Consider the following 42,628-nt stretch of genomic DNA (forward strand, 5'->3'; position numbering starts at 1 on the left):
CTGGTCATCCTGTTGTTCGTGGTCCTCGGCAACCCGAGCTCGGTGACCTGGTCACGACCGCGGGCCGGAAGCGTCTTTCGTGAGCCGGGATTCGCGAAAAAGGTCGCCGTCCCCCTCACCAGGGACGATCGTGGTCGGCATGAACGATCGTGACGTGGCGACGAACGACGAGGCCGGAGAGATCCGCCGATTCTGGGGAGGACTGGGTCTGCCGGGCCTGATCGACGTCCACACCCACTTCATGCCGGAGCGGGTGCTGCACAAGGTCTGGGAGTACTTCGACACCAACGGGCCGCTCGTCGGCGGGCTGGGATGGCCGATCACCTACCGGAAGGCGGAGGCGGAGAGAACGGCCCTGCTGCGGGGGTTCGGCGTCAGGGCCTTCACCGCGATGCTCTACCCCCACAAGCCCGGTATGGCCGCGTGGCTCAACGGATGGGCGGCCGACTTCGCCGGCCGCACCCCCGACTGTCTGCACACCGCCACCCTCTATCCCGAGCCGGACGTCGAGACCTACGTCCGTGAGGCCGTCGAGGCCGGGGCGCGGGTGTTCAAGGCACACGTCCAGGTGGGCGGGTACGACCCGGCCGACGACCTCCTCCGGCGAACCTGGGGGCTGCTGGCCGAGGCGGGCATCCCCGTGGTGATCCACTGCGGCTCCGGGCCCGCGCCCGGCAAGCACACCGGCCCCGAGCCCATCGCGCGGGTGCTGGCCCGGCATCCGAGGCTGCGGCTGATCGTCGCGCACATGGGCATGCCCGAGTACGAGGATTTCCTCGACCTCGCCGAGCGGTACGACGAGGTGCGGCTGGACACGACCATGGCGTTCACCGACTTCACCGAAGGCCTGATGCCCTTCCCGCGCCGCGCGCTGCCCCGGCTCGCCGCCCTGGGCGACCGCATCCTGCTCGGCTCCGACTTCCCCAGCATTCCCTACCCCTACCTGCACCAGCTCCAGGCCCTGGAACGCCTGGACCTCGGGCAGGACTGGCTGCGGGCCGTGTGCCACGACAACGCGGGAACCTTGTTCGGCGTATAAAACCGGCACGCCACACCAAGGAGACGCAGCATGACGATCCGCCGGATGGACAACGTCCTCATCGTCGTCGACGACCTCGACGCCGTCGTCGCGTTCTTCGTCGAACTCGGCATGGAGCTGGAGGGCCGGTCGCCCGTCGAGGGACGCTGGGTGGAACGGATCATCGCGCTCGACGACGTGCGGCAGGACGTCGCCATGCTGCGCGTCCCGGACGGCCACGGCCGCATCGAGCTGGCGAAGTTCCACACACCGAAGGCGGTCAGCGGGGCACCGAGGGACGCGCCGACCAACACGCTGGGCATCCGGCGCATCATGTTCGCCGTGGAGGACATCGACGCCGTCGTCGCCCGCCTGCGCGCCCACGGCGCCGAACTCGTCGGCGAGATCGTTCGGTACGAGGACGTCTACCGGCTCTGCTACGTCCGCGGCCCCGAGGGCATCATCGTCGGACTGGCCGAGGAACTGGGCTGACCTCCGGGCCTGCCACGGCAATGGAGTTGGGGGAAGGGCCGTCTCGACCTCCCCAGGTGCGACGGCCCTTCCCCCGGGTAAGCATCGACTCTGCTACCCCGAAGATCCGCACTCATGCCCGGCCTGTCACGCCTCGCCCTCGCCGACCGCGTGAAGATGCTTTCGGGAGGGGTTGACGGGCACGCGTGGGACGGTCACCTTGAGACAGCGCCAGGGGTGTGGGAGCGCTCCCGTGCCGTACGGGCCGCGCGGGCCGTACGGGGCATCGGGGGCTGGGCACCGCATCCCGTCCGACCGTCTCCCCACACCCGAGGATGGCCAGATGCAGCCCTCTCCGCCCCGTCGCTTATCCCGCAGAACTCTGGTGACCGCCACCGCCGCCGGCCTGGTCGCAGCCGTCGCCGCCCCCTCGCGGGCGGCCGGCGCCGCCTCGGCCCGGTTCCACACGGTGGGCCGGGTCAAGGCGGCCGCCGACGGGTTCGTGCGGTACAGCTGGCCCGGCATCTACTTCGAGGCCCGGTTCCGCGGCACCGGCGTCGGCATCCTCCTCGACGACTCCGTCAACGACTACGACGTCCAGGTGGACGGCAGGACCGCGGCCACCCTCGTGAGCCCGGGCCGGACCACCGCCTGGATCAGGGGACTGGCCGACACCGAGCACCGTGTCCGGCTCGTCAAACGCACGGAAAGCCCTTGGAGCGAGGGCCGGTTCGGCGGGTTCGTCGCGGCTGCGGGCGGTGCGATTCTCGCGAGGCCCGCGGCCCGGCGCAGGCAGATCGAGTTCATCGGAGACTCCTACACCGCGGGCTACGGCAACGTCTCGGGCACACGTGACTGTTCGGGCAACGGGGGAGTCGACCGGAACACCGACTCCGACCTCTCCTTCGGCGCCCTCACCGCCCGACGCCTCGGTGCCGACTACCAGATCAACGCCTTCTCCGGCCGTGGCATGGTCCGCAACTACAACGGCAGCAGCCCCGGCACCGACTTCCGCACCTACTACGACCGTGCCCTGCTGAGCGTGGAGGGCGACGTCTGGCAGAAGCCGCCCGGCTGGCAGCCGCAGGTCGTCGTCATCGGGCTGGGCCTCAACGACTTCTCCACACCGCTCAATCCGGGCGAGTGCTGGAGTACGCAGGCCGAACTGGTCGCCGCCTACGAATCCGCCTATCACGGCTTCCTCGACACACTGCGCGCCCGCTACGGCCCCAGGACGTTCCTCGTCGTCAGCGCCACCAACCTGGGCACCAGCCCCTTCGCCGAGACCGTCGAAGGTATCGCCCGGATCCGCAGGGCGCGGGGCGACGAGCGGATCGCCCACTGGTACTACGACGACCCCGCCCTGGACCACCTCGGCTGTGACTGGCATCCCTCCGCACAGGACCACCGGATCATCTCCGGCCTGCTCGACGACCACCTCGCCACGCTTCCGCTGTGCTGGTAGCGCACCGGAGAGCGGTGTTCAGCTGATGCAGAGCAGGTTGAGCACGCACAGCCCCGACGGATCGGTCGCGGACGACGACGTGGAAGTCTGCGAAGACTGGGAGTTGTTGGCACCCGTGCTCGTGCCCGTGCTCGTGCCCGAGCCGGTGTTCGTGTTCGTGGTCGTCGTGCTGTTCGTGGCCGTGGACGAGGAGGAGTTCTGCTGCGTCGTCGTGCCGGTCGTGCCCGAGGTCGTGGTGGTCGTACCGGTCGTGCCGCCGGTGTCGGCGCCGGCCGCGACCGACGTCGAGAGCGTCCCCTGGGACTGCGACCGCGAGGCGGTCGTCGCCGTGGGGGTGGGGGAGCCGGCGGAGTCCGTGTGGACCGACGACCGGGACGTGGTGGACGCCGAGTCGGCCGTCCGCCGGTGCGAGCCGGCCTTGGTGGAGGGCGTGGTCGTGGACGCCTGGTGTGCCTTGGCGGGCGTCGACTCGGGCAGGTCGTCGTCCGACGTGGGCAGTTCCGCCACACCCATGGCGCGGTTGTCCGGCGTGGTGGCCGCCTGGGTCCGGGTGTTGGACTGCTGGCTCATCGCGGTGACGGTCAGGCCGCCGCCGACGAGGGCGACGGCGGTCGCGACCACGGCCTTGCGCTGGTTCTTCTTCCAGCGGGCCCGCTGGCGTCGCCGTGCGGCCCGTCCCTCCGCCACCACCGGCGCGTCCGCCACGTCCTCGGACGGGACGTCGGGGCCGGTGGCCGCGTCCTCATGGCTGCCCGCCTCGTGCCACGTGGGTGCTTCGTCCCACGCCGCTGCCGCCGTGCCCGTCGTCGCGTAGACGTGGGCGGGGGGAGCGATGTCCGGGGCGTAGGCGCCGCATCCGGGACACGCCAGGGCGCCGTTGAGATGCCGACGGCACGAGGAGCAGTAGTCCATCTGGTCTTCCTGAGTCGACTGCACCATCGGCCCGATGGCCGTTGGCCGGTCTCGTTCGCACGGAGGATCGAGCCGGAGGCAAAAGTAGCGAGGCTTTCGAAAGGCGGTGTGCAGCCTGTGTGATGCTCCTGCGCAGATGTCCGTGGGGTGCGGTGGGCGCGAGGGGCGTACGTCGTATTCGCGCCACTTGTGCGCCATGTGGCCCTCGGTGTGCGCCCCGATCGGCAGGGTGCCGCGACGGGGAGACGACCGAAACGGAAAGACTCAGCCAGGTGCGGAGCGGCGCGCCGGTGCCCGCGCCGCCAGCGCCTCCAGCAGGAGTTCGACCGCGTCCTCGAACGAGCCGTCCGCCAGCCCCGGCAGCTCGCGGCGTACGACGGTCAGCGCAGGGTACGCCTGCGGGTCCAGGTCCTGGTAGACCTCCCGCCATGCTCGCTGGTCGGCCTCGCGCTGCTGCCGGGGGAGTGCCTGGAACGCCGCGTCCGTGGCGGCGTGGCTGAGCACGGTGTCGATGAAGGCCAGGTACAGGCGGGCGGCGGCGGCCGGCTCGAAGCCCGCGGACAGCAACAGGCCGATCCCGGTGTCCACCGCCCGGATCTCGCTCCCGCGCCGGGTCACCCGGTGGGCGGCGAGGGCGGCCGCCCGCGGATGGGCGAGGTATCCGGCACGCACCCGCAGGGCCATCTCGCGCAGCGAGGCCACCCAGTCGTTCCCGGGGACGAACCCCGCCATCGCCTCGCCGATGATCCGGTCCGCGATGGCGAGCACCAGGTCGTCGGTGTCGTGGAAGTAGCGGTAGAGCGCGGTCGGGTCGCAGCCCAGTGCCGAGCCGAGCCGCCGCACGCTCAGCGCCTCGGAACCGTGCTCGCCGATCAGTCGCAGGGCGGTCTCGACGATCAGGTCCTCGGACAGCAGGACTCCGGAGCGGGTGGGCCGCCGGCGCCGGCGTTCCTCGGGGACACGGGTGGACATGACCGGACTTCCTCTCGCTGGGAGCCCGTCGGCGTAAGGCGGCTCTCGGGTCCCTCAGTGAACGACCCCGGCCGCCTTACGTCAACAGGGTTGACCCAATGTGGACGTCGGCTGTTCCATCACCTCACCGCGCGGCTCTTCCCCGTCTCCCGTCCCCGAGGAGCCCTCCATGTCGTCCGCACCGCCCCTCTCCTCCGCATCGAGCCCGGATCTGCGCCGTTCCCTCGGCGTCGTCGACGGCGTGGCCATCGCCGCGTCCAGTACGGCGGCCACCACGAGCATCGCCATCGGCATGGGCACGATCGCGACCATCGTGGGCCTCCAGGCCCCGGCGCTGCTGCTCCTGGCGTTCCTGCCGGTCCTCGGCATCGCCACCGCCTACGCCCGCCTGAACCGCTCCGAGCCCAACTGCGGCAACGGCTACGTCTGGGTCGGCAAGTCCCTCGGCCCCTGGCCCGGCTTCCTGACCGGCTGGGTCACCCTGGTCGGCTCGGTCATCTTCTGCGCCTACACCAGCGCGATCATGGGCTCGGTCGTCCTGGCCTTCGCGAACAAGGCCGGTCTGCACAGCGTCGCCGGCATCGCCCTCGATCCGACGTCCACCGGCGTCACCACGGCGGTCGGACTCGTGATCCTCCTCGCCCTCACCGCGCTGGCCGTCACCGGGGTGCGGTCCGCCACCCGCTTCCAGTTCGCCCTCCTGATCTTCGAGTACACGGTCCTGCTGGCCTTCTGCGGCTGGGCCCTGGTCACCGGTGACCACGCCCTCTCGCTGTCCTGGTTCAACCCCTTCGAGATCTCCAGCGGCACCGCCTTCGCCCAGGGCATGGTCCTCGCGGTGTTCTTCTTCTGGGGCTGGGACGCGGCGTTCAGCGTCAACGAGGAGACGAAGAGCCCCGGCGACGCGGCCCGCGGCGGCCTCATCGCCCTCTTCGCGATGCTCGGCCTGTTCCTCTTCGCCTCGGTCGCCTTCCAACGGGAGATGAGCCTGGCCGAACTCGTCAGAAACGGCCCCCAGGCGCTCCCGTACCTCGGCGAGAAGCTGGCCGCCGAACCCTGGGCCACCCTGCCCCTGGTCGCGCTGATGTTCTCCGCGGTCGCCTCCGTGCAGGCCACCCTCATCCCCACGGCACGCGGCCTGTTCGCCATGAGCCGCGACCGCACGATGGGACCGGTGTGGACCCGCGTCCACCCGCGCTACGGCACCCCCGCCGCCGGCACGGTCGTCGTGATGGCCATCGCCGGAGTGATCGCCCTGCTCGCCGTCGCGATCCCCAAGCTGAGCGACATGCTGCTGGCCGCCGTCAACGCCATCGGCCTGATCGTCGCCCTCTACTACGGCCTCACCGCGCTCGCCTGCGCCGTGCGGTTCCGCTCCGCACGTCACGAAGGTGCCCGGGAGGCGCTGCTCGCCATCGGCGTGCCCGCCGTGTCAGGCCTGATCCTGCTCGGCCTCGGCGGCTACCTCGGATACTCGTACCTGACCATGAGCGACCACTTCGAACTCAGCCCGGACAACGGCTGGTTCATGTTCTCGCTGCCCGCCGCGATCATTCTCGTCGGCCTCGGCATGGCCGCCGTCGCCAAGTACGTGCGGCACTCGCCGTACTTCAGCACGGGGCGCGGCACCGACGCCGAGTCCCTGACCCTGCCGATGGACCGCACGGCAGTCTGACCCCTCTCTGGAGCTCACTCACATGTCACACACCGCGGACCTCGTCCTCACCGGCGGTCCCGTGCACACCGTCGATCCCGCCCGCAGCCGCGCCACCGCCGTGGCCGTGCGCGACGGGCGGATCGCCGCCGTGGGCCACGACGAGGTGCATCAGCTGATCGGCCCGCGCACCGAAGTCGTCGACCTGGCCGGTAAGTTGCTGCTCCCCGGCTTCCAGGACGCCCATGTCCACCCGCAGGGCGCGGGCCTCGAACTCGGCCTGTGCCACCTCGCGGACACCGTCGACCCGGCCGAGTACCTGCGCAGGATCAGGGCGTACGCAGACCAGAATCCGGACGCCGAGTGGATCACCGGCGGCGGCTGGTCCCTGGAGGCGTTCCCCGGCGGCGCTCCCACCGCCGCGGCCCTCGACGCGGTCGTCCCGGACCGCCCCGTCTTCCTGCCCAACCGCGACCACCACGGCGCGTGGGTCAACAGCCGCGCCCTGGAACGCGCGGGCATCGACGCCCGTACGCCCGACCCCGCCGACGGCCGGATCGAACGCGACGCCGACGGCAACCCCACCGGCATGCTCCAGGAGGGCGCCGTCCACCTGGTGGGAAGGCTGGTCCCCGACCCCACGCCGGAGGAACAACTCGCCGCCCTGCTGCGGGCCCAGGCCGTGCTGCACTCGTACGGCGTCACCGCCTGGCAGGACGCCATCGTCGGCGCGTACGCCAACATGACCGACCCCGCCCCCTCCTACCTCGCCGCCCTCGATCGGGGCCTGCTCACCGCCCGGGTGGTCGGCGCCCTGTGGTGGGACCGCGAACGGGGCGCCGAACAGATCCCCGAACTCGTGGCCCGCCGTGAGGAGTTGAACCGGGACCGGTTCCGCGCGACCACCGTGAAGGTCATGCAGGACGGCATCGCGGAGAACCACACCGCCGCGATGCTCGACCCCTACCTGACCGGCTGCGGTTGCGCCTCGGACAACAGCGGAATCAGTTTCGTGGAGCCGGACGACCTGAGGAAGTACGTCACCGAGCTGGACGCCTCCGGCTTCCAGGTCCACTTCCATGCGCTCGGCGACCGAGCGGTGCGGGAGGCCCTCGACGCCGTGGAGTCCGCCCGCACGGCCAACGGATGGCGCGACACACGGCACCACCTGGCACACCTCCAGGTCGTGCACCCGCACGACATCCCCCGGTTCCGCGCGCTGGGTGCGAGCGCCAACCTCCAGATGCTGTGGGCCGCGCACGAACCGCAGATGGACGAACTGACCCTGCCCTTCCTCGGCGCGGAACGCGGCACACGGCAGTACCCGTTCGCCGATCTGCTGCGTGCGGGCGCGACCCTGGCCGCCGGCAGCGACTGGCCGGTCAGCAGCCCCGACCCGTTCCAGGCCATCCATGTCGCGGTCAACCGGATCGCACCCGAGGCCCCCGAGGGCACCCCGGAGTTCCTCCCGGAGCAGCGCCTGGACCTGGGCACCGCCATCGCCGCGTACACGGCGGGCAGCGCCTACGCGAACCACCTCGACGACATCACCGGCAGCATCGCGGTGGGCAAGTCGGCCGACCTCGTCGTCCTCGACCGCGACCCGTTCGCGGGGCCGCCCGAGGAGATCTCCGGTACCCGTGTCCTGCAGACCTTCGTCGAAGGGCGGCGGGTCCACGCGGCGCCGGACGCCTGAGGGGTGGACTCCCCGTCACCGGAGCCGGTGATTCCGATGTCCGGGGACGGGGCAGTAGAGATGCACCGCAACCGTCCCTGATGCCCGTCGACCCGAGGAACACCATGGCAACACCGCGCTCCGACCGTGTCCGAGGAACCGCCCTGCTCGCCGACCCCCTGCTCAACAAGGGAACCGCCTTCAGTCCCGCGGAGCGCGCCGAACTCGGCCTGGACGGGTTGTTGCCACCGGCGACGGAGACGCTGCAGGAGCAGGCGGACCGGGCGTACGAGGCGTTCCTCGGCTACGACAAGCCGCTGAACCGGCACATCTACCTGCGCCAGCTCCAGGACACCAACGAGGTGCTCTTCTACGGTCTGCTCACCCGGCACCTTCAGGAGATGCTGCCGGTCGTCTACACCCCGACGGTCGGCGAGGCCTGCCGCCGCTTCAGCGAGATCTACCGCAGGCCGCGCGGTCTGTTCCTGACCTACGAGGACCGCCACCGCTTCCGGGAGATCCTGCGCAACCGGCCGGGCGGTGAGGTCGACGTCATCGTCGTCACCGACGGCCAGCGCATCCTGGGCCTGGGCGACCAGGGCGTGGGCGGTATGGGCATCCCGATCGGCAAACTCAGCCTCTACACCGCGATCGGCGGCATCCACCCCGCGCGCACCCTCCCGATCCTCCTCGACGTGGGCACCGACAACGAGCAACTGCTCGCGAACGAGCACTACCTCGGCCGCCGGCAGCACCGCGTCACCGGGGACGCCTACGACGAGATGATCGAGGCGTTCGTCTCCGCCGTGGAGGCCGAACTCCCCGGCACCCTGCTCCAGTGGGAGGACTTCGCGACCGCCCACGCCCGCCCGATCCTGGGCCGCTACCAGGACCGGCTGCTGACCTTCAACGACGACATCCAGGGCACGGCGGCCGTGGCACTGGGCGCGCTGACCACCGCCACGAAGGTCGCCGGAGCATCCCTGACCGACCACCGGATCGTGGTTCTGGGCGCGGGTTCGGCGGCCATCGGGGTCGCCGACATGATCCGCACCGCACTCGTGCAGGAAGGCCTGTCCGAGCAGGAGGCGGCCGGCCGGTTCTGGTTCGTCGACATCGACGGCCTGCTGGTGCGGTCCCGCACCGACCTCACCCCCGAGCAGCGCCTCTACGCGCGCGACGACGCGGAGGTACACCAGTGGGGCGGGGACGCGCCCGACCTCGGCCGGGTCGTGGGCGAGGTGAAGCCGACGGTGCTGATCGGGCTGTCCACGGCGCACGGCGCGTTCACCGAGGAGATCGTGCGGACGATGGCCGACTCCTGCGACCGGCCGGTGATCCTGCCGTTGTCCAACCCGACCTCGAACGCCGAGGCCGACCCCGCCGACCTCGCCCGCTGGACCGACGGCAGGGCCCTGATCGCCGCCGGATCGCCCTTCCCGCCGCTCAAGGTGGACGGCCGCGAGGTGCCGGTGGCGCAGGCCAACAACGTCTACGTCTTTCCCGCCGTCGGCCTGGCGGTCACCGCCTGCCGGGCCACCCGGGTGACCGACCGCATGATGGTGGCGGCGGCCCGGGCCGTGGGGGAGTGCGCGGTACAGGCGGGCACCGATGGGGCCACCCCGCTGCTGCCCCCGCTGGCGAGCATGCGGGACGCGGCCCGCGAGATCGCGCTCGCGGTGGCACAGGCCGCCGTCGAGGACGGCGTCGCCCCCGAGGCCACGGAGGCCGAGCTGCGCGAAGCGATCACGAAGGCCCAGTGGACACCGCGCTACACGTCCTGAAGGCCACGGGGCCGGGGAACCGCGTGGGCGAAGTGCCGACCGAACGTCTGTCAGGCCTGCCGGTGCGGAAGACGCGGCCGCCCGTGCGCTGATCACGAGCCGTCCCCGCTGTGACGCCGGAAGCGGAGGAGTGTCGCGCGCAGTTCTCCGGCGCCGCGACGAGAGGCGCGACCCTGGCCAGGTCGTCCGGTCCGTCGGCGGGCGATTGTGACGCGGCCCTGCCCCACGCTCCCGGCGGCACCCCCTACGCCGACCCCCATTGCGGCTCCCTGGCCTTCTCCTGCGTGTCGGCGACGAAGCCCGGCGACTCCACCCCCACGTGGCAGTCGAGCTCCTCGCCCCGGACGACCTGGCCGCGGCCGGCCGGATGGCGGTGGCGTCACGCGACGGCCTGACGGCGCCGCAGGGCTCCTGAGGCGAGGAGGTGGCCGGAGCCTGTGGCAGTATCGGCGACGGGCGTGAGGCCGCCTGCTGGGGTCGAGGGCAGAGGACGAGTGACATGGACCGGCCGCCGGGCATGATGGACGTGGCCCGGGAGGCCGGCGTCTCGCACATCACCGTCTCCCGTGTCGTCAACGGCCATCCATCGGTGCGGCCGGAGACCCGGACCCGGGTCGAGGCGGCGATCCAGAAGCTGGGATACCGCCGCAACAGCGTCGCCAGGGCCCTCAAGAGCCGTCGTTCCTCGACGATAGGCGTGGTGATCGTCGGGTCGGAACTGTTCGAGTTGCCGCGCATCCTCCTCGGGGTGGAGACGGCCGCCAAGCAGGCCGGTTACTGGGTGAGCCTGGCCAGCCGGCAGGGCGAGAGCACCACCGGTGACCTCATGGAGACGGTCCAGCGGCTGATCGACCAGGCGGTGGAGGCGATCGCGGTCGTCGCCGACCGGCCCGACGCGGTGGAGGCGTTGTCCGGCCTCTCCCTCGGGGTGCCGGTGGCGGTGGTGATGTCCGGCAACGTCCCCGACCCCCAGCTGAGCTTCGTGGAGGTCGACCAGGAGCTCGGCGCCCGGCTCGCGGTCCGGCACCTCCTCGGCCTCGGACACCGTGACATCGCCCACCTGACGGGGGCGCTGCGTACCTTCGACGCCCGGGCCCGCCTCGACGGCTGGCAGGCCGAACTCACCGCCGCGGCAGCCCGAGGAGCCTTGCTCGAAGGCGACTTCGGCGCGGAGAGCGGGTTCCGCCTGGCCCACGAACTCTGCGCCGCCGACAGCGGCCTGCCCACCGCGGTCTTCGCGGGGAACGACCAGATGGCCATGGGCGCGCTGGCCGCCTTCGCCGAGCGGGGCGTGAAGGTGCCGCACGACGTGTCGGTCGTCGGCTTCGACGACATGAAGGGCGCCGGATACCTGGTACCCGCCCTGACCACGGTCCGCCAGGACTTCGCCCACCTCGGCAGCAGCGCCATCGAGCTGCTGGTGCGCAGGGTGGGCGGGGAACCGGCTCAGCGGCAGAAGATCACGCCGCAACTCGTCGTACGGCGCAGCACCGCCGTACCCCGCGCGGATTCCTGAAGCGCGTACCCGTTCGAAGAATCCGCTGCCCCGCGCAAAGGGCCTCACCCAAGGAGTACGAACAGCACATGCGTTATCGCGAACTCGGCAACACCGGACTGACCGTGTCGGAGATCGGCTACGGCGCCTGGGGGCTGGGCCAGGGAGCCTGGGTCGGCGCAGACGACGACTCCGGCGTACGCGCCCTGCACCGCGCCCTCGACCTGGGCGTCACCTTCATCGACACCGCCCGGGCCTACGACCGCAGCGAGCGCATCGTCGGCCGTGCGCTCAGGGAGCTTCCGGGCGGCGGCGACGGCGTTCACGTGGCGACGAAGGTCGGACCCAGGGTGCCGGTCTCCCTGGCGTCCAGTGGACTGGACCCCATGGAGGTGTTCCCGGGCTCGCATCTGCGCGAGAGCCTGGAGACCAGTCTGCGCGAACTCGGCCGCGACCACGTCGACCTCCTCCAGCTGCACACCTGGGAGGACGAGTGGACCGGCCACGGTGACCTGCTGGAGACGGTGGACGCCCTCAAGGAGGAGGGCAAGATCAGGTTCTTCGGGATCTCCGTCAAGGACCACCAGCCCGACAACGTCCTCACCGTGCTGCGCACCGGCGTCCTGGACACCGTCCAGGTCATCTACAACGTCTTCGAACAGGCCCCGTCCGACGTTCTGTTGCCGGCCTGCGAGGAGTACGGCGTCGGCGTGATCGTCCGTGTCGCCCTCGACGAAGGCGCCCTCACCGGTGCGATCCGTAAGGGTGTCACCTTCCCCGAAGGGGACTGGCGCAACTGGTACTTCAGGGAGGACCGGCCCGCCCACGTCCAGCAGCGCGTCGAGGCGATCCTCGCCGACCTGGACATCAACGCCGACGAACTCCCGTCCACCGCCCTGCGGTTCGCTCTCGCGGGGCAGGCGGTCTCCACGGTCATCGTGGGCATGCGGTCCCTGACGAACGTCGAACGCAACGCGGCGATCGCGGACGCCCCGCCGCTCACCCCGCGGGAGCTGTCCGTGTTGGCCGGGCACCGCTGGGCGAAGAACTTCTACAGCTGATCGGTCTCCGTGCCCAGGGCAGGGCGGGGCCCGTACTCGAACCACCGCACAAGGGCCTCCCCCTGCCCGGCCCCGGCGTCGCCGACGCCGTACAGGCCGATGTGGACGCCGACGAACCCACCCGCGCGCTCCGTGCTGAAGAAGGGCCGCTCGATGCTGCCCACGGTGCTGTCCCCGACGTGGAAGGTGTAGCCGGCCTCGTCGCCTGCCACCGCGAGGACGGCCTCGCCGTCGGTCACGGGGACGGCCGCGACACGAGTGGCGGTGCCTGCCTCCACAGCGGTGAGGACGACCTGTCGCGTTCCGTCGGAGTCGACGGTGAGCGCCAGGGTGGCGTGCCGGCGGTGATTCTGGAAGACGACCAGCCCCGCCTCCTGTGTCGGCGCCGCGGCGCGGAGACGGATCCGGGCGGCGGCGCGCATGCGCAGATGCTGCTGACGGCGTACGACGAATGCGGGGGTTCCGGTCGAGGTGAGGGGTTCGGGGGAGAGGCGAATCGTCAGGCCGCCTTCCCCGGCCGAGGGCGAGACGAGATGGTCGACCGGTCCGCGCAGGCTGTTCCATTCAGGGCCGAGCGACGGGCCGGTGAAGTAGTCCCGCACGGGCGCCTCCGGGGCCGAGGGCGCCGCGACGGCCCCCGCGGGCAACCGTTCCCAGAGCCTCACCCGGCCGGTGTCCGGCGCGAACACCGGCCCCCGAGCGGTCCATTCGACCGGGACGAGGAACACCTCGCGGCCCAGCGTGTGCGTACCGTCGACCGGCCGCGTCCCCAGCGCCACGGCCCAGGTCTCACCGGCGGGCGTGTCGACGAGGTCGACATGACCGACGTTGTGGATCGGCTCCGCCGCACCGCGGTGGCGGTGGGTGAGCAGCGGGCTCCTGGGGTCGGTGGAGTACGGGCCGGTGACGGCGTCGGCGCGGGCCGCGGTCACGGAGTGATGGTGTTCGGTCCCGCCCTCCGCGCCGATCAGGTGGTACACCCCGTCCCGCTTGTACAGGTGCGGTGCCTCCACCCAGGCGCCGCGCATCGCGCCGTACCACAGGGCATGGGTCGGGCCCGTCAACTCCAGTGCGGCGAGGTCGAGTTCGCGCATCCACAGCTCGCCCGGGCCCGTCACCTCCGGCTCGGCGGCGTCGCGGCAGGCGGTGAACCAGCAGCGGCCGTCGTCGTCGAAGAACAGGGACGGGTCGATGCCCTCCGCCTCCAGGACGACCGGGTCCGACCACGGTCCGGCGGGGTCGGACGCCGTGAAGAGGTACGTGGTGCTGCCCCGGCGGCCCCGCGCCAGGGCCACCACCACGTAGAAAGTGCCCTCGTGATGGCGGATCGTGGCGGCCCAGAGGCCGTCCGAGACGTCGAGGCCGGCCAGTGACACCTGCGAGGGGCGGTCCACCACATGTCCGAGCGGTGACCAGTTCACCAGGTCGCGGCTGTGGCACACCGGGAGCCCGGGATAGTACGCGAACGACGACGTGACCAGGTAGAAGTCCTCCCCGACCCGACAGATCGAGGGGTCCGGACGGCTGCCGGCGAGAACGGGGTTGGAGAAGGTCGGCACGGGCGCACTCCGGGGCGGACGGGGTGGGAGCGGGATCGGTCGCGGTGAAGGCCTTGACAGCTTGTTAACGTTAACATCACCGTGGTTCCCGGACACCACCCCCCAGCCCCTGGTCATCACCGGAAAGCGACCCGCATGTCGACAGCCCAGCCCCTGTCCTTCCCCGCCCACTTCCTCCTCGGCTCCGCGACCGCCGCCTACCAGATCGAGGGCGCCGCCGACGAGGACGGGCGCGGCCCCTCCATCTGGGACACCTACTCCCACACGCCGGGCAAGACGTGGAACGGCGACACCGGGGACGTGGCCGCCGACCACTACCACCGCCTCGACGAGGACCTCGACCTCATGGCGTCCCTGGGACTGAAGGCCTACCGGTTCTCCATCGCCTGGCCGCGCATCCAGCCCACCGGCCGGGGCCCGGTCAACCCCAAGGGACTGGACTTCTACAGTCGGCTGGTCGACGGCCTGCTCCAGAGGGACATCGCCCCCGTCGCGACCCTGTACCACTGGGACCTGCCGCAGGCCCTGGAGGACCAGGGCGGCTGGACGAACCGCGCCACCGCGTTCGCCTTCGCCGACTACGCCCGTGTCGTCGGCGAAGCCCTCGGTGACCGTGTGGCGATCTGGACCACGCTGAACGAGCCCTGGTGCTCCGCCTACCTCGGCTACGGCGCCGGCGCCCACGCCCCCGGCCGCAGCGACGGTGCGGCGGCGCTCACCGCGGTCCACCACCTGAACCTCGCCCACGGGCTCGCGGTCCAGCAGCTCAGGGAGGTCACCACCAACGACCCGCAGTACTCGGTCACCCTCAACTTCCATGTCCTGCGCGGTGAGGGGGACGGCGCCGAGGAGGCCGTACGCCGGATCGACGCGCTGGCCAACCGCTCCTTCACCGAACCCCTGTTGCGCGGCCACTACCCGCAGGACCTCCTGGAGGACACCGCGGCCGTCACGGACTGGTCGTTCGTCCAGGACGGTGACCTCGCCCTGATCCACCAGCCCCTGGACCTGCTCGGCGTCAACTACTACGCCACCACCAGGGTTCGCCTGTGGGACGGTGTGGCAGCGCGTCAGAACAACGACGGGCACAAGGACATGGGCGGCTCCGCCTGGCCCGGCTCACCCCAGGTCGAGTTCGTCGCCCAGAAGGGCCCGCACACCGCCATGGGCTGGAACATCGACCCCGACGGCCTCGAAGAACTTCTGCTGGACCTGCATGCCCGGTTCCCGGACCAGCCGCTGGTCATCACCGAGAACGGAGCGGCCTTCGAGGACCACCTCACCACCCGCCCCGACGGCAGCCACGCCGTCCACGACCCGGAGCGCGTCGACTACCTGCACCGGCACTTCGTCGCCGCCCACCGGGCGCTCGCCGCCGGCGTCGATCTGCGCGGGTACTTCGTGTGGTCGCTGATGGACAACTTCGAGTGGGGTTACGGGTATTCGAAGCGCTTCGGCATCGTCCACGTCGACTACGAGACCCAGCGCCGCACTCTGAAGGACAGCGCCCTGTGGTACCGGGAACTGGCGACGACGGGCAGCATTCCGGCACCGGGAACGAAGGAGTAGCCCGACACGGCGACCGCCCATGGGTTGCCCGGCGGCGAGGGGCATGGATGCAATGTCGGGCATGATCACCCAGATGCGCCCGCCACAGCCGGTCCGGATCGGCGCTCTCGTCCCGCTGACCCGGCCCGGCTGGGTGGAGGCGGGCCGCCACCTGCTCGCCGGACTCGAGCTGGCCGTGGCGGAGGTCAATGACACCGGAGGGATCGGCGGGCGGCCACTCGAGCTGGTGGTCCGGGACACCGCGGCCGATCCGCAGCGGGCCACGGCGGCCGTGGACGAACTGGCCCGGCTGGGCGTGTCCGCCGTGGCGGGGGAGTACCACAGTGTCGTCGCCCGCGCCGCCGCCGCCAGGGCCGACGCCCTCGGCCTGCCGTTCCTCTGCTCGTCGGCGGTCATCGACGCGCTGACCGAACGGCCGACGGACTGGGTCGCACGGCTCCCCCCGCCGCAGTCCCACGGCTGGCAGGTCTACGCGGACTTCCTCCTCGGAGCGGGCCACAGCCGCATCGCCGTGGCGACCGAACCGAGCGTGTACTGGGCAGCGGGGTTCCGCATTGTGCGGGACCATCTCGCTCCACGCGGTGGAACCGTCATCGAACTCGACGTCCGGGCCCCCGAGAGCGTGTGCGACCGACTCGTCGACCAGCGCGCGACGGCTCTCCTCCTCCTGGTCGGCTTCCCCCAGCCGGCCGTGTCGATCGTCAGGGCCGTCCGCCGCGACCAGCGGCTCGCCGAGATCCTGATCGGCGCTCCGGCCGGGCAACCCGAGTTCGCCGAATGGGCGAGATCGTTGGGCGACGACGGTGCCGGGATCCCGTTCCTGCGCTATCTTCCCGAGCGCCTCGGTCCACTCGGTGCACGGGTCGAGGCGGCCCTCCGTGAGCGGCTGGCCGCGGCGCCCTCCTTCGTGGCCTTCGAGGGCTATGACACGATCGCCGTCCTCGCCGAGGTGCTGCGTTCTCACGGGACGGACCGGGCGCGCATCGCCGCGTCCTGGCCGCGTGTGTCAGTCGACGGCACTCGCGGGCAGATCCGGTTCTCCCGCACGCCCGGTAGCAGCGTCTGGCAGTGGGATCGGACGCCGGTCCAGGTCGTCGACCGGGATCCGGCGGAACCCGGCCGCTTCCGGTTGCGGCACGTCGTTTGAGAGCTCCGCGCCGGGGCTGCGTCCCTCCCGCCCTCGGAGAGCCAGGGCTTCGGCCGGTCAGGCGGGCTCCCACAGCTCGATGCGATGACCCTCGGGGTCGGTGACCCAGCCGAATCGGCCGACCCCCTCCATGTCCTGCGTCTCCTCGGCCACGTCCGCTCCGCCGGCACGCAGTTGCGCGAGCATCGCATCGAGGTCGCGGACCCGGAAGTTGAGCATGGTCTGCTGGGTGCGCGCCCCGAAGTAGTCGGTGCCGGACTCGAACGTCGCGAAGACCGTGGGCCCGGCCTCCTGCCGCCACATGGCGTTCTCGTCGACGTCCAGGCCCAGGCAGTCGCGGTACCAAGCGGTCAGCGCCGCGGGGTCGGCGGCCCTGAGGAAGTATCCGCCGATTCCAAGTACACGTTCCATGCCGGCCATCCTGCCAGGCGGGCGGCCCGGCGGACCGGCACGTCACCGATGCGCGCACGGTGACGTGCCGGTGTCGGACCTCAGGCCGTCATCGCGTCCCGCACCAGAGCCGTGTCGACGAATTGTTCGAAACGCACGATCAGTCCGCCCCGTACGACGAAGTGGTGCGCGACGCGGACGTCGATCCGCTTGCCCGTGGCCTTGTTGGCCGCGGTGTAGCGGGCGAGGACGACGACGTTCTCGCCGTCGACGACATAGGTGTCGTCGTGGGCGGTCCAGCCGTCCCAGTCCTTGCCGAGCCGTTCCATCACGTTCGAGGTGACCCCGTCGGGGGTGCGGTAGGTGCCGGCCAGGGGGAAGCCGGCCATCTCGGTCCACTCGACGTCCGGTGCGAGGGTGGCGCGCAGGGCTTCCAGGTCTCCGGCGGCGGAGGCGAGGTACTGACGCCGTACGACGTCAGCGGGTGCGGTGGAGGTGGCGAACCCGGTGGACTCGGTCATGGTCAGCCCCACTTCATCTCGCCCTTGGCGACCTTCGCACCGATCTGGGCGGCGATCAGCATGCCGTTGTCGGGGTAGCGCTCGACGAGTGCCTCGGTGAGCGCGGCGCCGTCGGCGGCCTTGGTGAGCTCCTCTTCGAAGGCGAGGAGGTAGTCGCGGGTGGCGGTGATGGCGGAGGCGTCGGCGGGGGTGCCGGGCAGACGGTGGCCGGGGACGACGAGCCGGGGGTCGAGGGCGGCCATCTCGTCGAGCAGGCCGATCCAGGCGGCGCGGTCGCCGGGGGTGGGGGTGTCGGCCACCCAGACGTGCTCCTGCTGGAAGAGCAGGACGCCGCCGAGCAGGGCGCGGGACTCGGCCTGCCACAGGTAGTGGCGGTCGGGCAGGTCGGCCGGGCCGCCCTTGAGCTCGAAGCGGTGGCCCTCCAGGGTGAGGTCGCCGGTGAGCGGGGTGAGGTCGACGAGGCGGGTGGGCAGGTTGGGGCCCAGCGCCGCCCAGGCCTTGAGCTTGCCCTCGTAGGAGTGCTGGATGTGCTCGATGACGAGCGGGGTGGCGACGAACTCGGCCTCGGGGAAGGCGTCGGCGATGACCTCGGCCCCGAAGTAGAAGTCGGGGTCGGCGTGCGAGACGAAGACCGTGGTGAGTGTCTTGCCCGAGTCGAGGATCTCGGCGGCCAGGCGGTGGCCGTCGGCGCGGGTGAAGGCGGCGTCCACCAGCAGGGCCTCCTGCTCGCCGGTGACGAGGGTGGCCGTCTTGTTCTTGCTGCCGGCGGGGAAGTCGAGGTCGAGGATCTTGAAGTCGAGGGCACTCATGATGGGGCTCCTAGCTCTCGGAGAGGGGGGTGAGGGGGTCAGGAGAGGCTCGCGAGCCGCCGGTCGATCTCGTCGGCGGTGGCGCGGCCGCGGGCCAGCGGGAAGACACGCTCACCGTCGACGGCGAGCAGGGTGGGAAAGCCGGTGACTCCCAGGTCGGCGGTGCGGCGGAAGTCCGCCTCGGCCTCGGTCTGCGCCTCGGGTGCCTGGAACGCGGCGACCACGGCCTCGGCGTCGAGCCCGGCGGCCGCGGCCAGATTCCGGTAGGTGGCCGGGTCGGACAGGCTCAGGCCGTCGACGTAGAAGGCCGTCTGGAGGCCGATGGCCAGTTCCACCGCACGCTCGGGAGCGGAACCGCGCAGCGCGGCCACGCCGCGGGCTGCTGCCTCGGAGTCCATGACGAACGAACCGTCGGCGATCAGCCGCTCGTAGCCCTCGCCGAACTCGGCGCCGGTCAGCTCCGCGATCTGGGCGTTGGCCCCCTGGACGTAGCCGAACTCCCGGATCGGAACCCGGCGGCCGCCGGTGAACAGTCCGCCCGAGACGACCTCGACCGGTAGTTCGGGGTGCCGGGAGACGACCTCGCGCAGCGTGGGCGAGAAACCGTGGGACCAGCCGCAGTAGGCATCGAAGACGTGGACGAGCTTCATCGAGGACCTCGGGGGACGTGGCGCCCGCCTGGTGCGGACGCTCACCCGTGAAAACATTATCTGACGCGTCAGATATTTCGTTATGGGAAGGGCCGGTCGAGTGACGCGCCTCACAGTGTGCCGCTCAGGGCAGCAGTGGCAGCGAGTCCCTGGCCGCGTGGCTGAGGATGCGCAGGTCCTCCGCGAAGCGTTCCCGGTGGGCCGCGGGCAGGGGCTCCAGGAAGTACCGCCGGATGTTCTCCACGTGCAGTCGGGAAGCGCGTACGGCGGTCTCCTCACCCTGGGGCGTCAGGGTCACCAGGCGTCCGCGCCGGTCGTCCGGGTCCGTGACGCGCCGCACCAGCCCCGCGGCCTCCATCCGGTCCACCAGCCGCGTCGCCCCGCCCGTGCTGAGCACCTGTTCCTGGCCGATCGCCCGCATCGACAGCCCCGGCTCGCCCGCCCGGCCCAGGATCAGCAGCACCTCGTACATCAGATGGCTGATCCCGCACTCCTCCTCCATCCGCCGGCCCAGGATGTACTCCAGCCGGCCCGCGGCGCCCTGCAGCCGCCCGAACGCCAGGACCAGCGCGTCGTCGGCTGCCTCCTTGGCGGTCGTGATCTCCCTCTGTGCGTCCAGCTCGCCCACGGCACCTCCGTATGTTCCTAGAGGCGGAACCTATCGCGCCTGATCGTGTCGGGGCGGGTCTGTCGGTTCCTGCTCCGCGCGCTGGTCAGGTACGACCGACGAGGGCGGCCACGGTCCCGCCGGGTGTCGCGGCCCGTCCTCATCCGTCCCTCCCCAGTTCCAGGTCGTCCAGTACGGCGACCAGTTCCCGCCGGGCTTCGGTGGGCAGGCCCTGTAGGGGCAGCGGCAGGTTCGGCTCGGCGGCGAGGCCCAGGTGGGCCGCGGCCGCCGACATCACGCGGAGACCGCCGTACCGGCGGATGAACCCCCACAGGGGTTCCAGTCGCCCGGACCGGGCCGTGGCCTCCTCGACGTCACCGCGCCGGGCGGCCCGGGTGAGGGCGAGAGCGGTGCGGGGGAAGAGGCCGCCGGTGACCGAGTACCACGTGTCGCAACCGGCGTTCAGGCCGTCGGCCGCGGCCCAGTCCCCGCTCACGCCGACGGCCACGGTCTCGGGGACGAGGGCCCGCAACGACGCGACACGTCGCCTCGCGGCGGCCGGACCGTCGGGCACCGGAGGGATCTTGATCGCGGCGACGTGCGGCAACTCGGCGATACGGGCGTGGAGTTGGTCGGTGAAGTGGACATGGGTGGTGCGGGGGTTGTCGTACACGCACAGGGGGACCGAGAGTTCGCGGGTGACCTGCTCGTAGAGGCCGAACACCTCGTCCTCGGTGAGGGCCTGGTAGGTCATCGGGGCGAGCAGGACCGCGGACGCGCCCGCCTGTTGCGCGTCCTCGGCCAGCGCCAGCACGTCGGACGTGCGCAGGGCGCCGATTCCCACCATGACCGGCACCCCGTCGGCGGAGTCGACGGCGATCCGCGCTGCTCCGGCGCGCTGTTCGCGGGACAGATAGGCATAGTTGCCGGTCGAGCCGAGCGCGCCGATCGAGTCGACCCCCGCCTCGGCCAGACGCGAGACGAGCCGGGCGTAGGCCTTCTCGTCGATGCCCGACTCGTCGGCGGGAGTGAGGGGAAAGGCGCTGAGGCCGGTGAACATCGCGGGAAGTCCGTTCCGTAGGGGGCAGTTGTCCGGTCAGCCGCCGTGCGACCGGTCGACGGCGGCAGTGAGGTCGGTGGCGAAACTCCCGTGCCTGCCGCTCGGTGAACGTCGACGTGGTGATCCGGAGGGCCTGTCCGTGTGCGACGAGCTCACGGCACGGGTGGCCGGAGTGCCTGTGGCGTACACGCGGCGCATGCTGCCCACGGGTTCAGGTGGTCGGGTACGGGCGTGCATCACGTCACGGGCGCCCGCTCGTCCAGGAGCCCTTCACCCCGCAGGTCGTCCCAGAGCTGTGCCGGGATCTCCGCGCCGAACGCCGCCGTGTTGCCGCGTACCTCCTCCGCCGTACGCATGCCGACGACGATGCCCGCGACCGCCGGGTGCCGGAGCGGGAACGCCATCGCCAGCTGCGGGAGGGTCACCGCGTGGGCCTCGCAGACGTCGGCGATGCGATGCGCGCGTTGCACCAACCGTGGTGCGGCGGGGGCGTAGTCGAAGGTGCTGTTCTCGGTGGGGCGGGCCGTGGCGAGCAGACCGGAGTTGAAGACGGACGCGGCGAGGACCGAGACCCCGCGGTCCGTACAGGCGGGAAGGAGTTCGTCCAGGGCGCTGTGGTCCAGGAGCGTGTAGCGGCCGGACAGCATCACCACGTCCACGTCCGACTCCCTGACCAGACGGGTCAGTTTGCCGGGGTGGTACATGCCCGCGCCGATCGCCCCCACCACGCCCTGCGCGCGGAGTTCGGCGAGGGCGGGGTACCCGTCGCGCAACGCGTCCTCGAAGCGCTCCTCCGCGTCGTGCAGGAACAGCACGTCGATACGGTCCACGCCCATCCGCTCCAGCGAGTCCTCCACGCTGCGCAGCACGCCGTCCCGCGTGAAGTCCCACACCCTGCGGTGCGTGGCGGGCACCGCGAAACTCTCGTCCATACGGCCCGCCGGGTCCTGCGGGACCAGCAGTCGACCTACCTTCGTCGACAGGGTGAACTCCTCGCGCGGCCTGCTCCTCAGCAGGGCGCCGGTGCGGCGCTCGGAGTGGCCGATGCCGTAGTGCGGGGAGGTGTCGAAGTAGCGGATCCCGCTGTCCCAGGCCGCCTCCAGGGCGCCCGCGGCCGTCTCGTCGTCCAGCGGTGCGAAGAGTCCGCCGAGCGGACCGCCACCGAAGCCGAGCTCCGTGACGTGCACATCGGTCTTCCCGAGCCGGTTCCGCCTCATCCACCGTTTCCTTTCCTGCCGCGGCTGTCGCGCGATCATCCTGTCGTGGCGAGCGCTCGACGGCCAAGGCGTTTTACCGGCGCGAGGCACCCGTGGGTCACAACGCCCGTACAGGTACGTCGACTTGGTGCGCGTAGCCGACGGGAAAGCATCGGGCGTCGGGCTCCCTGAGCCCGGTGTGCCGGACGACGTCTGCCTGTTCGAGGAGGGGGTCGTAGGCCGGGTGATGCCAGTCGGGCAGGGCGGAGCGGTACTCGGCCGCAGGGACGACGACTTCGAGGCCGCCGGCGCCGAGCACCGCCTGTGCCTGGTCCGTCGCGACCCGCCCAGTCGCCTACCTGCCGTTCCAGGCATCGAAACCGCGGGCGGTGGCCTCGGGGAAGCCGGGGTCCGCGAAGGTCGCCAGGGCCATGGTGTCGATGTCGGACTCCGCTGCCGTGCCCCGATAGGTGATCGTGTCCGGGAGCATCGCCAGCGCGGTCGTGCCCTGTCCCCCCTCGGACGGGCGCAGCTGGACGCGGATGCCGTGCCGGTCCGCGAGCCGGCTGACCACGTACAGACCCATGCGCTGGGAGATCGCCACGTCCACGGTGGGCGGGTCGGCCAGATGGTGGTTGATGTCGGCCAGCTCCTCGGGCGGCAGCCCGATGCCCCGGTCGTGGATCTCGACCATGATCCGGCCGTCCGGCAGCCGGGCCGCGGTGACCCAGACCTGGGACTGCGGCGGCGAGAACGTCGTCGCGTTCTCCAGGAGTTCGGCCAGCAGGTGCACCAGGTCGGTCACCGCGCGGCCGTGGATCTCGGCCTCCGGGATCCCCGACAGCTCGACCCGCTCGTACTGCTCGACCTCCGAGGCCGCGGCGCGGATCACGTCGACCAGGGGCAGTGGCTGGTCCCACTGCTGGGCGGGGGTCTCGCCGCCGAGGACGAGGAGGTTCTCGCCGTTGCGGCGCACCCGGGTGGCGAGGTGGTCCAGCTTGAAGAGGTTCTCCAGCTGCTCGGGATCGGCCTCCTTGCCCTCGAGACCGGTGATCAGGGCGAGTTGGCGCTCGATCAGCGACTGGTTGCGGCGCGCCAGGTTGCTGAAGATCGTGTTGATGTTGGCGCGCAGCAGGGCCTGTTCGGCGGCGAGCCGGACGGCCTCGCGGTGCACGTGGTCGAAGGCGCGTGCGACCTCGCCGATCTCGTCCGTGGTGGTGATGGGGATCGGTGTGACCTGGGCGTCGACCCGGCCCGGGATGGCCCGGGTGAGCTGGGTGAGCAGCGCGGGCAGACGCTGCCCGGCGATCTCGTGGGCCGAGGCGCTCAGCCGGCGCATGCTGGTGCTCATCGTCCGGGCCACCCAGGCGGCGAGCAGGAAGGCGACGAGGACCGCGGTGAGCACCAGAACGGCGTTGATGACGGCGTCGTTGCGGGCGTCGTCGGCGATGTTGTGGGCATCCGCCAGCGCGCTGTCGGTGAGGTACACCTCGACACTGCGGTAGGCGTCGAAGCTGAGGGTGGAGGCGGCGAAGAACGTCTCGGGCGTGATGCCCTGCGCGGCGAGCTGCGCCGCCGACTTGCCCGAGGCGATCTCAGCGGCCGTCTTCTCCAGGGTCGGCGGGGCCACGAAGGTCTTCCCCGCCGCCTCGGCCTGCGTCCGGGCCTCGGCGGCCTGCTCCTCGCCCTGCTTCTGCGCGTCGGACAGCGCCTTGCGCAGCCGGGTCATGTCCCCGGCGGTGCCGGCGCCGGCGTACTCCTGGAGCGCGACCTGTTCGAGATAGACGTAGGAACTGAACGAGCCGAGCTGGAGCTGGAGTTCGCCCGGGGCGAGCTTGCCGCGGTCCTCCACCAGGAGGTGGGTGCCGATCGCCCGGATCAGGGACTCGGCGGCCTGGGTGAGGGAGACGGCGTAGAGCGTGCGGCCGAAGCTCGCCTGGTTGCTGCTGCCGAAGCCGAGCTCGTTGGAGATCTCCATCAGCGGGTGCTGGACGGCGTGGTAGCTCTCCTCGGTCTGCACGCCGGTCAGCCGCGAGGTGAAGGCGTTCGCGCGCACGGACGCGAGCTGCTTCTCGCCGATGCGGACCAGTTCGACCCGGCGCAGTAGTCCGGCGGTCTGCGGCATCCGCTCCACCGCCTCGTCGAACTGCTTCGCGTCCGCGTCGGTGACCGCGCGGGCCTTCGCGACCACGCTCGACGTCCGGTCGCCCTTGACCAGGGGGATGACCGACACATCTCGTTCGTCGATGGCGTCGCTGGCGTACCTGTTGGCCGCCTGGACCAGTTCCGCCACGCGGACCGCGTCGTCGGCGTCCCGCCAGGTGTCGACGGAGCGCTTGACGCGTATGCCGCCGAGGACAAGGGCCACGATCACGGGGATGAGGAGGATGGCCTGCAGTTTCCTGGCCACGCGCCAGTTACGGGTGCCCCATCCCCGGCGGGTGGCGGTCGGTGTGTTCGACAAGATGGCCTCACGGTTCTGGTTCGCCTCGCGTCCTGCACTCCTAACAACGCGGCGCACAGGGGTGGTTGTTCAGATCGGGCCGCCGGACGATTCGGGGAGAGGTACGCAAGATGAACGGTTCTGGCCAATTCCTAGCATCGCGTCCTCACTTTTGACCGGCCTTTCATCGAAGTGGAGGTCGCCCGGGTGTCACAGATTCCGTCGCTGTCCTGTCCTGCTGAGGGAATTTTGAACACGCAAGGGAGACAGAGATGAAGATCGTCGTCATCGGAGGTACGGGCCGGATCGGGTCGCAGGTGGTGCGTCTGCTCCAGGACCGCGGTCACGAGGCCGTGGCGGCCGCGCCCGGCACGGGCGTCGACACCCTCACCGGGGAGGGCCTGGCTCAGGTGCTCGAGGGCGCGGACGTGGTCGTGGACGTGGCGAACTCCCCGTCCTTCGAGAAGGCGGCCGCCCTCGACTTCTTCACGCGCGCCATGCGGAATCTCACCGCGGCCGAGCGTGAGGCCGGTGTCCGCCACCACGTGGCGCTCTCCATCATCGGCGTCGACGAGGTGCCCGAGCTCGGCTACTACCTGGCCAAGGTCGCCCAGGAGGAGGCCGTGCGCGCGAGCGGTGTGCCGTTCAGCATCGTGCGGGTCGGGCAGTTCTTCGAGTTCATCGCGCCGGTGATGGACCTGACCACCCAGGGCCAGGAGGTGCACCTGCCCTCCACGCGGCTGCGCCCCATCGCCGCCGCGGACGTCGCCCACGTCGTCGCCGAGACGGCCCAGGGCGAGCCCGTGAACGGCCTGCGCCTCAAGGCAGGACCCGAGGTCCACCGTCTGGACCGGCTCGCGGAGATCACCCTGGCGGCGAAGCCGGACGGCCGCACCGTCGTCACCGACGAGAGCGCCGGGATGTTCGCGGGCATCCCCGACAGCGTCCTGACCGGCGACGACACCGTGGAGACCGCGTCCACCCGCTACGAGGACTGGCTCAAGCAGAACTGACCCCGGCCGGCGGACCGAACCGGTCCCGGGGCCCCCTCACCAGCCCGGGTGAGCGCGGGCTGACCCGGGGCCGGCCACCGAGGACACCACCGCGGACCGGCGTGTCCGAGCCCCGCGCCGGCCGCACGGAGCCTAGGACTCCTGGCGTACGAGCCGGTCCGACGACCGCTCGTACGCCCGGAGCTTCTCCGGCGCCAGCACCCAGTAGAGCCCGTCGATGCCGTCCTCCCCGATCGTGGCGCTCACCAGGCCGACTGTCACCCCGTCCCTGCGGATGAGCAGCGAGGGCAGGCCGTTGGCCTCGGCGAAGGCGAACTCCGCCCCCGGGATGAGCTTGTCGACGAAGGCGCTGATCCTGGCCACCCGTCCCGCGCCCACCACCTCCAGCCGCGCCACGCCCCGCAGACCGTTGCCGTCCGCGTAGGCGACCACGTCGGCCGACAGCACGCTCTCCAGCGCCGCCACGTCACCGCGCTGCGCCGCCGCGACGAAGGCGTCCAGCAGCCGTCGGTGTTCCACCGTGTCGACGGGGTCCCGGCGCTCGGTGGACAGCCGCTTGCGGGCCCGGCTGACGATCTGCCGGACATTGGCCTGGGTCAGCCGGACGATGCCCGCGATCTCGTCGTACGGGTAGTCGAACGCCTCCCGCAGCACATAGGCCGCCCGCTCCACGGGATTCAGCTTCTCCAGGACCAGCAGCACGGCCAGCTCCAGCGCCTCGCCGCGCTCCGCGCCGACCTGCGGATCCACACCGGTGTCCACGGGCTCCGGCAGCCACGGCCCGACGTACGCCTCCCGGCGCACGCGCGCCGACTGGGCCACGTTGATCGCCAGCCGCGTGGTGATCTTCGCCAGGAACGCCCCCGGATTGAGCACCGCGCCCCGGTCGGTGTCCTGCCACCGCAGCCACACGTCCTGCACCACGTCCTCGGCCTCGGACACACTGCCCAGGATCCGGTAGGCGATCCCGAACAGCCGTGGACGCAGTCGCTGGAAGGCGTCCGCCTCCTCGTCGAGAGAACCGTCGGCCGACGGCGGAGGCTTGTCCATGGAGCCGATGCTACGGCGGTCCCGCACGCCTGCCCGTCACAGCGCGCCTTTCAGGGACGCACAGCGCGGCGGACCGTCAGGACGGCCACGTCGTCGTGCGGGCCGCCGCGGCCGGCGAACGCGCGGGCGTCGTCGTGCAGGGCCTGCGGCAGCTCGGTGGGGGAGAGGCCGACGTACGTCGTCAGGCGCTCCTCGACCGGGTAGAAGGCGCCGTCCGCGGAGCGGGTCTCCGTCAGACCGTCGGTGCTCAGCAGCAGCGTCGCGCCCTCGGGGAAGTCGAACCAGCCCACGATCGTGGGCTCGTGGGCGAGCTCGGCCAGGCCCAGCGGGACGCCGGGATCCAGTTCGAGAGTGCTGACCGTCCCGTCGTGCAGCACATGCGGCAGCACATGGCCGCAGTTGACGGCCTGCACCTCGGTGTCCGCGTCGACGCAGACGATGAGCGCGGTCACGAAGCGTTCGTCGTCGCCGGTGTGCATGGCATAGGAGTTGTGCCGCACGACGGCGGCGTCCAGGGTGTCCACGAGCGCGGTGAGAGTGGGCTCGCGGTGGGCCGCCTCCCGGAAGGCGCCGATGACGGCGAACGCGGAGCCCACGGCGGCGAGGCCCTTGCCCTGCACGTCCCCGATCAGCACCCGCGTACCGAAGGGTGAGTCGACGACGTCGTAGATGTCCCCGCCGACGAGGCGTTCCTCCTGGAGCGGCTCGTACACGCCGTTGACCAGGACGTCGTCGGTCAGCAGCGGCAGGGGATGCAGGATGTGCCGCTGCATGGCCGCGGCGGTGGAACGCAGCCGCAGCATCGCGTCCTCGCGTCTGATCCGGCGGTGGCAGCCGTACACGGAGGTCGCCGCCAGGACCAGCGTGAAAAGGATCAGCAGGAGCCGGTCGAACCAGTGCCCCGAGTCGCGGTCCCGCAGCAGCACGCTGGCGGTGACGACGAGCGTGGTCCACACGGCGACGAACGCCGTCTGCCGGACCGTGCCCAGCGCCGAGGCGGCACCCGGCAGGAACACCAGGAGCCCGAGAAGCCACACCTCGGACCCGGACAACACGCCGAGGAACTCGACCAGGCCCGTCACGGTCACCACCGCGGCGACCAGCTCGGCGTCGCCCGGAGGCTCGATGGTGTCGAAGGTGTCGCCGGGTCTCTTGCGGCGGCTACCGGTCATGCGCGCTCCCGGGCAGGTGGTGATCTGCCCCTACGGTATGCAGGCCCGCGCCGGCCCGGAGCGGCGCCCCGCCGATCGGGCCCGCCGGAGCGGGGGGCGGGGCCGCTCAGCGCCGCTCACGCGCACGGCGGGCGGGCGGGCGGCACCGTACCGGAACGGCACCGCTCACCACGGTGTGGGTGACACTGCCGATGCCCTCGACCGTGAGGGTGACCGTGTCCCCGGGCTTCAGCGGGGCCGGGTCGTGCCGGCCGCGCAGACCCCACGGCTCCGGCCCACCGCCATCTTCCACGCGATCCGAATCCCGTAGCCGGCTCATCCATGGAGTGGATGAGCCGGGCGCCGGGACTACCGTCGGGTTCCTCGACGTGCCGAGGGAAGCGTCCTGAACGTGCTCCTCAGCCCTCGTACCCCCGCAGTTTGCGATACAGCGTCGCCCGCCCGATGCCCAGTGCCGCCGCGGCGCGGGACTTGTTGCCGCCGTGCCGGTGCAGGGTCTCCAGGATCGTGGCGCGTTCGGCGTGTTCCATCGGACTGAGCGGGCGGACGGCGGGGCCCTCCCGCACGGTGTCCGGCAGTTCGGCCCGGCGGACCGGTCCTCGGACCCGTCGGTGCTCCGCCAACGCCTGGACGACATGGGCGAGTTCGGTGACATTCCCGGGCCACGGATGCTGTTCGAGCGCACGCAGGGCGTCCAGGGTCCAGGTCAGGGGAGGACTTCCGGGCGCGGGGCGCGGCGTGAGGGCCGACAGCAACTCCCTGATGTCCTCGGTGCGTTCCCGCAGCGGCGGCAGTGCGACGGTGCGGGCGGCCAGCTTGTCGAGGAGCCGCTGGAGGCAGGGGCCGGGCGGGGTTCCCGGGGTGTGGGTGACCAGCAGCCGGGTGTCCGGGTGGGCGTCGAGCAGGGAGTTGAGGGTGGCCACGGCGGGCTGCGTCAGCCGCTCGGCGTGCCGGAGGACGAGGGGGCTCCTCGCGGCCCGTTCCGCCAGGTGCCCGTCGAGTACACCGTCCTCGGCCGCGTCGACCGTCTCGATGCCGGCCGTTCCCAGCAACTCCCGGGCCAGCGCGGTCTTCCCCGTTCCCCGTTCACCGGTCAGCAGCACGGGCTCGGGGGAGCGGACCAGCTCGGCGGCGCGCTCCACGGCGTACCGCCACGGAAGGGAGGAGCCGGCCAGACGGGGCAGCGCGCGCGGCCGGGGCCTCGGTGTGCCTTCGTCTCGCGGCTCCAGGACGGCCACGATCCCCACGACCGCGCCCGCCTGCCGCACCAGGTCGATCCGGGCGTCGCACCCTGCCCCGTCGGGCAGTTCGGCGGCCGCCGGCGCGCCCGCGTGCCGTGCCGCCAGCGCCGTACGCTCAAGAACCCGAACGACGTCCGGAGTCGCCAGCCGCTCCGCCGCCGCGCTGATGAGGCGGTTGCGGCCGTCCAGCGCGGCCACCGCGCGGTCCTCTCCGCGCGCGGCTCGCAAGTAGGCGTCCAGGAGGACCTGTTCGGGCCGTCCCGCCCGGGCCAGCAGCTCGGCCTCGACCGCGGCGGCGGTGGCTTCGACGAGTGCCGCCTGCGGGTGCGGCGGACGTCCGCCGCACAGGTGGGAGACGACGGTGAGCGTGCCCAGGGCCTGCCCGCTCTTCGGCGCGACGACCGGGACGCTGACCGCGGACACGTCCTGCCACACGTCGAGGAAGTGCTCGGGCCCGTGCACCTCGGCACGGCTGCGCCTGCGCAGGGCGAGGGCCGCGCTGTTGTGACCGACCTCCTGCTCCGACAGCCCCGGGCACCGGGCGAGCCCGGGCGCGTTCCCGGACGTCCACAGCACGCGCAGCCGCGCGTCGGTGAGGAGCAGGACCGAACGGCCGGCGTCCAGAGCGGGGGCGATCCGTTCGAGCACCGGACGGGCGGCACCGAGCAGCGGCGACTCGACCGGCCGGGGCGGATCGGCGGCGGGCACCCTCAAGTCGTGCGGTACGCCGAAGAACCGGGCCCGCCGCCACGCCGCGAGGACCTCCTCCGGCACACCGTCGGGCAGCGGGCGCCCGGACAGGAAGCGCTCGCGCGCCACTCGCAAGGGTGGGAGGGCGTGGACTGCGGGGGAGGGCTCTGTGGTGGTCACGACGTACCCACCGTAGCGGGGACGGTTGAACAGACAACGACTGCGGGGGTGTCTCGTAATGAGACACCCGCGCCGGGCCGGACCGCACGATGATCACTACTGTCCGCCGTCCGTGTTCCGTCCCCGCCAGGAGCGCCCCCGTGCCCACCGCCGTCGAGACCGACGTTTTGATCGTAGGCAGCGGCCCGGCCGGAGCCTCGGCCGCGCTCGCCCTGAGCACCTACGGCGTCCCCCACATAGTCGTCACCCGCTACGCGAGCCTCGCCGACACCCCTCGCGCGCACATCACCAACCAGCGCACGATGGAGGTGCTGCGCGATCTCGGCGTCGAGCAGGACGTCATCGCGCAGGCGACCCCCCAGCATTTGATGGGCAACACGACCTTCTGCACCAGCCTGGCCGGCGAGGAGCTCGGACGGGTGCGCTCCTGGGGCAACGACCCGCTGGTCCAGGCGGCCCACGAACTCGCCAGCCCCACCCGCATGTGCGACATGCCGCAGCACCTCATGGAGCCGGTCCTCGTCGACGCGGCCGTCGCCCGCGGCACCAGCCTGCGCTTCCAGACCGAGTACCTCTCCCACACCCAGGACGCCGACGGCGTGACGGCCACCGTGCGGGACCGGCTGCGCGGAGACACGTACGAGATCCGCGCGAAGTACCTGATCGGCGCGGACGGCGGCCGCTCCAGGGTCGCCGAGGACGCCGGGCTCCCGATGGGCGGCCAGATGGGCGTGGCCGGCAGCATCAACATCGTCTTCGAGGCGGACCTGGCCGAGTACACCGCGCACCGGCCCTCCACCCTCTACTGGGTCCTCGCCCCCGGTGCCACCGTCGGCGGGATCGGCGCGGGCCTGGTGCGCTGTGTGCGGCCGTGGAACGAGTGGCTGATCGTGTGGGGGTACGACGTCACGGCCGGCGCGCCCGACCTGACCACCGAGTACGCCGAGTCGGTCGTGCGCCAGCTGGTCGGCGACGACGAGATCCCCGTGACGATCAAGTCGTCCTCGGCCTGGACGGTCAACGAGATGTACGCGGAGACCTACTCCCACGGCCGTGTCTTCTGCGCCGGAGACGCCACCCACCGCCATCCGCCGTCCAACGGCCTGGGCTCCAACACCTCCATCCAGGACTCCTACAACCTCGCCTGGAAGCTCAAGTTCGTCCTCGACGGCACCGCCACCCCGAAGCTCCTCGACACCTACACCGCCGAACGCGCCCCCGTCGGCAAGCAGGTCGTCACCCGGGCCAACCAGTCCATCGGCGAGACGGCCCCGATCTTCGAGGCCCTCGACGGACTCTCCCCGCAGACCCCCGAGCAGCTGTGGGCCAACATCGCCGCCCGCAAGGACGCTGGCGAGGCCGCCGAGAAGCAGCGGGCGAAGCTGCGCGAGGCCATCGCCTTCAAGGTGTACGAGTTCAACGCCCACGGAGTCGACCTCAACCAGCGCTACGCCTCGGACGCGATCGTCCCCGACGGCACCGGCGAGGAGACCTTCGCCCGTGACCCCGAACTCCACCACCAGCCCTCCTCCCGCCCCGGCGCCCGCATCCCGCACGCCTGGATCACCTCCGGCACCCGCACCCTCTCCACCCTCGACACCGTCGGGAAGGGCCGCTTCACCCTGCTGACCGGCATCGGCGGCGACGGCTGGATCCGGGCCGCCGAGGCACAGGACGTGGAGATCGCCACCGTGGTCGTCGGGCCCGGCCAGGAGTACGAGGACCCGTACGGCGACTGGGCGCGCCTGAGCGAGATCTCCGACGCGGGCGCCCTGCTCGTACGGCCCGACGGCTTCGTCGCCTTCCGGCACGCGACCGCGGCCCCGGACGCCGACGCACTGCTCACCAACGCGCTGCGACGGATCCTCGGTCACGCCTGAGAACGCGCGACCATGGCAGAAGCGGAACGCCGTCGACCACGAGGAGCAGGGATGACCACCGACGCGACCGGAGCCGGCGTCACCGAAGAGGCCGTCGCCAGCCTCCACGCGACCGCCGATCCACGCCTGCGCGAACTGCTCGCCGCTCTGATCGGTCATCTGCACGACTTCGTGCGCGAGACCCGGCTCACCCAGGAGGAGTGGGAGCAGGCGATCGCCTTCCTGACGGCGACCGGGCAGACGTGCACGGACACCCGGCAGGAGTTCATCCTCCTGTCGGACGTCCTCGGCGTCTCCATGCTCCTGGAAGCCATAAACGGCGACCGCGTGCAGGGCGCCACCGAGTCCACCGTGCTCGGCCCCTTCCACATGACCGAGTCTCCGGTCCGGGAACTCGGCGACGACATCGACCTGGTGGGCGGCGCCGAGCCGTGCGTGGTCAGCGGCCGGGTGCTGTCGGCGGACGGCACCCCGCTGCCCGGCGCCGTCCTCGACGTCTGGCAGGCCGACGACCAGGGCTTCTACGACGTCCAGCAGCCCGACGTACAGCCCGCGGGCAACGGACGCGGACTGTTCACCGCCGACGCCGAGGGCCGCTTCTGGTTCCGCACCTGCGTCCCGGCGCCGTACCCGATCCCCACCGACGGCCCCGTCGGCGACCTGCTCCGGGCGACCGGCCGGCACCCCTACCGGCCCGCGCACATCCACTTCATCGCCGGTGCCGAGGGCCACACCCCCGTCACCACCCACATCTTCGTCGCGGGCAGCGACTACCTCGACTCCGACGCCGTCTTCGCCGTGAAACCGAGCCTGGTGCAGGACTTCGCGACGACCGACGACCCGTCCCTGGCCGCGGAGTTCGGCATCCCGAACCCGTTCCGGCACGCCCGCTTCGACCTCGTACTGGAGCCGAACACATGACGTTCTCGGGCGACTTCACCTACGAGAGCCGTCCGGTGCGGGTCGTGTTCCGGCCCGGCGCAGCCGTGACAGCGACCCCCGGCGAGGTCGAACACCTCGGACTGCGGCGGGTGTTGGTGGTCTGCGGCAGCAGGGGCGAGACCGTCGCACGGGCGGTCGCGGACGCGCTCGGCGACTCCTGCGCGGGGCTGCACGCCGAGGCCCGGATGCATGTACCCGTCGAGGACGCCGACCGGGCCGTGGCGGTGGCACGCACGGCCGGGGCCGACGGTGTCGTCGCGGTCGGCGGCGGCTCCTCCATCGGCCTCGGCAAGGCGATCGCCCTGCGCACCGGCCTGCCCCTGATCGCCGTGCCGTCGACCTACTCGGGCTCCGAGATGACCCCCGTCTGGGGCCTGACCGAGGGCGGGGCCAAGCGCACCGGCCGCGACCCGAAGGTGCAGCCCCGCAGTGTCGTCTACGACCCCGAGCTGACCCGTTCCCTGCCGGTACCGCTCACCGTGACCAGCGGTATCAACGCCCTCGCGCACGCGGTCGAGGCGCTCTACGCCCCGGACACCTCACCGCTGATCGCGCTGATGGCGGAGGAGGGCGTCCGGGCGATGACCGAGGCGCTGCCCCGACTGGCCACCGACGCGGCGGACGTGGAGGCACGCGGACAGGCGCTCTACGCGGCATGGCTGTGCGGGTCCTGCCTCGGGTCCACCACCATGGGCCTGCACCACAAGCTCTGCCACGCGCTCGGCGGCACCTACGGTCTCCCGCACGCCGAGACCCACACCGTCGTCCTGCCGTACGCCCTCGCCCACAACGCCCCCGCGATCCCGAAGGCGTTGACCGTGCTGAAACGGGCACTTGGCACCGACGACCCGCCCCATGCCCTGTGGGAACTGGCCGGGCGCCTCGGCGCACCGCGTTCCCTCGCCGAACTCGGTCTCCGGGAGACCGACCTGGCGGAGGTGGCCGTACAGGTGGCGGGGCAGCCGTACGCCAACCCGCGTCCCGTGACCGCGGACGGCGTGCGGGCGGTACTCCAGGCGGCCTATGCGGGCCGTCGACCATGAGTGCCACAGCACAACAGCAAGTCCCCTAAGAAAGGTGAACATCATGGCCCTCGCACTCCTCAGGCGCCGGCGGTCCAAGGCTGCCCTTGCCGAGGCGGCGGGCCTCTCCTTCCCCCTCCCCGAAGGCGCGGGCGCCGTGGCCCGTGAGATCGTCGACCCGATGGGCTCGCCCATGGCGGGCGCGGACGTCACCGTCACCGCCCTGGACACGCACCGGGTCGCGGCGCGCGGCACGACCGACCCCTACGGCTACTTCCTCGCCGTACTGCCGCCCGGCCGCTACAGCCTGATGGCCGCGGCCGAGGGACTCCAGCCGCACCGCGAGACGGTCGACGTGGGGCCGTACGGGATGACGCCCACCGAGCGGGTCTGGCTCCAGCCCGCCCAGGCGCTCCAACTGCCCACGCCCGGCGTCTGGTTGTTCGATCCGCCGCACACCGCGATCCGCTTCATCGCCAAGCACGTCGGCATGGCGCACGTCCACGGCCGCTTCGAGCGTTTCGAGGGCGGCATCCTGGTCGCGCAGGACATGTCCCAGTCCCGCGTCCAGGTCCGCATCGACGCCTCCAGCATCACGACGGGCAACACCACCCGCGACAACCACCTGCGCTCCGGCGACTTCCTCGACGTCAAACGCTTCCCCCACATCGACTTCGTCAGCAGCCGCTTCGCCTACCGCGGCGGCAGCAAGTGGACCCTCCAGGGCAGCCTGACCATGCACGGCGTGAGCCGCTCGGTCGCCCTCGACACGACCTACCTGGGCACCGTCAACGGCGGCTACGGCGAGGAACTGCGCTGCGCGGCCCTCGCGACGGCGGAGCTGCACCGCGAGGACTACACCCTCAACTGGCGGTCGATGCTCGCCCGGGGCATCGCGGTCGTCGGACCCACGGTCCAGCTGGAGCTGGACGTCCAGGCGATGTACCGCACCCACGACACGCCGACCCCGCCGGAGTAGGCGCGCACGGACCGCGGGGCATTGTCGGACCCGGTCGGTACGGTCGGCGCATGAGAGCCGACGGAACATTCAGCGTGAAAGCGTTCGTCCCGACCGAGCTGACGCCCGAGCCCGCCGTGGCCACCGGGCTCCCGGTCGGGGTCGCGACGATCGAGAAGCACTTCGAGGGCGAGGTCGCCGGCCGCTCGGCGACCCTGTTCACCGCCGCGTACGACCAGGAGTCCGGCGTCGGCACCTACGTGGCCATGGAGTCCTTCGAGGGCTCGGTGCACGACCGGTCCGGCGCCTTCAACTTCGCCCACTCGGCGACGACCTCCGGCAGCGACCGCACCGCGGAGTTCTTCACGATCGTCCCCTCCAGCGGCACCTGACGGGGATCTCCGGCACCGGGGGCCTGGCGGTCGACGCCGACGGCACCCACCGGATCTGGCTCGACTACGAGCTGGGCTGACACGGGGGCGGTGCCGCGGCCAGAGCACCCGGGCCCACCTCGCCGAGGTGGGCCCGGGTGCTGCGCGAACCGCGGGACGCCGACGCGGTCGTCGCGCTCACCGACACCCCGGTCCAACGCACCCTCACCGCAGGGCACATCGCGCACCGCGGCGCGCGACAGCTTCACGGAAAACTCACAAGTCCCCATCGAAACTTTAGGTTTCAAGCGTTACGCTCGCCGTCATCCGAGTGCTCGGGGGAGCGGCTCGTCCGCCATGGCACTCCCTCCCCCCCACGGTTCAGGAGACTCGGCGTGAGTGACGGCGACGTAGTGGTGATCGGCGGCGGCTATGCGGGCGTCCGGCTGGCGAAACGGCTGGACACGACAGCTCGGGTCACGCTGGTGGATCGCAAGGAGGTCTTCTTCCACCGTATCTCCTCCCTGCGGGCCGGCGTCCGCAGGGAATGGAGCGCGACCCCCTTCATCCCGTACGACCGGCTGCTGCGCCACGGCCAACTGGTCGTCGGCAAAGTGGTGCGCATCGACACCACCGAGCGACACGTGGTGCTCGCCAACGGCACGCGGCTGCCCTACGACGTCGTGGTGATCGCGACCGGCGCCGACTACCCGGAACCGGCCCGCTTCGCCGGGACCACCACCGAGGAGGCGATGAAGTCCTTCGCCGAGCACCAGCAGAAGATCGCCTTCGCCGAGCACGTCCTCGTCGTCGGCGGCGGGCCCTCCGGCGTCGAACTCAGCGCGGAGATCCGGCTGGCCCGGCCGGACGCCCGGGTCACGCTCGCGCACTCCGGTCCCGCGCTGCTCGGCAACACGGGCAGCGAACGGGCCGGCCGCAAGGCGCGCGCCTGGCTGGAGGCCCACGACGTGGAGGTACGGCTCGACTCGTTCATGTCGCAGGGCAGCGACTTCGGCACCTACCGCGACGGCCGCGGCGACATCATCACCGCGGACCTCTCCTTCTGGGCCACCGGCACCACTCCCAACACGCTCTGGCTGCGCCTGGGCGGACATGGCGACTGGCTGACCCCCTCCGGTCACGTGAAGGTCGACCGTTCGTTGCGGGCCGAGGGGCAGCTGGACGTCTTCGCGGTCGGCGACGTCAACGACGCCACCGAGCTCAAGATCACCCCCGCAGCGCTCGCCCAGGCCGACCTCGCCGCCTGGAACATTCGCGCCCACCTGAACAGTTCGGGCCGGCACCGCAAGGAGCCCCGCTTCTACCGGCCCATCCACCGCACCCCGCTGATCGTGCCCTTCGGTCCCGCCGACGGGGTGACCATGCTGCCCGTGCCGGGCGGCGAGACGGCTGTGCTCGGCGGCCGCACCAGCACCCTGGCCAAGGCGAAGACCCTCATGACGCCCTACATGCGGCGCCAACTCGGCTACACGGCCGCCTGACCGGCGACGGCGCGGCGAGGAGGCGCGCCTGTGGGGACGCCGGCCGCTGCACCCGGTACGCCGGCGAACTCACCGTCCGGCCGGGGGAGGGAGTCGCTTGCGGACCGGCTCCCCATGGGCAGGGCCGACAGCGGGCCATGTGTACGGACTCCCGGCCGCCGAGGCGCTCCGGTCGTCGAGCGTGGCCGGGTACCGGGGCCGCACGGGCGGACTGCTCTGCACCGAGCACCGGGAGGTCCGTCGGCGCAGAGGGGGAACCTCAGCCGGAGTCGGCGGTACGCCCCGAAGACCTGCCACCTCCGTGGTGGCAGCAGGGGCGCTTCACGCGTGCAGGACGTGCTGCGTGGGCCGGACCAGCCCCGACTCGTAGGCGAACACCACCGCCTGCACCCGGCCGCGGGCGCCGATCTTGGTGAGGATGTTGCTGACGTGGGACTTCACGGTGGTCGGGGCGATGGAGAGCCGGTCGGCGATCTCGGCGTTGGAGTCTCCGGAGGCGACCGCGGTGAGGACGTCGCGTTCGCGCCCGGTGAGGGTACCCAGCCGGTTGCCGGGGACGGAGCTCTCGACGGCGCGGCTGCGGACGGCGTCGATGAGCGCGCGGGTCAGTCCGGGGGAGACGACGACGTCACCGGCGGCCACGACCCGGACGGCCGCGACCAGTTCGTCGGCGGTGGCGTCCTCGGGAAGATGCCCGGCGGCTCCGGCGCGCAGGGCGCCGTAGGGGTGGGTGTCGTCGCCGGAGGTGAGCAGCAGCACGTGCGGGGCGTGCCCGTTCGGCGGGTGGGCAAGACGGCGAACGGTCTCGACGGTGTCCGTGCCGGCACTGCGGACGTCCAGCAGGACGACGTCGGGTCGGAGCAGGGTGCTGAGCCGGACCGCCTCCGGCCCGTGCGCCGCCTCGCCGACGACGGCCAGGTCGGACCGGGACTCGAGGAGCATGCGAAGGCCGACTCGCTGAAGTGACTGGCCGGTGGCGATGAGGACGCTGGTCATGGCGTGCGCGCTCCATTCCCGTCCAGCGCGCTACATGCTGAACGAAACGGTTTCGTTCTCGTGGGAATCAGAGTAACTCCAGCGCTATCGAGACGGGAGCGTATCGATTGTGGGTTGGCTCACATTCCGGTTGGGTTTCCCGATCTCAGGGGGTCGTCGTGGCCGGTGAGGGCGGGTGTGGGAAGGAGCCCGCGGCCGTCGGGGGACTGGCGGACGGGGTGGTCTCCGACAGTGGGGGCTCATTGCCCCGTGGAACGGCGGTGACGATCAGGCGGCGACCACCGCGGCGGTCGCGATCAGCACCAGCCCGGTGAGAAGTCGGGGTCGAGTGTCGCGGGCGGGTCACCGCATCCCGGTCAGGTCGCCCCGCGCAGGTGTGCGGCGGGCGGCAACCCGGAGCGGACCGGCGACGACCTCACAGTGAATCCCGGCCCCCACGAAGGGAGTTCACTCCATGCGCACCCGTATCGTGCGTCTTGTCACCGTCCTCGCCGCCCTGCTCGCGGTGTTCGCGACCCCCGCCGTCACGGCGACCCCGGCGCAGGCGGCGGACAACTGGAACCCGCCCGCGAACCTCGTCCAGCCGCTCAACGAAGTGTGGAACCACGTCGAGTCGACCTACCCCTACCTCTACGGCTTCCGCAACTACGGCTGGGACCAGGTCATGGCCAACAAGGGAAGCGTCAACTACTGCGTCCGCTGGGAGTCCGACGCTCCGGTCAGCGCCGCCCTCCGCGACCAGGTCCACGCCGCGCTGAAGAAGCAGTTCGGCAAGTGGATGGCGGCCATGCTCGACAACGGCACCGGCACCAACGCCTGGCCGTACACCACGGTGCCGGTCAACATCGTCGGCTGGGCGGTCAAGAACCGCTCGACCCTGCAGTGGACCGACAACTCGGTCGACATCTACGCCGGGAACCTGGACTCCGAAGGCGCCCCGCAGTGCGCCCCCGACTGCGGCCGCTTCTTCCACCAGGACAACAACTACTCGAAGTGCCCCGGCGGCGTGGCCCGCCACTACGACCAGTCGCTCTGGCTGACCAAGGGCTTCCAGGGCGGCGCCGGCGGAGACTGGGGCCAGCGGGTCGGCCAGGAGTACTTCACCGGGGCCCTCGCCCAGGAGAACATCCACATCTACCTCCACGAGGTCGGCCACACCTTCGGCCTCGACGACTTCTACGACTGGACCCCCACCGGCCAGTGCTGCTTCCTGATGAACGCGGGCAGCGCGACCCAGATCACCGACTTCGACAAGTGGATGCTGCGCGACTTCTGGCGCCACCTGAAGAGCCGGTACGGCTACTGAGAGCGCGGGCGGCCGGCGGGTCCGGCCGCCCGTCCCGTGCCCGGCGCTCCCCGGAGGCTCCTGGAGCCCCGCTAGCTCCTCTCGGCCAGGCTCTGCGTGCCCAGCACCGAGATCAGCCGGAGCTTCTCGGCGGCCTCTGTGCCCGGCTCGGCCGAGTACACGAGGATGTGGAGGTCGTTCTCCTCCACCCGGAGCAGGTCGCAGTCGAGCGTGAGCGTTCCGACCTGAGGATGCTCGATCGTCTTGTGCGAGCCGGCCAGACGGCCCACCACTCCCGCGTCCCACAGTTCGGCGAACCGCTCGCTCCTGGTGCGCAACTCCGTGATCAGGATGGAGAGTTGGCGGTCGGCGGGGTAGCGGGCGGCGGTCGCGCGCAGTTCGGCGACCATGCCTGCCTCGAAGGCACGCCGTTCCTCCGGGGTGTGCCGCGCCCGGGTCGGCATGCCCGTGAAGTTGCGCCACACGCCGTTGCGTTCGAAACCGCGCAGGACCGACGGATCACCCATCAGGGCCGCGTACATCGGGTTGGCCAGCAGCAGCGTCATGGCCGCGTCGGAGACCGCGACGGGGGTGTCGACCAGCCGGTCCAGCAGCCGCTGCACGCTGGGTGTGATGAAGCCGGGCACGACGTCGGGGCCCGGCGGCACCAGTCCCGCGAGGCCGAACAGATACGTCCGCTCGTCCCCCGAGAGCCGCAGCGCCCGGGCCAACGCCTCCACGACCTGTACCGAGGGATTGGCCGCACGCCCCTGTTCGAGGCGCGTGACGTAGTCCACCGAGATGCCGGCCAGCAGGGCCAGTTCCTCGCGCCGCAGCCCGGCCGCGCGCCGATGCCCCCCCGAGGGAAGCCCGGCCGCGTCCGGGGGGACCCGGTCGCGCCAGCGCCGCAGGGCCTGTCCCAGTTCTGTTGCCGCCATGCTGCTCAGTGAACACCGTCGGCCGCTGGTGTGCCTGGTACCGCCAGTCCCAGGAAGAAGGGTCTTCTGGCTGGTCCCGCCGCGGCGCGGCAACCTGGTCGGCATGACGACAACACTCATCACCGGAGCGAACAAGGGTCTCGGCTTCGAGACCGCCCGCCAACTCATCGCCGCGGGCCACACCGTCCACGTCGGTGCCCGTGACGCCGAGCGTGGCCGGCGCGCCGCCGACGAGCTCGGCGCGCGGTTCGTCCAGCTCGACGTCACCGACGATGCCTCCGTCGAGGCCGCGGCCAAGAGCCTCGAGGCCGCGGGCGGCCTGGACGTCCTGATCAACAACGCGGGCATCGAGACCAGGACCGAGGACAACAGCGTGCCGGTGGCGGCCACCGTGACCGCCGACCAGATGCGCGCCACCTTCGAGACCAACGTCTTCGGCGTCGTCCGCGTCCTGCACGCCTTCCTGCCACTGCTTCAGCGCTCGGCCGCCCCCGTCGTGGTCAACGTCAGCAGCGGCCTGGGCTCGCTGACCCACCTCTCCGACCCGGACCACCCGGCGCACTTCTATCCGGGCATCGCCTACCCGAGTTCCAAGACCGCGGTCAACATGCTCACCGTGCAGTACGCGAAGGCGTTCCCGGCCCTGCGGATCAACTCCGTGGAGCCCGGTTTCACCAGGACCGACCTGAACGGCAACACGGGCATCCAGACCGTGGCGGAGGGCGCCGAGATCATCGTCCGCATGGCACAGGTCGCCCCGGACGGCCCGACCGGCGGCTTCTTCGACGCCAAGGGCCCGCTGCCCTGGTGACCCCCGGACGAACCGTGCCTCCTCCGGGGCGCAGGTTCGTCTCCTCCAGGTCGCAGGCTCAGACGACCGCGTCCGCCCGCAGTGCCGCGATGTCCTCGCCGGTGCGGCCGAGTTCCGTGAGGATCGCCTCGGTGTGCTCGCCCACCCCGGGGACCGGGTCCATGCGGGCGGGCAGTCCCGCCAGGTCGGCTGGGGGCAGCAGTGCCTCCACCGTGGCCCCGCCGGGGACGGCGACCTCGTGCCAGCGGCCGCGGGCGGCCAGGACCGGGTGGTCGAGGAACGCGGCGACGTCATTGACCCCGGCGCAGGCGATGCCGATGCCCTCCAGGTCCTTCAGGACCTGCGCGGCGTCGGAGCGCGCGATCCGCTCGGCGACCACGGCGTTGAGTTCCTCGCGGTGGGCGACCCGGGCCGGGCCGGTGGCGAAGCGCGGATCCTCGGCCAGCTCGGGCTGCCGTAGGAACTCGGCGCACAGGACGGTCCATTCGCGTTCGTTCTGGATGGAGAAGAGCACGTCGTTGCCGTCGGCGGCCGTGAAGGCGCCGTACGGGGCGATGGTGGCGTGCTGGGTGCCCAGACGCGGCGGCTGACTGCCCCCGTAGCGCGTGTAGTTGGCCGGCTGGCTCATCCACTCGGCCAGTGCCTCGAACAGGGAGACCTCCACCGGGTGGGCCCTGCCGGTGGTGGCGCGGGTGTACAGGGCGGTCAGAATGCCGCTGTAGGCGTACATCCCGGCCGCGATGTCGGCGACGGAGATCCCGACCCGCGCGGTCTCCTCGGCGGTCCCGGTCAGCGACACCAGGCCCGTCTGACACTGCACCAGCAGGTCGTACGACTTGCGGTCGGCCCACGGCCCGTCCGTGCCGTACCCGGAGATCGTGCACGGGATCAGCCGCGGCCGGCGCTCGGCGAGGGCGTCCGCGCCCAGGCCCAGCCGGTCGGCCGCGCCCGGAGCCAGGTTCTGGACGAACACGTCGGCGCCGTCGAGGAGTTGGTGCAGGATCTCGAGGCCGCGCGGGTCCTTCAGGTCCAGGGTGAGCGATTCCTTGGACCGGTTGAGCCACACGAAGTAACTGGAGTGGCCGTGCACGGTCGTGTCGTAGCGGCGGGCGAAGTCACCCGCGCCCGGCCGCTCCACCTTGATCACCCGGGCGCCGAGGTCGGCGAGCTGGCGGGTCGCGTAGGGCGCGGCCACGGCCTGCTCCAGGCTGACCACCGTGATCCCGGACAGGGGAAGCTGCGGCAGGCTCATGCCGCCCTTTGTACGGCCCGTCCGAGAGGGTGTCAACGATCACCCCAGCCGCCTGACCTGTGCTGTTCACCACCTAATGACGGCCGGCGAAGCCGCCCGCGCCCCTTTGTGCGGCCCGTGGGGCGCCGCTCAGTTCTGGCGGCCCGGATGGCACAGCACCATGACCGCGCGCGCGACGAGCTCTCCGGCCCCGCCGAGTTCCTGGCGGTAGCGGTCGGTGATCTCCCGTACGGCCTCCACGAAGCCGGGGTCGACGGCGCGGGCCCGGGCCGGGGCGGGGAGTGCCTGAGCCATCTCGCGACGGCGCGCCAGCAGCGCGATGATCTCCTCGTCGAGACGCTCTGTCCGAGTGAGTGACATGTCTTCCCCGAGGGCGGTGGCCTGGTTCGTCGGCGCGCTGAATCTCCGTTCCTCCGCGCGGAATACGTCGCGTTCCTTCACAGGTGGTCCTTCAACACCTTGCCCGTGGGGGTCGGCGACGATTCCTCTCGGAACTCGACGGTCCGCGGCTCCTCGCCGAGCGCCAGTGCGGGGAAAGGCAGTCGGCGCGAGTGGCCCGGGCGACGCTGCGCCGGGGAATGTGGTGTGCCTCGCTGCCCGGGCCGCCCACCGACCGGGGTGCGGCCGGCTCCCGCACTCCGCGGACACAGGGGGCGGCCGTGTTCAGTGCCGTCAGCGGTACGGACGGCGCATCACCGCCCCGCCTCCGTCACGACGGCCTGAGACGCAGCACCCTCCCTGTTGACCGGGGACCGGCTCAGGCCGGCACGCCGAGAGCTTCCAGGGCTCGTACGAGGGGGGCGAGTTCGGGGTTGGTGGCGGCCTGGTCGAGGGCTTCTCGCAGGGCGTTCTCGTTGGTGGGGCGGG

The 42,628-nt window shown here is 71.6% G+C and carries 37 protein-coding genes and 3 pseudogenes; 19 read left to right on the forward strand and 21 right to left on the reverse strand.

Annotated elements, in window-relative coordinates:
• Positions 1-139 precede the first annotated feature (139 nt).
• The 3 genes from ABZT02_RS43405 (at position 140) to ABZT02_RS43415 (ending at position 2,954) form a co-directional block, all read left to right on the forward strand.
• Positions 140-1,039, forward strand: coding sequence for an amidohydrolase family protein (locus ABZT02_RS43405; protein WP_356028384.1), 900 nt, complete (start codon positions 140-142; stop codon positions 1,037-1,039).
• A gap of 30 nt (positions 1,040-1,069) precedes the next feature.
• Positions 1,070-1,510, forward strand: coding sequence for a VOC family protein (locus ABZT02_RS43410; RefSeq protein WP_356028387.1), 441 nt, complete (start codon positions 1,070-1,072; stop codon positions 1,508-1,510).
• 322 nt (positions 1,511-1,832) lie between these two features.
• The gene (locus ABZT02_RS43415) at positions 1,833-2,954 is read left to right on the forward strand and encodes an SGNH/GDSL hydrolase family protein (RefSeq protein ID WP_356028390.1); all 1,122 of its coding nucleotides are present in this window, start codon (positions 1,833-1,835) and stop codon (positions 2,952-2,954) included.
• A gap of 18 nt (positions 2,955-2,972) precedes the next feature.
• Here the strand turns inward: ABZT02_RS43415 and ABZT02_RS43420 are convergent, their stop codons facing one another.
• Together ABZT02_RS43420 and ABZT02_RS43425 are read right to left on the reverse strand one after the other, a co-directional pair.
• A complete protein-coding gene (locus ABZT02_RS43420; RefSeq protein WP_356028393.1) occupies positions 2,973-3,893 on the reverse strand; it encodes a hypothetical protein in 921 nt (306 codons plus the stop codon).
• Positions 3,894-4,130: 237 nt separating this feature from the next.
• On the reverse strand, positions 4,131-4,838 hold the full coding sequence (locus tag ABZT02_RS43425) for a TetR family transcriptional regulator (RefSeq protein WP_356028395.1): 708 nt from the start codon (positions 4,836-4,838) through the stop codon (positions 4,131-4,133).
• 169 nt (positions 4,839-5,007) lie between these two features.
• Between ABZT02_RS43425 and ABZT02_RS43430 the strand changes: the two genes are divergently transcribed.
• The 5 genes from ABZT02_RS43430 to ABZT02_RS43450 all read left to right on the forward strand — a co-directional run bounded on the left by ABZT02_RS43430 (position 5,008) and on the right by ABZT02_RS43450 (position 12,507).
• Positions 5,008-6,513, forward strand: a complete 1,506-nt coding sequence (locus ABZT02_RS43430; protein ID WP_356028398.1) for an APC family permease — start codon at positions 5,008-5,010, stop codon at positions 6,511-6,513.
• 22 nt (positions 6,514-6,535) lie between these two features.
• The gene (locus ABZT02_RS43435) at positions 6,536-8,188 is read left to right on the forward strand and encodes an amidohydrolase family protein (protein ID WP_356028400.1); all 1,653 of its coding nucleotides are present in this window, start codon (positions 6,536-6,538) and stop codon (positions 8,186-8,188) included.
• A gap of 104 nt (positions 8,189-8,292) precedes the next feature.
• Complete coding sequence (locus ABZT02_RS43440; RefSeq protein ID WP_356028403.1) at positions 8,293-9,951, forward strand: NAD-dependent malic enzyme; 1,659 nt, start codon at positions 8,293-8,295, stop codon at positions 9,949-9,951.
• A gap of 499 nt (positions 9,952-10,450) precedes the next feature.
• Complete coding sequence (locus ABZT02_RS43445) at positions 10,451-11,467, forward strand: LacI family DNA-binding transcriptional regulator (RefSeq protein WP_356028405.1); 1,017 nt, start codon at positions 10,451-10,453, stop codon at positions 11,465-11,467.
• A 68-nt stretch (positions 11,468-11,535) separates the two neighbouring features.
• Positions 11,536-12,507 (forward strand): aldo/keto reductase, encoded by a 972-nt coding sequence (locus ABZT02_RS43450; RefSeq protein WP_356028408.1) that lies wholly within the window; start codon positions 11,536-11,538, stop codon positions 12,505-12,507.
• Here the strand turns inward: ABZT02_RS43450 and ABZT02_RS43455 are convergent.
• The gene (locus ABZT02_RS43455) at positions 12,498-14,066 is read right to left on the reverse strand and encodes a glycoside hydrolase family 43 protein (protein WP_356028410.1); all 1,569 of its coding nucleotides are present in this window, start codon (positions 14,064-14,066) and stop codon (positions 12,498-12,500) included. The two genes, ABZT02_RS43450 and ABZT02_RS43455, sit on opposite strands and share 10 nt — an antisense overlap.
• Before the next feature lie 135 nt (positions 14,067-14,201).
• Here ABZT02_RS43455 and ABZT02_RS43460 point away from each other — a divergent pair, with 135 nt between their 5' ends.
• Both ABZT02_RS43460 and ABZT02_RS43465 read left to right on the forward strand, forming a co-directional pair.
• Positions 14,202-15,635: a GH1 family beta-glucosidase gene (locus tag ABZT02_RS43460; protein ID WP_356028412.1), complete on the forward strand. Its 1,434-nt coding sequence runs from the start codon at positions 14,202-14,204 to the stop codon at positions 15,633-15,635.
• 52 nt (positions 15,636-15,687) lie between these two features.
• On the forward strand, positions 15,688-16,782 hold the full coding sequence (locus ABZT02_RS43465; RefSeq protein WP_356028469.1) for an ABC transporter substrate-binding protein: 1,095 nt from the start codon (positions 15,688-15,690) through the stop codon (positions 16,780-16,782).
• A 57-nt stretch (positions 16,783-16,839) separates the two neighbouring features.
• On the opposite strand, the gene ABZT02_RS43470 is transcribed toward ABZT02_RS43465, so the two are convergent.
• The 9 genes from ABZT02_RS43470 to ABZT02_RS43510 all read right to left on the reverse strand — a co-directional run bounded on the left by ABZT02_RS43470 (position 16,840) and on the right by ABZT02_RS43510 (position 24,479).
• The gene (locus ABZT02_RS43470) at positions 16,840-17,193 is read right to left on the reverse strand and encodes a VOC family protein (RefSeq protein ID WP_356028414.1); all 354 of its coding nucleotides are present in this window, start codon (positions 17,191-17,193) and stop codon (positions 16,840-16,842) included.
• 80 nt (positions 17,194-17,273) lie between these two features.
• Positions 17,274-17,705, reverse strand: a complete 432-nt coding sequence (locus ABZT02_RS43475; RefSeq protein WP_355733696.1) for a nuclear transport factor 2 family protein — start codon at positions 17,703-17,705, stop codon at positions 17,274-17,276.
• Positions 17,696-18,502, reverse strand: coding sequence for an MBL fold metallo-hydrolase (locus tag ABZT02_RS43480; protein ID WP_356028417.1), 807 nt, complete (start codon positions 18,500-18,502; stop codon positions 17,696-17,698). The genes ABZT02_RS43475 and ABZT02_RS43480 overlap by 10 nt, the downstream gene beginning before the upstream one ends.
• A 38-nt stretch (positions 18,503-18,540) precedes the next feature.
• On the reverse strand, positions 18,541-19,152 hold the full coding sequence (locus ABZT02_RS43485) for a DsbA family protein (protein ID WP_356028419.1): 612 nt from the start codon (positions 19,150-19,152) through the stop codon (positions 18,541-18,543).
• A 124-nt stretch (positions 19,153-19,276) separates the two neighbouring features.
• Entirely contained in the window at positions 19,277-19,771 is a 495-nt protein-coding gene (locus tag ABZT02_RS43490; RefSeq protein WP_356028472.1) for a MarR family transcriptional regulator, read from the reverse strand.
• Between the two features lie 148 nt (positions 19,772-19,919).
• Entirely contained in the window at positions 19,920-20,819 is a 900-nt protein-coding gene (locus ABZT02_RS43495) for a dihydrodipicolinate synthase family protein (protein ID WP_356028422.1), read from the reverse strand.
• 236 nt (positions 20,820-21,055) lie between these two features.
• The gene (locus ABZT02_RS43500; RefSeq protein WP_356028425.1) at positions 21,056-22,036 is read right to left on the reverse strand and encodes an aldo/keto reductase; all 981 of its coding nucleotides are present in this window, start codon (positions 22,034-22,036) and stop codon (positions 21,056-21,058) included.
• Positions 22,037-22,133: 97 nt separating this feature from the next.
• Positions 22,134-22,334 carry a hypothetical protein gene (locus tag ABZT02_RS43505; protein WP_356028427.1) on the reverse strand — a complete coding sequence of 67 codons (201 nt, stop codon included), beginning with the start codon at positions 22,332-22,334 and terminating at the stop codon, positions 22,134-22,136.
• A 36-nt stretch (positions 22,335-22,370) separates the two neighbouring features.
• Entirely contained in the window at positions 22,371-24,479 is a 2,109-nt protein-coding gene (locus ABZT02_RS43510) for a nitrate- and nitrite sensing domain-containing protein (protein ID WP_356028430.1), read from the reverse strand.
• A gap of 251 nt (positions 24,480-24,730) precedes the next feature.
• Between ABZT02_RS43510 and ABZT02_RS43515 the strand changes: the two genes are divergently transcribed.
• Positions 24,731-25,471 carry an NAD(P)H-binding protein gene (locus ABZT02_RS43515; RefSeq protein ID WP_356028433.1) on the forward strand — a complete coding sequence of 247 codons (741 nt, stop codon included), beginning with the start codon at positions 24,731-24,733 and terminating at the stop codon, positions 25,469-25,471.
• Between the two features lie 132 nt (positions 25,472-25,603).
• On the opposite strand, the gene sigJ is transcribed toward ABZT02_RS43515, so the two are convergent.
• The 4 genes and pseudogenes from sigJ to ABZT02_RS43535 all read right to left on the reverse strand — a co-directional run bounded on the left by sigJ (position 25,604) and on the right by ABZT02_RS43535 (position 29,804).
• The gene (sigJ, locus tag ABZT02_RS43520) at positions 25,604-26,521 is read right to left on the reverse strand and encodes an RNA polymerase sigma factor SigJ (protein WP_356028436.1); all 918 of its coding nucleotides are present in this window, start codon (positions 26,519-26,521) and stop codon (positions 25,604-25,606) included.
• Between the two features lie 50 nt (positions 26,522-26,571).
• The gene (locus ABZT02_RS43525) at positions 26,572-27,693 is read right to left on the reverse strand and encodes a PP2C family protein-serine/threonine phosphatase (protein WP_356028438.1); all 1,122 of its coding nucleotides are present in this window, start codon (positions 27,691-27,693) and stop codon (positions 26,572-26,574) included.
• A gap of 106 nt (positions 27,694-27,799) precedes the next feature.
• Positions 27,800-27,979, reverse strand: a pseudogene (locus ABZT02_RS43530) (hypothetical protein); the annotation flags it as partial.
• Positions 27,980-28,091: 112 nt separating this feature from the next.
• Positions 28,092-29,804 carry a helix-turn-helix domain-containing protein gene (locus tag ABZT02_RS43535; RefSeq protein WP_356028440.1) on the reverse strand — a complete coding sequence of 571 codons (1,713 nt, stop codon included), beginning with the start codon at positions 29,802-29,804 and terminating at the stop codon, positions 28,092-28,094.
• A gap of 140 nt (positions 29,805-29,944) precedes the next feature.
• Between ABZT02_RS43535 and ABZT02_RS43540 the strand changes: the two genes are divergently transcribed.
• The 6 genes and pseudogenes from ABZT02_RS43540 (at position 29,945) to ABZT02_RS43565 (ending at position 36,479) form a co-directional block, all read left to right on the forward strand.
• Positions 29,945-31,684, forward strand: coding sequence for an FAD-dependent monooxygenase (locus ABZT02_RS43540; RefSeq protein WP_356028443.1), 1,740 nt, complete (start codon positions 29,945-29,947; stop codon positions 31,682-31,684).
• A gap of 51 nt (positions 31,685-31,735) precedes the next feature.
• A complete protein-coding gene (locus ABZT02_RS43545) occupies positions 31,736-32,605 on the forward strand; it encodes an intradiol ring-cleavage dioxygenase (protein WP_356028445.1) in 870 nt (289 codons plus the stop codon).
• Positions 32,602-33,669: a maleylacetate reductase gene (locus tag ABZT02_RS43550; RefSeq protein ID WP_356028448.1), complete on the forward strand. Its 1,068-nt coding sequence runs from the start codon at positions 32,602-32,604 to the stop codon at positions 33,667-33,669. The genes ABZT02_RS43545 and ABZT02_RS43550 overlap by 4 nt, the downstream gene beginning before the upstream one ends.
• A gap of 43 nt (positions 33,670-33,712) precedes the next feature.
• The gene (locus tag ABZT02_RS43555; protein ID WP_356028450.1) at positions 33,713-34,627 is read left to right on the forward strand and encodes a YceI family protein; all 915 of its coding nucleotides are present in this window, start codon (positions 33,713-33,715) and stop codon (positions 34,625-34,627) included.
• A 50-nt stretch (positions 34,628-34,677) separates the two neighbouring features.
• Positions 34,678-35,078, forward strand: a pseudogene (locus ABZT02_RS43560) (DUF3224 domain-containing protein).
• A gap of 294 nt (positions 35,079-35,372) precedes the next feature.
• On the forward strand, positions 35,373-36,479 hold the full coding sequence (locus ABZT02_RS43565; RefSeq protein WP_356028453.1) for an FAD-dependent oxidoreductase: 1,107 nt from the start codon (positions 35,373-35,375) through the stop codon (positions 36,477-36,479).
• 321 nt (positions 36,480-36,800) lie between these two features.
• Here ABZT02_RS43565 and ABZT02_RS43570 read toward each other — a convergent pair whose 3' ends face one another.
• Positions 36,801-37,475, reverse strand: a complete 675-nt coding sequence (locus ABZT02_RS43570; protein WP_356028455.1) for a response regulator transcription factor — start codon at positions 37,473-37,475, stop codon at positions 36,801-36,803.
• A gap of 454 nt (positions 37,476-37,929) precedes the next feature.
• Between ABZT02_RS43570 and ABZT02_RS43575 the strand changes: the two genes are divergently transcribed.
• The gene (locus ABZT02_RS43575) at positions 37,930-38,781 is read left to right on the forward strand and encodes a hypothetical protein (protein WP_356028458.1); all 852 of its coding nucleotides are present in this window, start codon (positions 37,930-37,932) and stop codon (positions 38,779-38,781) included.
• A gap of 71 nt (positions 38,782-38,852) precedes the next feature.
• Here ABZT02_RS43575 and ABZT02_RS43580 read toward each other — a convergent pair whose 3' ends face one another.
• Positions 38,853-39,698, reverse strand: coding sequence for a helix-turn-helix transcriptional regulator (locus tag ABZT02_RS43580; protein ID WP_356028460.1), 846 nt, complete (start codon positions 39,696-39,698; stop codon positions 38,853-38,855).
• Between the two features lie 103 nt (positions 39,699-39,801).
• Here ABZT02_RS43580 and ABZT02_RS43585 point away from each other — a divergent pair, with 103 nt between their 5' ends.
• Positions 39,802-40,509, forward strand: coding sequence for an SDR family oxidoreductase (locus tag ABZT02_RS43585; protein WP_356028463.1), 708 nt, complete (start codon positions 39,802-39,804; stop codon positions 40,507-40,509).
• A 58-nt stretch (positions 40,510-40,567) separates the two neighbouring features.
• Here ABZT02_RS43585 and ABZT02_RS43590 read toward each other — a convergent pair whose 3' ends face one another.
• The 3 genes and pseudogenes from ABZT02_RS43590 to ABZT02_RS43600 form a co-directional block, all read right to left on the reverse strand.
• A complete protein-coding gene (locus tag ABZT02_RS43590) occupies positions 40,568-41,761 on the reverse strand; it encodes a CaiB/BaiF CoA-transferase family protein (protein WP_356028465.1) in 1,194 nt (397 codons plus the stop codon).
• A 129-nt stretch (positions 41,762-41,890) separates the two neighbouring features.
• Positions 41,891-42,121 (reverse strand): hypothetical protein, encoded by a 231-nt coding sequence (locus tag ABZT02_RS43595; protein WP_356028467.1) that lies wholly within the window; start codon positions 42,119-42,121, stop codon positions 41,891-41,893.
• Between the two features lie 397 nt (positions 42,122-42,518).
• Positions 42,519-42,628 (reverse strand): annotated as a pseudogene (locus ABZT02_RS43600) (MarR family transcriptional regulator); the annotation flags it as partial.

Source organism: Streptomyces sp. NPDC005402, from assembly GCF_040606575.1.
Classification (GTDB): Bacteria; Actinomycetota; Actinomycetes; order Streptomycetales; family Streptomycetaceae; genus Streptomyces.

Coding starts and splice junctions, on each gene's coding strand:
- ABZT02_RS43405 (WP_356028384.1), top strand. CDS start 140: ATGAACGATCGTGACGTGGCGACGAACGACGAGGCCGGAGAGATCCGC.
- ABZT02_RS43410 (WP_356028387.1), top strand. CDS start 1,070: ATGACGATCCGCCGGATGGACAACGTCCTCATCGTCGTCGACGACCTC.
- ABZT02_RS43415 (WP_356028390.1), top strand. CDS start 1,833: ATGCAGCCCTCTCCGCCCCGTCGCTTATCCCGCAGAACTCTGGTGACC.
- ABZT02_RS43420 (WP_356028393.1), bottom strand. CDS start 3,893: ATGGTGCAGTCGACTCAGGAAGACCAGATGGACTACTGCTCCTCGTGC.
- ABZT02_RS43425 (WP_356028395.1), bottom strand. CDS start 4,838: ATGTCCACCCGTGTCCCCGAGGAACGCCGGCGCCGGCGGCCCACCCGC.
- ABZT02_RS43430 (WP_356028398.1), top strand. CDS start 5,008: ATGTCGTCCGCACCGCCCCTCTCCTCCGCATCGAGCCCGGATCTGCGC.
- ABZT02_RS43435 (WP_356028400.1), top strand. CDS start 6,536: ATGTCACACACCGCGGACCTCGTCCTCACCGGCGGTCCCGTGCACACC.
- ABZT02_RS43440 (WP_356028403.1), top strand. CDS start 8,293: ATGGCAACACCGCGCTCCGACCGTGTCCGAGGAACCGCCCTGCTCGCC.
- ABZT02_RS43445 (WP_356028405.1), top strand. CDS start 10,451: ATGGACCGGCCGCCGGGCATGATGGACGTGGCCCGGGAGGCCGGCGTC.
- ABZT02_RS43450 (WP_356028408.1), top strand. CDS start 11,536: ATGCGTTATCGCGAACTCGGCAACACCGGACTGACCGTGTCGGAGATC.
- ABZT02_RS43460 (WP_356028412.1), top strand. CDS start 14,202: ATGTCGACAGCCCAGCCCCTGTCCTTCCCCGCCCACTTCCTCCTCGGC.
- ABZT02_RS43465 (WP_356028469.1), top strand. CDS start 15,688: ATGTCGGGCATGATCACCCAGATGCGCCCGCCACAGCCGGTCCGGATC.
- ABZT02_RS43470 (WP_356028414.1), bottom strand. CDS start 17,193: ATGGAACGTGTACTTGGAATCGGCGGATACTTCCTCAGGGCCGCCGAC.
- ABZT02_RS43480 (WP_356028417.1), bottom strand. CDS start 18,502: ATGAGTGCCCTCGACTTCAAGATCCTCGACCTCGACTTCCCCGCCGGC.
- ABZT02_RS43485 (WP_356028419.1), bottom strand. CDS start 19,152: ATGAAGCTCGTCCACGTCTTCGATGCCTACTGCGGCTGGTCCCACGGT.
- ABZT02_RS43495 (WP_356028422.1), bottom strand. CDS start 20,819: ATGTTCACCGGCCTCAGCGCCTTTCCCCTCACTCCCGCCGACGAGTCG.
- ABZT02_RS43500 (WP_356028425.1), bottom strand. CDS start 22,036: ATGAGGCGGAACCGGCTCGGGAAGACCGATGTGCACGTCACGGAGCTC.
- ABZT02_RS43515 (WP_356028433.1), top strand. CDS start 24,731: ATGAAGATCGTCGTCATCGGAGGTACGGGCCGGATCGGGTCGCAGGTG.
- sigJ (WP_356028436.1), bottom strand. CDS start 26,521: ATGGACAAGCCTCCGCCGTCGGCCGACGGTTCTCTCGACGAGGAGGCG.
- ABZT02_RS43525 (WP_356028438.1), bottom strand. CDS start 27,693: ATGACCGGTAGCCGCCGCAAGAGACCCGGCGACACCTTCGACACCATC.
- ABZT02_RS43545 (WP_356028445.1), top strand. CDS start 31,736: ATGACCACCGACGCGACCGGAGCCGGCGTCACCGAAGAGGCCGTCGCC.
- ABZT02_RS43550 (WP_356028448.1), top strand. CDS start 32,602: ATGACGTTCTCGGGCGACTTCACCTACGAGAGCCGTCCGGTGCGGGTC.
- ABZT02_RS43555 (WP_356028450.1), top strand. CDS start 33,713: ATGGCCCTCGCACTCCTCAGGCGCCGGCGGTCCAAGGCTGCCCTTGCC.
- ABZT02_RS43570 (WP_356028455.1), bottom strand. CDS start 37,475: ATGACCAGCGTCCTCATCGCCACCGGCCAGTCACTTCAGCGAGTCGGC.
- ABZT02_RS43575 (WP_356028458.1), top strand. CDS start 37,930: ATGCGCACCCGTATCGTGCGTCTTGTCACCGTCCTCGCCGCCCTGCTC.
- ABZT02_RS43580 (WP_356028460.1), bottom strand. CDS start 39,698: ATGGCGGCAACAGAACTGGGACAGGCCCTGCGGCGCTGGCGCGACCGG.
- ABZT02_RS43585 (WP_356028463.1), top strand. CDS start 39,802: ATGACGACAACACTCATCACCGGAGCGAACAAGGGTCTCGGCTTCGAG.
- ABZT02_RS43590 (WP_356028465.1), bottom strand. CDS start 41,761: ATGAGCCTGCCGCAGCTTCCCCTGTCCGGGATCACGGTGGTCAGCCTG.
- ABZT02_RS43595 (WP_356028467.1), bottom strand. CDS start 42,121: ATGTCACTCACTCGGACAGAGCGTCTCGACGAGGAGATCATCGCGCTG.